This window comes from Sphingomonas sp. NFX23 (assembly GCF_049887795.1).
Lineage (GTDB): Bacteria > Pseudomonadota > Alphaproteobacteria > Sphingomonadales > Sphingomonadaceae > Sphingomonas.
Map to the genome: position 1 here is coordinate 338,776 of NZ_JAGEKH010000002.1, position 55,060 is coordinate 393,835.

Genomic DNA, 55,060 nt, shown 5'->3' on the forward strand with positions numbered 1-55,060 from the left:
AGTGCGCGGTGGTCTGGCCTTCGAGCGTGGCGTTCATCGCGAGGACGACTTCGTCGATGCCGCCGGCTTCGATGCGGCGGACGAGGCTGTCTATGCTCAGGTCTTCGGGGCGGATGCCTTCGAGTGCGGACAGCCGCCCGCCGAGGACGTGGAAGCGGCCGGGGAACAGCCGCGATCGATCGAGCGCCCAGAGGTCCGCGACTTCCTCGACCACGCACAGCGAACGCTGGTCGCGGCGCGGGTCGGCGCAAATTGCGCAGGGGTTGGTGGTGTCGACGTTGCCGCAGGTCGAGCAATTCTCCAGCCGCTCGTCGACCGCGGTCAGCGCCTCGCGCAACGGACCCAGCGCCGCATCGCGCTTCTTGAGCAGATGAAGCACGGCACGACGTGCGGACCGGGGGCCGAGGCCGGGGAGCCGGGCCAGCGCCTGCGTCAGCGCCTCGATCTCGGGGGATGCCATAGGGAACAGATAGGGGGTTGCGCGGCTCCCCGCCAGCGTGTTCGAGAGGGGCCATGCGGATCATCTTCATGGGAACGCCGGACTTCGCAGTGCCGGTGCTGGAGGCCCTCGTCGCGGCGGGGCATGAATTGGTGGCGGCGTATTGCCAGCCGGCTCGGCCGGGCGGGCGGCGTGGGCGAGAGCTAGTGCCGTCGCCGGTGCAGCTTCGGGCCGAGGCGCTGGGGATCGATGTGCGGACGCCGGTGTCGTTCAAGGCGTCTTTGCCGGAGGGGCTGGAAGCTCGCGAGGCGTTTGCGGCCTTGGGCGCGGATGTGGCGGTCGTTGCGGCCTATGGTCTTATTCTGCCGCGCGCGGTGCTGGAGGCGCCGCGGTTCGGGTGTCTGAACGTGCATGGGTCGTTGTTGCCGCGGTGGCGCGGGGCGGCGCCGGTGCAGCGGGCTATCCTCGCGGGCGATGCCGAGACGGGCGTCGGGATCATGCAGATGGAGGCGGGGCTGGATACCGGGCCGGTAAGGCTCGAGGGACGGACGCCGATTGTCGGCAAGACTGCGGGGGATCTGACGTCCGAACTCTCCGCGATGGGAGCTCGGTTGATGGTCGAGGTGCTGGGCGATCTCGACGCCTACCCTGCCCGGCCGCAGCCCGAGGAGGGCGTTACCTATGCGGCGAAGATCGACAAGGCGGAGGCGCGGATCGATTTCGAGCGATCCGCGGTCGAGGTCGAGCGGCTAGTGCGGGCGATGAACCCGGCGCCGGGGGCGTGGTTCGAGCATGCCGGCGAGCGGGTGAAGGTACTGGCCGCGGACGTGTTGCCGTTCTCGTTTCTTGGGTGCGAGGGGCTGACGGTGAATGCCGAGCTGACGATCGGGTGCGGCGACGGGGCGATACGGCCGACCCTGGTGCAGCGGGCGGGGCGCGGCGTCACCTCTGCCACGGAATTGCTCCGGGGGTTTCCGATCCGGTCGGGGACGCAGCTTTGACGCGGTTCGCGTTGACGGTGGAGTTCGACGGGCGGCCGTTCATGGGCTGGCAGCGACAGAAGCACGGGCCGAGCGTGCAGGCGGCGCTGGAGGCCGCGGTGTTGAAGATGACCGGGGAGACCGCGTCGGTGCAGGCGGCGGGGCGGACCGATGCGGGCGTGCACGGGATGGCGATGCGCGCGCACGTCGACATCGCGAAGCCGCTCGCCGCGTTTCGGTTGATGGAGGGGCTGAATGCGCTGGTGAAGCCCGCGCCGGTGTCTGTGCTGGCGTGCGAGGTGGTCGACGACGATTGGCATGCGCGGTTTTCGTGTGTCGGGCGGTCTTATGAGTACCGGATCGTCAACCGGCGATCGCCGTTGACGTTCGAGGCGGGGCTGGCTTGGCAGGTGCCGCAGTTGCTGGATGCAGACGCGATGGCGGAGGCTGCGGGGGCGCTGGTCGGGCGGCATGACTTCACGACGTTCCGGTCGGCGCATTGCCAGGCGGATAGTCCGGTGCGGACTCTCGATCGGCTCGAGGTTGTGCGGGAGGGGGAGCGGCTGTTTGTCTATGCGGCGGCTCGGTCGTTCCTGCATCATCAGGTGCGCTCTATGGTCGGGTGTCTGGCGCTGGTGGGTATGGGGCGATGGGCGGTTGGCGATGTCGCCAAGGCGCTGGCGGCGAAGGATCGGGCGATGTTGGGGCTGAATGCGCCGCCCGATGGGTTGTTCTTCGTGAGTGCGGCTTACCCCTAAGCTTGTTCCCCCGCGAAGGCGGGGGTCCAGTCTGGGCCCCCGCCTTCGCGGGGGAACAAGCTTTTTCGGTTAGCGGACGAACTTTGCGGCTAGCTCGACATGCGTCGACCAGCGGAACTGGCCGACCGGCTGGACCCAGTCGATCCGCCAGCCTGCATCGCACAGCTCCTTGGCATCGCGCGCGAAGCTGGCCGGGTTGCACGAGACATAGGCGATCACTGGCGTCTTGCACTCCGCCAGCGCGGTCGCCTGTTCGCGCGCGCCCGAGCGGGGCGGATCGATCACCACGGCGTCGAAGCGATCGAGTTCGGCCACCGTCAGCGGGCGGCGATAGAGATCGCGGTGCTCCGGGTAGACCGGCCGCTGGGTCCGGTGCGCGGCGGCCTTCAGCGAGCCGAGCGCGTCGCGTGCGCCTTCGGCCGCGTAGACCTTGGCGGGGATTGCCAGTGTGAAGGTGCCGAGGCCGGCGAACAGGTCGGCGACCGTCGCTGGCTTGCCGATCGCTTCCAGGACGGCGGCGGTGAGTGCGGCCTCGCCATCAGGTGTGGCCTGGAGGAACGACGCGGGCGGGAGCGGTACGGGGACGCCGCCCAAGGTGATCGTGACCGCGTCGGGTTCCCAGCGCGTCTCGGGGCCAAGGCCGTCGTCGAAGGCTACGCGGGCGATCTTGTGATCTTCGCAGAATTTGGTGAGCGCTTCGGCGGCGGGGAGGCCTTCGGGGGCGAAGCCGGTGATCAGGATGTCCGCGCCCTGGTCGGCGAGCGTCAGGTGGATGTCCGCGCGGCGGCGGAAGTTGAGGCGCTTGAGCAGCAAACGCAACGGCTGGACGAGCGCGAACAGGCGCGGATCGAGGATCCAGCATTCCTTGATGTCGACGATCGTGTGCGCCTTCTCGGCGGTGAAGCCGAGCGTGATCTTGCCGCCCTTGGCCTCGGCGTGGAGCGTCGCGCGGCGGCGGCTGCGCTCGGGAGAGATGTGCGGGGTGCGGATCGGGGCGGACAGGTCCTGGCCGTCGAGCGCGGAGGCGATGCGGTCGGTGACGAACTCGGCATAGGCCTGGTCGTCGAGATGCTGGAGCTGGCAGCCGCCGCAGGTCGGGAAATGGACGCAGGGGGGAGTCTGGTGGTGTGGGCCGGGGATCACGGTGCCGTCGGCGGCGAGCGTGTCGCCGGGGGCCGAGAAGGCGGCGTGGCGGCCATCGGCGGTCATGCCGTCGCCGCGGGCTGCGACGCGGATGATCGTGTCGATATTCGATTCAGAGGTCGAGTCAGTGGTCATGGGGCCGCTCTGGCCGACCGGAGCGCTTCCGCCAAGTCGTCGGCGATGAAAGCCGCGCCCAATCGGCGGGCAGCGTCACTGTGGAGCCACACTCCGGCACAGGCTGCGTCGAGCGGATCGAGCCTGGCGGCGAGCATCGCGCCGATCGCGCCGGCGAGCACGTCGCCGGTGCCGGCCGTGGAGAGCCAGTCGCTGGACCCTTGCGCGATGCGGACGCGGCCGTCTGGGGCGGCGATGACGGTGTCGGCGCCTTTGAAGACAACGATGGCGTTGGCGCGGGTGGCGGCGTCGCGGGCTCGGGTGATCTTGTCGGCTTCGGATTTGCCGAAGAGCGCGTCGAACTCGCCGGCGTGCGGTGTGAGGATGACGGGGACCTCGAGCGCTTTGATTCGGTCCGGATCGAGCAGGCGGAGGGCGTCGCCGTCGATGATAAGGGGATGGCCTGTGTTTAGCGCCGCTTCAAGAAGCGCCTTGGCCGTATCGTCGCGCCCGAGACCGGGGCCGATGACGAGCGCACCAATCCGGTCGTTGGCGAGTGCATGGTCCGAGAACCGCGTGCGAACGAGCGCATGCGGCGGGCCTTGGCTGTCGCCAAGCAGCGTCACGTAGCCGGCGCCTGCGCGCATCGCAGCGAGGGCTGCAAGGTCGGCGGCGCCAGACATGGTGCCGGCGATGATCGCGACCATGCCTCGGGTGTATTTGTGCGAGTCTGGGCCGGGGGCTGGGAGCGAGGGGGTTTTGAGAACCTCGACTTGGCTGACGGTGGGAACGCCGATGTCAAGGAGACGGATCTGGCCGCAATAACGCGCGGCGGGTTGGAGAAGGTGCGCTGGTTTTACCGCGCCGAGCCCGAGGGTGAGGTTGAAGACGGGCGGCGTGCTGAGCGCCTCCCCTGAGTCGGTGGCGAGGCCGCTGGGGAGGTCGATCGCGATGCTGAGTTGAGCGGCGTTCGCGAGGGAATGGAGACACTCGACCACAGACCGTTCCCCCGCGGACGCGGGGGCCCAGGATAGGCCGCTAGATGAGCCCTTGGGATTTAGCTGGGCCCCCGCGTCCGCGGGGGAACTGCTTGAATACGAAGCGGTGGCGCGCGGTCGCGTAAGGCCGGTGCCGAACAGTGCGTCTACCAGGATCGCCGCGAGTTTCGCCTCCGCCAGCGTCTCGACCGGGCCGGACCACCCTGCCCTCGCCGACTTCGCCGCATCCGTCTTGGGTTCCGACAGCGCCGCGACACGAACCGAAACACCCATTTCCGCCAGCACGCGGGCCGCGACGTAGCCGTCGCCACCGTTGTTGCCGGGGCCGCAGAGGATCAGGACGTCGTTGGCACCGGCCAACCGGCGGACCGCGTGTGCGACCGCGGTGCCCGCGCGCTCCATCAGCGTATCCACCGAGACGCCGGTAGCGATGACCGCGTCCTCCGCTGCGCGCATTTCGGCGGCGGTGAGGACCGGCTGGCCTTCGATCCCAATCATGACGGCTTCGTCGTACCCTTGACGGTGGCCGGGAGGCGATAGCGGTTGCCGCCCAGTGCGACCTCGATGCCGTCCGTGCCCGTGATCGTGACCTTCGCCACCTCCGCGCCGTCCGCCGCGATCACCCCGCGGCCGTCCTGCGTTACCAGCAACCGACGGAAGGCTCCGTCGGGATGGCGGATCGTCAGGATCAGGCCATCCTTGCCTTGCGCCTGCTCAATCGTGCAGGTCGACGCGAACGCGGCTCCACCCTGCGCACAGGCGATACGGCTGTCCCCGGCGGTTTCAGTGCGCTGCTTTGCCGCGACCTGTTCGCTGCTCGGCTGCCCCCGCCCGCACGCTGAGAGCGGGAGCGAGAGAAGCGCGGCAACCGTCAGTAATCGTTTAGATATCCGCGTAGACATGGGTTTCGGCTGCCGCTCCAGGGTGCGTGACGGCACCCTTGTACGCGGGGCCGACGGTCTTCGCATAGCGCCAGAGTGCGCCAGAGCCGTAATCGTTGGTGCGCGGCACCCACGCGGCGCGACGCTCCGCCATGACGTCCTCGGGAACGTCGAGGTCGATCGTGCCGGCCTCGGCGTCGATGTGGATGATGTCGCCGTTCTCGACCAGCGCGATCGGGCCGCCGTCCGCTGCTTCGGGGCCAACATGGCCAATGCAGAAGCCGCGCGTACCGCCCGAGAAGCGCCCGTCGGTGATCAGCGCGACGCTCTCACCCATGCCGAGGCCGTAGAGCGCGGCGGTGGTCGACAGCATCTCGCGCATGCCGGGGCCGCCCTTGGGACCTTCGTAGCGGATGACGATGACTTCGCCCTCGTTGATCTGGCGATTCTCGACCGCGGCGAAGGTGTCCTCCTCGCAATCGAACACGCGCGCCGGGCCCGAAAACTGGAGGCGGTGCATGCCGGCGACCTTCACGATCGCGCCATCGGGGGCGAGGCTGCCGCGCAGGCCCACGACGCCGCCGGTGGGCGTCAGCGGGGTCTTGATGTCGTAGATGACCTTCTGGTCGGGGTTCCACGTCACTTGGTCGATGTTCTCGCCCAGCGACTTGCCCGTCACGGTCAGGCAATCGCCGTTCAAGAAACCACCGGCGAGCATCGTCTTCATCAGCATGTAGACGCCGCCGGCCTCGTACATGTCCTTGGCGACGTACTTCCCACCGGGCTTGAGGTCAGCGATGTACGGCGTTGTCTTGAAGATCTCGGCGACGTCGAACAGGTCGAATTCGATGCCGGCTTCGGACGCCATTGCGGGGAGATGCAGCGCGGCGTTGGTCGAGCCACCGGTCGCAGCGACGACGCGTGCGGCATTGATGAACGCCTCGCGCGTACAGATGTCGCGGGGGCGGATGTTGTCGGCGAGGCACTCCATGACCTGCGCGCCGGCCGCCACGGCGATCTGTTCGCGCGTGGTGTAAGGAGCCGGCACCATGTTGCTGTTCGGGATCGACAAACCGATCGCTTCCGCGACGCAGGCCATCGTGTTGGCGGTGTACTGGCCGCCGCATGCGCCGTGGCCGGGGCACGCGACCTTCTCGATCGCGTGGACTTCGGAGAGCGGGCACGCGCCGGCGGCGTATTTGCCGACGATCTCGAACACGTCGACGACGGTGACGTCGCGGTCTTGATACCGGCCCGGCAGGATCGAGCCGCCATAGACGAACACTGACGGGATGTTGAGGCGGAGCATCGCCATCATCATGCCGGGCAAGGACTTGTCGCAGCCGGCGAACCCGACCAGCGCGTCGTAGCAATGGCCGCGGACTGAGAGTTCGACCGAGTCGGCGATGACTTCGCGGCTCACCAACGAGGCCTTCATGCCCTGATGGCCCATCGCGATGCCGTCGGTAACGGTGATCGTGTTGAACCGGCGCGGCATGCCGCCGCCCTGGATGACGCCGGCCTGCGCGGCATCGGCCTGCGCGTCGAGCGTGGTGTTGCAGGGCGCCGAGTTGTTGCCGGCGGACGCGAGCGCGACGAACGGGCGCGCGATCTGCTCCTCGTCGAGACCCATCGCGTAGTAATAGCTGCGGTGCGGGGCGCGTTCGGGGCCGACGGAGACGTGGCGGCTCGGCAGGCGCGATTTATCGAATGTGCGGGTCATGGCGAACGCCTATGTCGCGGGAGGGGGTATTTACGCAAGAGAGTTGCGTCGATTTTTAGCGGAGGGGGACCGCTTCAATCTCGTCATCCCCGCGCAGGCGGGGATCCAGAACGGCAACGGTTCATGATATTGTTAGTGAGGTCTGCCAGTATGGGTTCCCGCCTTCGCGGGAATGACGAGGCTTAGCGGGATTACTCCCCTCCCTGGAAGGGAGGGGTTGGGGGTGGGTTGGCCTGTTGGCTGACGTCGCCCTGCCCAATCGGCCGACCCACCCCCGGCCCCTCCCTTTCAGGGAGGGGGGCAGAAGGGGGGCGCCTGGCGCTCTATCGATTAGTATCAGAGGCCTTCGAGTGCCTTCGCGACGCCGTCCATCGTGAAGGGCTTCTGCAACCGCGGACGGTCGCGGAATTCCGGGGCGACGCCGTCATCGCCGCCACCGGTGGCGAAGACGAACGGGACGCCTCTTGCCGCCAATGCCTCGGCGACTGCGGTGCTCTTCTCGCCGCCACGCAGGTTCACGTCGAGGATCGCGCCATCGACGCCGCCCTGTTCGATCCGCTTCAAGGCATCGGCGACGGTGTCGACCGAGCCCGCGACTCCCTTGTCCAATACCTCGAGGAAATCCTCCAGCATCATGGCGATCAACGGTTCGTCCTCGACGATGAGGATCTGTTGGGTAGCGGTCATATTTCTCGCATAGTCGGGATTGTTACGACTTGCCAACATCTTGTTCGAGTCAGCGTGCGGCAAGCACGTCTCGTGCCGCTTCGGCTAATTCCTGCACCGAGAACGGCTTGGGCAGGAACGCGACGTTGTCCAGATCGATCGACTTGCGCAGCTGCTCCTCGGCATAGCCCGACATGAACAGGATCGGCAGGTCGGGGAATTTCTCCCGCGCGTGGCGCACCATCGTCGGGCCATCCATCTGCGGCATGACGACGTCGCTGATCAGCAGATCGGGGCGGCCGTGTTTCTCCAGCACTTCCAGCGCGATCTCGCCGTTTTCCGCGGTCAGCACTGTGTATCCTTGCCGCGTGAGCGCGCGCTCGGCGACGGCGCGGACCATGTCCTCGTCCTCGACCAGCAGGATCGTGCCCGTGCCCCACAGGTCGACCGGCTTCGGTGCGGGCTTGATCACCACGGGTCGAGTCGCGGCGGGCGCCGAATGGACCGGCAGGTACATCGAGAAGGTCGCGCCCTGCCCCGGCTTGCTGTCGGCGAAGATGTAGCCGCCGGATTGCTTGACGATGCCGTAGACGGTCGAGAGGCCGAGCCCGGTGCCCTTGCCGAATTCCTTGGTAGTGAAGAACGGCTCGAAGATCTTGGGGAGCACGTCGGGGGGTATGCCGGTGCCGGTGTCCTGGACGATCAGCGCGGTATAGTCGGCGACGGGCAGGATATCGGACGCCATCTCGCGCACTTCGGCTGCGGGGACGGCGCGCGTGGTGATCGTGAGCACGCCGCCGCCGCGCGCGTTCGCCGAGACGATCGCGTCGCGCGCGTTGACCGCGAGATTGACCACCACTTGCTCGAGTTGGCCTGGATCGGCGCGGACGGGCCCCAAATTGCGGCCGTGCGTCATGTCGAGGCGGACGTTCTCGCCCATCAACCGCTTGAGCAGGTTGGACACCTCCGAGACTACGTCGGGGAGCTGGAGGATTTGCGGGCGGAGAGTCTGCTGGCGCGAGAAGGCGAGCAGCTGGCGGGTCAGGCTGGCGGCGCGGTTCGAATTGGTGCGGACCTGCTGGATGTCGTCGTAATCGCTGTCGCCCGGCGAATGGCGCATCAGCATCAGGTCGCAGTGACCGATGATCGCGGTCAGGATGTTGTTGAAATCATGCGCGACGCCGCCCGCGAGCTGGCCGACCGCCTGCATCTTGGTGGCCTGCGCGACCTCGCGCTTGAGGCGGGACTCCTCACTATTGTCCTTGAGGCTGAGCAGCACGGCCGCATCGCCAAGGCCACGCGCGCCGGCGATGGTGAGCGCGACCGGCTCGTCGGGGTGATCCTTGAGGCGGACCGCCATGTCGGCGGAGTGCGTCGCGCCGTTCGCGAACTTGCGGATCGCGTCGGCGACCGCGGCCTTGTCCTCGCGGACGACGAGGTCGCCAGGATAGAGCGGCGGCGCGACCGCGTTGACGCCGGCGGCACGCAGGAACGAGTCGTTCATCTGCAGGAAGCGGCCGTCGCGATCGACCAGCGCCATGCCGAACGGCATCATGCTGACGAGGCTGCGGACGTGGGCGGAGGCGCTGGCGCCGAGTGCGGGGGCGTTCTCCTCCTCGTCGAGCAGCGCGACCAGCACGGGCGCGTCGTCGCCGTCGAGGAACGGGATCTGAAGGACGCGGAGCGGCGTGCCTTCGAGGCCTTCGCGCTCGAAGCGGACGAGGCCGCGGCTGTCGGTAATCAGGAAGCGGGCGAAGTCGCGACCTTCGATCGTATCGTATTCGTCGCCGCACGCCCGCGCGCGGAGGACACGGTTGGCAGTGCGGACGCGACCGTCGGGCGAGAGTAACGCCGCCATGATGCCACTGCCGCCGAGCCGGTCGCCGGTCGGGCCGGTCAGCAGCGCGGCGAGCGTTTCGGCAAGGTCGTGTTCCTGCGCGGTGACGAAGCGCCAGACGAGCATGTCGGCATCGTCGCCGGCGCGCGCGATCTGGGCGGAGAGGCAGACGTTGCGGGCGTTCAGCCGCTCGACCTGCGCGGTGCCGTCGCGCCAGGCGGAGCGGCCGGCGTCGGCGAGTGCTGCGTTGCCGGCTTCGTCGAGCGGGAGGCCGGGGGGTGTCGGGAAGCCTTCGAACAGCGCTTCGTAGGCGTCGTTCGCGCAGACGAGCCGCCCGGCGCGGTCGGTGATCGCGAGTGCGTCGGTGCCGGCTTCGGCGACGGTGCGCGTGAGGTCCCAATCTACCGGCCGCGGCGCGTCCCGGGCGACGGGGTTGAGCAGGCGCCACGCGATCAGCGCGCCGATGACGATGATGGCGGCGGCGAAGAACCCGGCGGCGGCGATCCAGCTGCCGACGAGCAGCAGCACGATCGCGGCGGCGGCGACGCCCGAGGCTATGGCGACGAATGCTGCGTTGCGGGCGGGGGTGGGTAAAGCGAGCGATGCCATTGGGGGGAGTCATCCGCTGTTGCGGGGTTGGGCGTCAAGCGGGTTGCGGGATTGTTGGGGGCGATCACCCTTGATCCCTGCGACGCTCCCAAAAGGAAACATCACCCCGGCGGAGGCCGGGGCCCAGTTGGAAAGGTGGTCGTAACGAAGCGCCGTCCGTCGTCAGTAACGTCCCGCAACTGGGCCCCGGCCTTCGCCGGGGTGGCGGCTATGATAGGTGGGTCACAATCAACATCGCCCCTGCCGTTCCCACGCGGAGGCGGGGGAACCCGAAGTGTGCGATCCGTCCCTTACCAGATCCGGACGCGCTGCTCCGGCGTGAGGTACAGCTTCTGCCCCGGCGTCGGCTTGTATGCCGCGTACCAGGGGTCAAGGTTGCGCACGACCCAAGCGCGCTGCTGCGACGGGGAGTGAGGATCGGTCAGCAAGCGGTTGCGGAGATTGGCTTCGCGGTAGTTGCGGCGCCAGACCTGCGCCCAGCCCAGATAGAAGCGCTGGTCGCCGGTGAAGCCGTCGAGGACCGGTGCGGTCTTGCCGCCGAGCGCGGTGTGGTACGCGTCGTACGCCACCGTCAGGCCGGCGAGATCGGCGATGTTCTCGCCCATCGTGAGCTGGCCCTTCACGTGCATGCCGGGGAGCGGTTCGTACGCGTCATACTGCGCGCCGAGCTTGCCGGTGAGCGCCTTGAAGCCGGCGATGTCCTTGGCCGTCCACCAGTCGGTGAGCTGGCCCTTCGCGTCGTATTTCGAGCCCTGGTCGTCGAAATGATGGCTCAGCTCGTGGCCGATCACCGCGCCGATGCCGCCGTAATTGACCGCGTCGTCGGCCTTCGGGTCGAAGAACGGGGGCTGCAGGATGGCGGCAGGGAAGACGATCTCGACCATGCCGAAATTGGCATAGGCGTTGACCGTCATCGGCGTCATACCCCATTCCCAACGCTGCAACGACTTGCCGAGCTTGGAAATATTATCCTGGTGCTGCCATTCGTTGGCGCGCCATTCGTTGCCGAACGCATCGCCCGACGTGATCGTCAGCCCCGAGAAATCCTTCCACTGGCTCGGATAGCCGATCTTGGGCGTGAACGCGGCGAGCTTGGCGTGCGCCTTCACCTTCGTCTCGGGCGCCATCCATTCGAGCTTGTCGATCCGGCGGCCCATAGCGGCGAGCACGTTCTTGACGAGCTTGTCGGCTGCGGCCTTGGTCTCGGGCGGGAAATACTGCGCGACGTAGAGCTTGCTGACCTCGTCATCGAGCGCGCCCGAGGTGAACTGGACGCCGCGCTTCCAGCGGGCTTCCTGCTCGGGCGTGCCGCCGAGGACGGTGCCGTAGAACGCGAACTGCTCGGCGTCGAACGCCTTGGGGAGGACGTCGGCATAGCCGTCGAGCGAGCGGAGGATCAGCTGGTCCTTGAGGACGCCGATCGGCGCGGTCGAGACGAGCTTGGCGATGCCGGTGATCGCGGAGGGCTGCGCGACGATGACGGTCGGCACGGGCGTGCCGATGCCCTTGAAATACGCGGCGAAATCGAAGCCGGGCGCGCGCTTGGCGAGATCGGCGACGGTCATCTTGTTATAGGTCTTGGTGGCGTCGCGGCTGTCGACGCGGGTCCAGCTCACCTTGGCGATCTCGGTCTCGAACGCGAGCAGCGCAGTGGCACGTGCCTCGGCATTGGGTTCGCCGGCGAGGGTGAGCATCTTGACGATGTGGGCGCGGTAGGCGTTGCGCGCCTCGACCAGTTTGGCGTCGGTGCTGAGGTAGTAATCGCGGTCGGGGAGGCCGAGGCCGGACTGGCCTAGCGAGAGCGCGTATTGCTCGGGCAGCTTGTCGTCCTGGCCGACGCCGCCGCCGAACGGGCCGCCGATGCCGGCGCGGTCTGCCTCGGCGAGGAGGGCCGGATAGCCTGCGCGGTCGTTCAGCGCGGCGATCTTGGACAGCCAGGGCTTGATCGGGGCGAGGCCCTTGCCTTCGATGGTGCCGGTGTCGAGGAACGTCGCATAGGCGCGGCCGATCTTCGAGTTGGGGTCCTTCGCGGCGGTGTCGAGGATGCCGCGGGTGCGCGTCTCCGACAGGTCGGACAGGAGGTTGAACGAGCCGTAGTTCGACTTGTCGGCGGGGATCGGGGTGTTCTTGGACCAGTTGCCGTTGGCAAAGGTGTAGAAGTCGTCGCCGGGCTGGACGGACTTGTCGATGCCCTTCTCGTCGAAGCCGAAACTGCCGTATTGCGCGCCGGTCGGGGCGGGCGCTGGCTTTGGTTCAGAGGTTTGCGAGATGGCGGCGGTGACGCCGCTGATGGCGGTTGCGGCGAGTAGGCCGGCGACGATGAAGGACTTCATGGGGTTCTCCGGGAGTTTCAGATGCGCTGTGTCAAACTCACTCCGTCACCCCGGACTCGTTCCGGGGTCCACCGTTCCACGTAATCACGTCTCTCGATTATGCGGAACCGTGGATGCCGGAACGAGCCCGGCATGACGGAGGGGGTTACCAGATACGGACGCGGTTGGCGGGGGCGAGGTAGCTCTTCTCGCCGGGCTTGGCGCCGAATGCGGCGTACCAGGGATCGAGGTTGCGGACCGTCAGGACGCGCTGGTGGCCCGGCGAGTGCGGGTCGGACAGCAACGTCTGCTGAAGCGCGGCGTCGCGGAACTTGGTGCGCCAGACGCCGGCCCAGCCATAGTAGAAGCGCTGGTCACCGGTCGTGCCGTCGATGATCGGCGCCTGCTTGCCGCCGAGCGACTTGTGGTACGCGTCGTACGCCACCGTCAGGCCGGCGAGATCGGCGATGTTCTCGCCGAGCGTCAGGCCGCCCTGGATGTGCTGGCCGGGGAGCGGTTCGTACGCGTCATACTGCTTCACGAGCGCGTCGGTGAACACCTTGAAGCGCGCGACGTCCTGCGGCGTCCACCAGTCGGTAAGCTTGCCGTTGAGGTCGTATTTGCGGCCCTGGTCGTCGAAATGGTGGCTGATCTCGTGACCGATCACCGCGCCGATGCCGCCGTAATTTACCGCCGGGTCCGCCTTCGGATCGAAAAACGGCGGCTGGAGGATCGCGGCCGGGAAGACCACCTCGTTCATCGTCGGATTGGCGTAGGCGTTGATCGTCATCGGCGTCATGAACCACTCAGCCCGATCGATTGGCTGGCCGAGCTTCTTCAGGTCGCGATCATATTCGAACGCGTTGGCGCGCGACACGTTACCGACGAGATCGCCGCGCTGGATCTGGAGCGCGGAATAATCGCGCCACTTGTCGGGATAGCCGATCTTCGGGGTGAAGGCGGCGAGCTTGGCGAGCGCCTTGGTCTTGGTCTCGGGCGCCATCCATTCGAGGTTCCGGAGACGCTCGCCCATCGCCGCGATGACGTTCTTGACGAGATCGTCGGCGGCGGCCTTCGACGCGGGCGGAAAATACTTTGCCACGTACTGCTGGCCGATCGCCTCGCCCATCGCGCCCGACACGGTCGAGACGCCGCGCTTCCAGCGGACCTGCTGCTCGGGCGTGCCCGACAGCGTGGTGCCGTAGAAGGCGAAGTTGGTCTTGTCGAAATCGCTCGACAGATACGGCGCGTACGAGCGCAGCACCTTCAGCATCGCATAGTCCTGCAGGACGTTGATGGGCGTGTCGGCGAACACCTTCGCCTCGCCGGTCACCGCGCTCGGCTGTGCGACGAGGTAGAACGGACGACCGGTGACGCCCATCGCGGTCATGTACTGCGCCCAGGGGAAGCCCGGCGCCTTTGCCGCGAAGTCGGCGGCGGTCCATTTGTTGTAGGTCTTGTCGGCGTCGCGGCTCTCGATCCGCGTCCAGTGCGCGGTGGCGAGGCCCTTCTCCATGTTGAAGACGGCGGCGGCGCGAGCGGCTGCGTTAGGCTCGCCGGCGAGCGTGAGCATCCGCGTCAGATACGCCTGGTACGCGGTGCGGATCGTGGCGAGCTTGGCGTCGTCCTTGAGGTAGTAATCGCGATCGGGGAGACCGATGCCGCTCTGGCCGAGGCTCACGACATAGGTGGTCGGATCCTTGTCGTCCTGCTGCACGCCGACGCCGACGAGGCCGCCGACGCCCTGGCGCTGGAGCTTGGCGATCTCGGTGACGAGCGCGGTCTTATCCTTGGTCGCCTTGAGCGCGGCGAGCATCGGCTTGACGGGCGTCGCGCCCTTCGCGTTGACCGCGGCCTCGTCCATGAAGCTGGAATAGAAATCGCCGACCTTGTCGCCGGGCGTCTTGGCGGAGACGTCGAGGATCGTGCGGGTGCGTTCGAGCGACAGGTCCTGGAGGACGTGGAACATGCCGTAGGACGAGCGATCGGCGGGGATCGGCGTGGTCTTCACCCAGCCGCCGTTCGCGTAATCGAAGAAGTCGGTGCCTGGCGTCACGCTGGTATCGCGGCCCGCCATGTCGAAGCCGAATTCGCCGATCTGCGGCTTGTTGGCGTCCTTGGCGGCGACGGGGCCCTTCGCAGCTTTGGCGAGGGTCGGCGACGGGGCACTGGTTTGGGCGAAGGCCGATGCGGCGGACGCGAGCAGGATCACGGTAACAATCGACTTACGCATCAAGAACCTCGGAAAAGATCTTCAGGATGCGGTGTGTTCTACGCCGATAGGACGGTCCGTCAATTCCAACCGGTGTCAAATGTTACGAAACATGACCGTGGCGATTGTCGTGGCGGTGCCGCCACTTGCGCGCGATCCACAGCCGCCAGCCGAGCGCGCTGAGCGCGTAACCGCCGACCGAACACACGACCGTGATGACCAGCAGACCGAGCGCGGTAGCGGGCCCCGCCTGCATCAGCCACGGGATCCATTCGGTGCGCGCCGCGGCATCCGCGACGGGCTGGCCGGGGACGTGCGCGTCGAGCCGCAGCAAGGACGAGCCGATCCAATAGGCCGCGATCCAGAGCGGCGGCGTGGTCAGCGGGTTGGTGATGAAGGTGGTCAGCGCAGCGGTCGGCACGTTGGCGCGGAACGGCAGCGCGAAGATCGCCGCGACCGGCGTCTGCGCGACCGGGATCAGGATGCCCGCGACCATCCCGAGCGCGACACCGCGCGGAACGGAACGGCGGGTGAAACGCCAGAGCTCGGGCGCGAGGACGCGGTGCGCGACCGGGCGGAGAAGACGGTTCCGCTCCATCGATTCGCGGGTCGGCAAGTTGCGATGCGACCACGCCGCGAGGCGCCCGAAGATACTGCCCGGCGCCTTCGACACAGGCTATCCGCGATCCCGCATGATCCGGCCCTGCTCCCGCTTCCAGTCCTGTTCCTTCACCGAATCGCGCTTGTCGTGGTTCTGCTTGCCCTTGGCGAGCGCCAGTTCGATCTTCGCGCGGCCCTTTGAATTAAAGTAGATCATCAGAGGCACGAGCGTCATGCCCTGGCGCGCGACCGCGCCGAACATCTTGTTGATCTCACGCTCGTGGAGCAGCAACTTGCGCGGCCGCTTGGGCTCGTGGTTGAAGCGGTTCCCGTGGCTGAATTCGGGGATGTTCGAATTGACCAGAACGACGTTCTTGCCCTTCACCTCGGCATAGGCCTCGGCGATCGAGCCCTCGCCGCCGCGCAGCGCCTTCACCTCGGTGCCGGTGAGCGCGATGCCCGCTTCGAACACCTGCTCGATGTAGTAGTCGTACCGCGCGCGCCGGTTCTCGGCGACGATCTTGGTCTTCTCGAAGGTAGGGGGTTTGGGACGTGCCATGGGACGCGCGATGTAGGAGGTCGCGAGGCTTAGGGGAAGCGGTGGGGTGCTATTGGCGCAAACAAACGCCGTTCTCCTGCGAACGCAGGAGGCCAGGGTTACACGCGGCGGTATTCGTGACCCTGGGCTCCTGCTTTCGCAGGAGAACGGCAGTTAAGGTCAAACCAGACCGGTGTGCGCCAACGCCGCATCGGCCACAGCCCGCAATGCTTGGGGGAAGCGGTGGTGGTGACTTCTAGTTGGTCCTGCCCTCCTCTTCTTCGCCCATCCCTGGAAGGGAGGGGTTGGGGGTGGGTCCGCTTCCTCGTGTCCTAGGGTCAGTGGCTCGAGCTGGCCAACCCACCCCCTGCCCCTCCCTTCCAGGGAGGGGGGACCGTTGCGGCCTGGTCAGATGAGGCGGGCGTGTTCGAGCGCTGCGTCGACGGCCGCGCGCGATGCTTCGCCGGCTGGGGTCATCGGTAGGCGCAGGGTCTCCGGGAAGCCCGCCCGCACCTTCGTCATCGCGTACTTCACCGGGCCGGGCGAGGCGTCGGTGAACAGCGCTTCGTGCAGGGGATAGAGCTGATCCTGATAGGCCAGCGCCTTGACGAAATCGCCCGCCTGGCACGCCGCCTGGAACTCCGCGCACAGCTTCGGCGCGACGTTGGCGGTTACCGAGATGCAGCCGGTGCCGCCCATGACGTTGAACGCCAGCGCGAGGTCGTCATTGCCCGACAGCTGGCAGAAATCCGGGCCGCATGCCGCGCGGTGCTGAGAAACGCGGGCGAGGACGCCGCTGGCATCCTTCACGCCGACGAACACGTTCGGGAACGCTGCCACGATCCGCGCGAGAGTCGCGGGCTGGATGTCCGTTACCGTCCGTGCGGGGACATTGTAGAGGATGATCGGCAGCGGGGTCGACGTCGCCAGCGCCTCGAAGTGGCGGAAAATGCCCTCCTGCCCCGGCCGGTTGTAATAGGGCGGCACCATCAGCGCGGCGTCGGCGCCGGCTTCCTTCGCGGCGCGCAGGTTTGCCGAGGCAACGCGCGTGTCGTTCGAGCCTGCACCGGCGATGACGGGCACGCGGCCCTTCGCCTGATCTACGCAGACGCGGACGACGTGGAAATGCTCGTCATACGACAGGGTGGCCGCCTCACCCGTGGTCCCGCACGCGACCAGCCCCGACGAGCCCTCGACGATCTGCCATTCGATGAAGTCGCGGTAGGCGGGTTCGTCGAAGCTGCCATCGGCGGCGAACGGCGTGACGAGCGCCGGAATAGATCCTGAAAACATGCGGTGGCCTGCGGTCCTGTTGCGCCGGATGTCTTGCAAAATCCGGATTTCGTTCAGGACAGATACGGGTTCGGGGCGTATGCTGTCCACATGGTAGCATCGATGTTTAAAACGAGCCTTCTCCTTGCAGTCGTGGCGGGGACGGTCGCCGCGTCGGGAGGCGGCCAGCAGACGCTGGATCGCTACAGCACGCAATTGGCCAATATGGGGCCCAATGCGCAGCCGATGGCAACGGATGGCGCGATCGCCTCGACCATCGCGCAGTGGCGGGCGTTGCAGCAGACGGATGCTCTGCCGTTCGACAGCTATGCGGGCTTCCTGATGGCGCACGCCGGTTGGCCGAACGAGACAGCCAACCGGCGTGCGGCGGAGCGCAAGGCGGCGACCGGATCGCCGACGAGCGTCGTCGCGTTTTTCCGTCGTTATCCGCCGCAGTCCGCGTCGGGCGGTGTCGCGTATGCGCGGGCTTTGCAGGCTACCGGCGCGCGGGATCAGGCGTATGCTGCGGTGCGGACGGCATGGCGGAGCAGCGGCCTGACGCCGACCGACGAGGCGATGGTGGTGTCGGGCTTTCCGGGTGCGCTGACGCCGGACGATCAGGATGCGCGGATGGATGCGCTATTGTGGGCGGGCCAGACCGGCGCGGCACAGCGGCAACTGGTGTGGACGAGCGCGGCGCGGCGGCCGATCTTCGAGGCGCGGTTGGCGTTCCGGACGAATGCGCCGAACGCGTCGGATATCTCGGCTTCGACGCAGACACTGTATGCGAACGACGCGGGCTATGTCGCGGACCGGGCGCAATGGTTGCGCAATTCGGGCGCCAGCCCTTCGGCGCGGTCGTGGCTGGCGCGGCCTCGGTCATTGGTGACGCGGCCGGGCAATGCCGCCGAGTGGTACGAGGTGCTCGTCACCAACGCCAATGGCGCGGCGAACGACGGGCAATACCAGGTCGCCTACGACATCGCGCGGCAGATCGACGATGCGTATCCGTATGGCGCGGACATCGCGGCAAAATCCTATGCCGAGCGCGACGAATATACCAATCTCGCCTGGCTCGGTGGACGGGTAGCGATGAAGCAGCTCGGCCGGCCGGCGGATGCGATGACGCTGTTCGACCGGTACGCGCGCGGCTCGCGCTCGCCGCAGGTTCGGTCGAAGGGGTATTACTGGGCGGGGCGTGCGGCGGAGGCGGCCGGGTTGGCGCCTCAGGCTGCTGCGTTCTACGGCCAGGCGGCGGGGTACCGCGATCAATATTACGGACAGTTGGCTAACGAGCGGACCGGACGAGCGCTGGTCGCGCCGCCTTCGGTTGCTTCCGTCGCGATCGATCCGGCGACGCGTGCGGCGTTCGATCGGCGCGAGACGGTGCGCGCGGTCAAGTTCCTCGGGCAGATCGGCGACTGGCAGGACCAGACCGCGTTCGTCCGCCAGATCGCAGCGGATGCGACGACCGACACCGATCACTTGCTCGCCGCCGAACTGTCGAAGAGCATCAACCGGCCGGACCTGGGTGTGATGGTCGGGCGGAGTGCGCTGGCGAATGGGCTCAGCGATTATTCCGCGGTCGGTTTTCCGATGGTGTCGGTGCCGGCGGGGTATGAGGACAACTGGACGATTATCCACGCGATCTCGCGGCAGGAGAGCCAGTTCGATCGCGCCGCGGTGAGCCACGCGGGCGCGCGTGGGCTGATGCAGTTGATGCCGGCGACCGCGCGCGAGCAGTCGGGGAAGATCGGCCTCACGTATAACCAGGCTGCACTGACGACCGATCCGAACATGTCGATCATGCTGGGGTCCAGCTATTTCCAGCGCGTGTACGCCAATTACGGCAGTTATCCGCTGGCGGTGGCGGCGTATAATGCGGGCGGCGGCAACGTGAACAAATGGCTCCGCACGAACGGCGATCCGCGGACCGGGGCCGTGGACATGGTCGATTGGGTCGAGGCGATCCCGTACCAGGAGACGCGCAACTATGTGCAGCGCGTGCTGGAAAATGCGGTGGTGTACGATTTGATGAACCCCGCGCGGGCGAAGAGCCGGGGCGCGGCGCGGCTGTCGTGGTATCTGGGGAAGAACCGGCCGGGTTGAGGCTGTTCTCCCGCGAAGGCGGGTGTCCAGACTGGGCTCCTGCCTTCGCGGGAGAACATGGTAGGCAAGCGCATGGATCGCCCCAACTACATAACCCCCGCCGGCTACGCCGTACTCCGCACCGAATACGAGCAACTCCTGTCGACCGAGCGCCCGGCCTTGGTTGAAGTCATCTCGTGGGCGGCAGGCAACGGCGACCGGTCCGAGAACGGCGATTACATCTACGGCCGAAAGCGCCTGCGCGAGATCGACCGTCGGCTCGGCTGGCTGTCGAAGCGGATGAAGGCGGCCAAGGTCGTCGATCCCGCGCAGCAGGAAGACCGTTCGCGCGTGTGGTTCGGCGCGTGCGTGACGGTCGCGGACGAGGATGACGTCGAGCGTGTCCTGACGCTGGTTGGTGACGACGAGACTGACGCGAGCAACGGGCGGATCGGCTGGAACTCGCCGTTTGCGCGCGCCTTGCGCGGCGCCGCGATCGGCGACGTGCGGCGCGTGGATTTGCCAGCTGGCGAACGCGAGTACGAGGTGATCGCGATCTCCTACCCCTGACGTTGCGATCCTCCCCCGCTAGGGGGAGGTGGCTGGCGCTTGCCAGACGGAGAGGGAGGTAAGGGAAACCGCTGTTCCGTTTCCTCCCCCTCCGTCACCTGCGGTGCCACCTCCCCCTTGCGGGGGAGGATCGTGAGAGTGCGCCCGTCAACGATCCGTTTCGATCTACGCGAATTGACCTCGCGCCGCCCCCGTGTGACGTTTCGCCCACGCAACGACACTCGAGGATACCCCATGCCGATACCCGCCACCTGGTCCGCCCGCCTGCTCAGCGTCATGCGCATCGTCGTCGCGCTGGTATTCTTCAGTCACGGCATCTCGAAATTCTTCGGCCTGCCGCCCTTCCCGATGCCGATGAACCCGCTGCTGTACGCCGCGGGCGGTCTCGAAGTCGTCGGCGGCGCGCTGCTGATCATCGGCCTGTTCACGCGGCCGGTTGCGTTCGTGCTGTCGGGCATGTCGGCGGTCGCGTATTTCATGGCGCATATGCCGAAGGGCCCCTTCCCGATCGCCAATGGCGGCGAGGCGGCGGTGCTCTACTGCTTCGTGTTCCTGTACCTCGCCGCAGCCGGTGGCGGTGTCTGGAGCGTGGACGCGCAGCGCGGGCGCGGCTAACCTTGCGCGCATGATCGATACCACAACGCGCAACGTCGCCCTCCTGATCGACGCGGACAATGCGTCCGCGGCGACCCTCGACCCGGTGCTGACCGTCCTTGCCGAGCTCGGCACGGTCAACGTCCGGCGGGTCTATGGCAATTGGTCGAAGCCCGCGCTGAAGGCGTGGAGCGACATGTCGATCAAGCACGGCATCGAGCCGCAGCAGCAGTTCGACCTGACCAAGGGCAAGAACGCGACCGACATGAAGATGACGATCGACGCGATGGACCTGCTGTTCCGCGGGCGCATCGACGGCTTCGGGATCATGTCGTCGGACAGCGATTTCATGCCGCTCGCGACGCGCATCCGCCAGGATGGGATACCGGTGTATGGCTTCGGCACGAGCCGCACGCCGGAAGGGTTTCGGCAGGCGTGCACGCGGTTCATTGACGTCGGCGCGCTGAACGAGACGTCGCAGGCGATGCCCGCGCCAGTGCCTGCTCCGGTGGCTGGCGAAAAGCCCGCTGCCCCGGCGCCAGTCGCTCGGCCGAAGACCGCGCAACCGATCGACGAGCAGGTGATCAAGCTGCTGATCGACGCGTATAACGCGGTGAAGCGCGACGAGAAGGGCTATGCGAGCGTCGCCGAACTCGGCCAGCTCGCCGGCAACCGCTCAAGCTTCGACGCGCGCAATTACGGGTTCAACCGGCTGTCGGACCTGATCGAGACGATTCCGAACTTCCAGCATGAGCGGCGCGAAGGTGGGCGGTCTTTCGTCAAGCGGCTGCGCTAAATCTTCCCCCCCCTCCCTGGAAGGGAGGGGTCGGGGGTGGGTCGGCTTCCGCATAACCGAACCGGGACGACACAAGCCGGCCTACCCACCCCCAGCCCCTCCCTTTCAGGGAGGGGAGCGCGGTTCGCCTCACCCCGTAGGCTGCAACCGCCCGCCCGGCTCGCTCATGCCGTGCGCCTGTTCCTCGCTGTCGTCGGGTACGATCAGCGCGCCTTTCCGCCAGTTGCCGTAGCGATAATACCACGCCGCGATCGCCAGCGTCGCGAGCGATCCCAGCGGGAAGCTCCACCACAACGCATCCGCCCCAAGCCACGGCTTTGCAAGCAACGCAAAGCCGATCCGCACCGGATACAGCGCGACGATCAGCGCGATCAGCGGCGCGATCACTGCGCCGTTCGCGCGGACGGTCGAGAACAGCACCATCGTCGCGCCGAACAGGATGAAGTTCCAACTCGCGATCAGCTGGATATGCCGCGCGATCGGCAGCGCGGGGCTCGCGCCGCCGATGAACAACGTCATCACCGGACGATCAAACAGGAGCACCACGCCGACCATCGCACCGGTCAACGCGACATTGAAGAGCAGGCCGTACTTCGTGATGTCGCCGACCCGGTCCCAGCGACCCGCACCGATATTCTGTGCCGCCATCGAACTGACCGCTGCGCCGATCGCCAGCGCGGGCATCTGGATATAGGTCCACAGTTGCTGCGAGACGGCATAGGCCGCCGCGGTATCGACGCCGAGCCGGTTGACCAGCCCGACCATCGCGAGGCCGGCGGTCGACATGACGAGCATCTGCGCACCCATCGGCAAGCCTTTCCGGACGATCGTGCCGGTCAACGCGCGCTCGGGGATGAGGTAACGGAGTTCGTTGCCGCGTAGCCGCAATGGCAGGTCGCGCTTGTAAATGTAGACGATCAGCCCGAGCAGCGAAACGTGGCTCGCGACCAGCGTCGCCATCGCCGAGCCCGCGATCCCCATCTGCGGGAACGGTCCGATACCGGCGATCAGCAACGGGTTGAGCCCGCTGTCGAGGATCGCGCTGAGCAGCATGAACCAGAGCGGCGTCATCGAATCGCCGGTCCCGCGGAGGCCCATCATCAGCAGCACCATCATCATCGACGCGGGCAGCCCGAGGAAGATCACGCGCAGATAGGCGAGCGCGAGCGGCATCGCGTCGCCGGGGGTGGCGAGCAGATGCAGAATCTCGGGCGCGAACACCCAGCCGAGCGCGGCGATCACGATCGCTCCGCCGAGGACCAAGCCGACCGCGGAGCCGAACGCCCGGCGTGCGCCTTCGAGATCGTGGCGGCCGAAGCTCTGGCCGACCAGGATGGTCGCCGCCATGCCGAACCCGAACACCGCGCCGAACGTCAGGAACATGATGATGTTGGCGTTGGAGGTCGCGGCGAGCGCGCCCTCGCCGAGATACCGTCCGACCCAGATCGCGTTGATCGAGCCGTTGAGCGACTGGAGGATGTTCGAGCCGAGCGTCGGGAGCGCAAACGCTAGGAGCGTGCGGCCGATGTGTCCGGTGGTGAGGTCGCGCTGGCCTGGCTTGCCGCGCGGGCGATCGAGATTTGGGCTTAATGGCGCGCGTGGGTCGGCGCTGGTCTCGACGTCGGGTGGAAGGTCGCTCACACAGTCTCTCCGTCAGGCCGAACTCGGTCCGGCATATACCGGTGAACGGGCAGGCGCCCTGTTATGTCGAGTGCCTAGCCGCGGATTGAACTCCGGAACAAGCCGGTAGGTCCCGAGCCGGGAGCGAAGCGTATTTTGTTTCCCCGCGAAGGCGGGGGCCCAGACTGGGCTCCCGCCTTCGCGGGAGAACAAGATGACAGGGACATACCCTACGCCGTAGAGCCGCCCCTCCCGAACCGTCACCCCAGCGAAAGCTGGGGTATCCCGTTATCGGCCGGCCGGTGTAGTAACTCGCTGGGATACCCTAGCTTTCGCTGGGGTGACGGACTTTGGTTGGAGCGACGAGGTCTTCAAGCACTTATTCCCCTCCCGCCTGCGGGAGGGGTCAGGGGAGGGCGCGACGTACGTACTGGCGTCTGGCTTCTTGGGGCACGCCCCTCCCCCAACCCCTCCCGCGAGCGGGAGGGGAGCAGGTTAGCCCAAGCGGCCGAGTGCAGCCTGCAACCGGGCGGCTTCGGCGGCCTTGTCGGCGTGGTCGGCCTTGGCCTTTTCCACCGCTTCGGGCTTGGCGCGTTCGACGAAGCTCGCATTGCCCAAGCGGCCTGACAGCGCGTCGCGCTCCTTCTCCGCCGCCGCGATCGCCTTGGTCAGGCGGGCGCGTTCGGAGTCGAGGTTGATGACGCCTTCCAGCGGCAGGACGAAGGTCGCTTCGTCGACCACGACCTGCGCCGCGCCACCGGTGGCTTCGCCCTCGGCATGCGTGACGCGGGCGAGACGCGCGAGCGCAGGTGCTTGGCGCTCCAACCGCGCCAACGTCGCCGCATTCGCATCGCGGACGTGGAGCGGCAGGCGCGCGCCCGGTGGCACGTTCAACTCATTCCGCGCGGTGCGGATTTCCTGAACCAGGCGGATCAGCCAGTCGACTTCCTTGCTCGCCTCGGGATCGAGCGACCGCGCGTCCGCCATCGGCCATTTCGCGACGATCAGGTCGTGATCGCGCGGGCCCATCGCGTGCCACAGTTCCTCGGTGATGAACGGCATGAACGGGTGGAGCAGGACCAGGATCTGGTCGAGCACCCAGCCGGCCACGGCCTTCGATTCGTCGTCGATGACACCACGCTCGTCGCCGACCATCTGCGGCTTGATCAGTTCGAGATACCAGTCGCAGAACCGGCTCCACGCGAACTGGTAGATCGCGTTGGCGGCGCCGTCGAAGCGGTAGTCGGCGAGCGCGAGGTCGACCGTCTGGACGGTCGCGATCGTCTCGGCGATGATCCACTTGTTGACCGCCAATTCCGCGCGCGGCGCCTCCAGATTGGTGCTGGCGACGATGCCGTTGGCTTGCGCGAACCGGGCGGCGTTCCACAACTTGGTGGCGAAGTTGCGATAGCCCTCGACGCGCTTCTCATCCATCTTGATGTCGCGGCCCTGGCTCTCCATCGCCGCCATGAAGAAGCGCAGCGCGTCGGCGCCGTAGGTGTCGATCAACCCGAGCGGGTTGACGACGTTGCCCTTCGACTTCGACATCTTCGCGCCGTCCGCCGCGCGGACGAGGCCGTGGAGGTAGAGCGTGCGGAACGGCACGTCCTTCATGAAGTGCAGCCCCTGCATCATCATCCGCGCGTTCCAGAAGAACAGGATGTCGAAGCCGGAAATGAGGACGTCGTTGGGGTAGCGACCGCCTAACTGGCCTCCCCGCCCGCTTGCGGGAGGGGATTGAGGGGTGGGCTCGCGCTCGCCTTCGGGCGTAGCGTTCGAGGTAAGCGCGTGCCCACCCCCGGCCCCTCCCGCTTGCGGGAGGGGGGAAGAACCGTCCCAGCCGAGCGTGGCGAAGGGCCAGAGGGCGGACGAGAACCAGGTGTCGAGCACGTCGGGGTCGCGCGTTAGCGTCACGCCCTCACCCGCAAGAGCCTGCGCTTCGGCCTCGGTCTCGGCCACGTACGGCGTACCGTCCGGACCGAACCACGCCGGAATCTGGTGTCCCCACCAAAGCTGCCGCGACACGCACCAAGGCTGGATGTTGTCCATCCAGTTAAAGAACGTCTTCTCCCAGGTCTTGGGCACGATATCGATCGCGCCGGTCTGGACCGCCTCGATCGCCGGCTGCGCAAGCGTCTTTGCGTCTACATACCATTGGTCGGTCAGCCACGGCTCGATCACCACGCCCGAGCGATCGCCATACGGCGTCTGGATCGTGCGCGGCTCGGCGTCGTGCTCTTCGCCGTCCTTGTCGACGTGCGCGATCAGGAAGCCTTCTTCCTTGAGACGCGCGACCACGGCCTTCCGCGCCTCAGCGGTCGTCAACCCAAGCAGCTCCTCAGGGATCAGCCCGTCGGACACCTGCACGACGCGCGCCTTGGCATCGAGCATGTTGAGCATCGACCCGGCGGCCATCCCTGCCCGCTTGCCGACCTCGAAATCGTTGAAGTCGTGGCCCGGCGTGATTTTGACAGCGCCAGATCCCAACTCAGGATCGGCATGGTCGTCGGCGATGATCGGAATCAGTCGCCCGGTGATCGGCAGCTTCACCTGCTTGCCGATCAGCGCGGTGTAGCGCTCATCCGCGCCGTTCACTGCTACCGCCATGTCGGCGAGCATCGTCTCGGGCCGCGTGGTCGCGACCTCGATGAAGCCCCCCTCTTGTCCAAGGGCGCCGTCTTCGAGCGGATAGCGCAGGTGCCAGAAGCTGCCCTTGATCTCGCGCGTCTCGACCTCGAGGTCGCTGATCGCGGTGCCGAGGCCCGGATCCCAGTTCACGAGGCGCTTGTCGCGATAGAGGAGCCCCTGCTTGTGGAGGTCGACGAACACTTTCAGGACGGCCTTCGAGAAGCCCTCGTCCATCGTGAAGCGCTCGTTCGCCCAGTCCATCGAGCAGCCGAGCCGGCGGAGCTGTTGCGTGATCTCGCCGCCGCTCTCTTCCTTCCACGCCCAGACCTTCGCGACGAACTCCTCGCGAGTCATGTCGGTGCGCTTCTGCGGCGGGGTAAGCGCGCCCATCTGGCGCTCGACCACCATCTGCGTCGCGATGCCGGCGTGATCGGTGCCGACCACCCACAAGGCGTCCTTGCCCTTCAGGCGGGCGTGGCGCGTGAGGATGTCCTGCAGCGTGTTGTCGAGCGCGTGGCCGATGTGCAGCGAGCCCGTGACGTTGGGCGGCGGGTTGACGATCGTCCACGGCTCGGCGTTCGGACGGTCGGGGCGGAACTGGCCGCTTGCCTCCCAATGCGCGTACCAGCGCGATTCGATGGAGGCCGGGTCGAAGGTTTTGGGAAGCTCGCTCATGCCAATGGCCTTAGCGAGCGTGTCGGGGCTAGGCCAGCCTTTGGGGGAGCGTGTGGGATTTGGAATTGGCGTCGGGGCGCGACAATCAGCCTACCCACCCCCGGCCCCTCCCTTTCCGGGAGGGGGGCAGGTTGGTTTAGGGCTGCTGGTTCATGATCTTGGCGATCTCACGCGAGACCATGTCCTCGACCATGTTGGGAAGGTTGGCATCGATCCATTCGCGCAGCATCGGCCGGAGCATCTCGCGCACCAGGCCCTCAAGCGTGCCGTCATTGCCGGTTTCGGGTTTTACCATCATCCGCGTCAACGCCTCGAGCGGCGCGCGCGTTGCAGCGGCGGTGTGGCGCGAGACGATCGGCTCGGCCGCGGCATCGGTGGCCGGCTGCGGCTTGGCACTCGGCGCGGGCTTTGGCGATGTCATCTGGGGGGGCATTTGCGGCGCGACGTGGCGTGGTTCGGGCGGGGTATCAGCGGCGCTGAGCACCGGGGACTTGGGCGGGCGCGGCGTACGATCGGGCATGGGGTCGCTCAGTTCGAGAATCTCATCGTCGTCATGGTCGCCGTCGAAATAGGCCGGATCGAGATCGACCGGCGCGGACGTCGCACGCGCAGGGCGACGCGACCGGCCCGGCGTGTCGCCCTCTTCCGCGATGATGCGTTTGATCGACGAGAGGATTTCCTCCATCGACGGCTCGCCGTTGACATCCCCCATCCGGACCATCCCAAACCCCGTTGCCCCGCGCGCCCCTATTGGCGGCTCGGCGCGTCCTTACCTGTCGTCAAGGCGGGGTTCCTGTCAACCGGCGTATCGAGCAAGGGGTCGGACTGCGCCTGAACCGTGGCGTTCTGCGCGGGCGACTGCGCGGTGCGAGTGGCGACCGGCACGGGCTCGCCGTCGCCGCCGAAATCCCAGATCTTGCGGCGGACGCGGTTGTAGTTCGCGACCGGATCGTAGAGCACGCCGCCGTCGAGCCCCAGGTCTCGCGCCTCGGCCTGGCCCATCGCGGCCAGCAGCGCGAAGCCCGCGACATACGCATCGCGCCGCGCGGTCACGAGCGTGACCTGGCTGTTGAGCAATTCCTGCTCGGCGTTGAGGATGTCGAGGATCGTGCGCGTGCCGACGCTGTTCTCGGCGCGGACGCCTTCGAGGCTCAGCTTGTTGGCGTTGACCGCGGTTTCCGACGACTGGATCACCTGCTCCGACGAGCGCCAGATGGCAAAGGCGGAGCGCGCCTGCGCGATGACGTTGCGCTCGGTCGCGGTGACGTTCTCGATCGCGCGCGACTGGTACGCCTCGGCCTGGCGAACCTGCGCGGCGGGGCGCCCGCCCTGGAACAGCGGCAGCGTCAACGACAGCCCGGCTTGCACCGCCTTATTGGCGTTGGGGATGCGGTTGACGTCGTTGGGCACCGACGCGATCGAGCCAAGATAATTGGTGTAGCTCGCGCCCCCGACCGCACTGATCTGCGGAAGCCGGCTCGCGCGGGCAACGCCGACATCGTAGCGGCTCGCGTCCCGCTCCTTGGCGGCGGCGATCAGCACCGGGTTGTTGTCGATCGCGACGGTCACGGCCGAGGCCGGGCTGTCGGGCAGATGCGGCAGCGTCGGTGGCGTGTCGAGCGTGCCGGGTGGTGTCCCGACGAACTGGATATAGCTTTCGCGGCTGGATATCAGATTGGCTTGTGCGGACTGGAGCTGTGCGCGGGCAAGCGCGAGCCGCGCTTCGGACTGGGCCACGTCGGTGCGGGTCAGGTCGCCGACCTGGAAACGGTCGCGGCTGGCCTGGAGGTTGACGTCGAGAACGCGGACGTTCTGCGTGTTCAAGCCGACGATCGCCTCGTCACGGATCACGTCCATGTACGCTGCGACGACGTTGGTGAACAAATCGGCTTCGGTACTCCGCAACGTCGCGCGGCCACCCTCGACGCGGGTTTTCGCTGCGGCAACCGAATTGCGGACCTGCCCGCCCTGATACAGCGGCACCGACACGTTCGCCCGCGCAACGCCCTGACGCGGCGGCGCGAGAAAGTTGTTTTGGCCGGTGACGAGGAATTCGGTGAGATCGCCAGTCGCGTTAGCCGACGGCAGCCCCGCCGCGCGGGCGATCGGCACGTTCTCATCCGTCGCGCGCAGGGTAGCGCGCTGTGCCGTGATCGTCGGGTTGGTGTTGTACGCCTTGACCAGCGCCTCGCGCAGCGTCTCCGCATGGAGTGGTGCAGCGCTATACGTCAGCGCAACACTCAGGAGCAGACTGCGGAGAAGTGCGGCGCGGGCCATGGTTTTCTGCTCAGAACCGGAAGGGTTTGGGGGCGTCGAAGCCAGGCAAGCTCACGCATTCGACATCGACGAACGCCGACAGCGCAAACCCGCCATCGGTCTTGCGGCCCGATGCGAGCCGGGTCAGTCCGCGCTCGGCGATTCCTGCGGTCACACGGCCACCCGACTTGACCTGCGTGATCAACGCGTCGGGCACGGTCTCGACCGCGCCATCGACGATCAGCACGTCATAGGGCGCGCCGGCGGCGTGGCCGTCCTGCATCGGTGCCTCGACGAGTTCGACATTACCGGTCCCGGCGAGTGCCTCGCGGGCGATCGCCAGCAAGGCAGGATCGCTCTCGACCGCGACGACCGAGCCAACGATCTCGGCCAGCACCGCCGCGGTATAGCCGGTCGCGGCACCGATCAGCAGGACACGGTCGGTCGCGGTCAGATAAGCTTCGGTGAGCAAACGGCCGGTCGCCATCGGCAGGTTGGCATAGCGTCCGCGTCCCAACGGGATCGTCGCGTCGCGGTATGCAAGTGCGCGGACGTCGGCGGGCATGAACGCCTCGCGCGGCACGCGTGCCATCGCCGCGACGACGCGCTGGTCGTTGACTGCGTTGGTGCGCAACTGGCTCGCCACCATCGCGTGACGCATCGTGTCGAACGTTGCGGGAGCCATGGACACGGTAGTCCCGCCGATCTCATGGGTATCGGCTGCGAGCGAAGGAGTATCGAGAGTCGTCGTCGTCATGGCGCATCCTGTCGCACAACTGTTTTAGCCACGCAATACACTAGTTTCGGATCGCTCCGATATCGCGCGGCCGGATATAGTGCGTCTGTTATCGCGTGGGCGCGGCGACGCCAAGCATCGGTTGGTCGGATTTCGCCACGATTCACGCGGGCGTCGGCAGCGCGCCTGCGGGGGACCGGGAGACGCCCCGCCCGCCCGTGTGACACCGAGATGCCGCGAACGGGGCGTCGAGGGCGCACGAGAAATCCCGGCAACACCTCTGCGCCTGTCCTTAGCACCCGATCGCGGAACCGTCCCGCGAAATGACCCGCTGTTGCGTCGCTCGGGTCGAGTCGCGCGGCAGCGCATCGCGCGCCGGCGCCTTTTCGATGTCGTGCAGCACCTGCGTCGGCGATCCCAGCACTGCATTCCGCGCCCGCAGGCTTGCCTTCAGGAACGGCTTGGTCAGCGCCATGAAACGCCGCGGGGTCATTCCCAGGAACGTCGCCGAGTCGCGGAGGAAATGCGACGCATCGAAATAGGAGCGGTCGATCGTCGTATAATCCGCCTCGCCGCCGGCCATCATCAGCCGGACGAACGATCGCAGGAACCGCGCGCGCAAGAGGAGCATCTTGGGCGGAAACCCGAAATGGCGCACCGACAATCGCCGCAACGCGTGCGTCGGTATGTCGAGTTGCGCAGCGGCGGACGCGATGTCGGTCGGGCCATCGGTCGCGAGTATCTCCATCAACTGCCGGATCTGCGGCGCATCGGCATGCGGCGGCCCCAGCCGCGCGAGCAACATCGCATCGAGGATCGGCGCGACGGCGGCATCATCCGGCGCGCCCTGCAAGCCCGCTACCAGATCGCGCGTGAACGCCTTCCCGAGCACGTCTTCCAGCGGCACGATGCGGTTGCGGAAGTCGCCGGCCGATCGCCGGAACAATCGTGCCCATCCCAGCGCGCTGATCCCGAAGCCGATCATCACGCCGCCATGCGTCACCGCCTTCAACGCCTGGTTGGTCGGCCCGAACAGACTGGCCGCAGGCAGCGGGTCGTAGGTCCGCCGGCCAATCGAGACCGCGATCGGCCCCGCATCGATCGCGATCCGCACGTTGGCGGTCGCCGGCAGGAACCAGTCGACCTGCCCCGCTTCGCTACCCGTGTCGGTTCGATAGACGTGATAGCCGGTGATATAGTCGGCGAGCGCGGCGGCGGGCCGGTCATACCGGATTGCCATGCCGGACGGCATCGCGAACACCTCGTCATCGACACCCGTCGTATTCGTGCCGCCCGCAATCCTGTCCGTCTTCAAGCGCCCGCCCCTAAAAGCCATTAACGTCCTTTCACTTAACCCTAAGCAAAGACGCTGACGTGTGCGAGTCACGATACGAGGCCAGGGACGAGGCCGGGGGCGGTAGCGCGTGACGCTCACCGCCTGCGGCGACGTGCGAGTCGAGGAAACCAGATTATTCCGTTGTCGGCGGCAACTGCAGGTTGACCGCAGCGGAAAAACGAAGCATTTGCGCCGCCTTCACGCAATCGGGGCCCGATGGCGGAGTGGTGACGTAGAGGACTGCAAATCCTCGCACCCGGGTTCGATTCCCGGTCGGGCCTCCACCTTCGATATATTATCGAGGTTTTATAATGCGTTGGACTAAGTTAGCCACTCGATCCGTTTTCGGTTAGCCATTGACTGGTTCCGAGCGAGTGCTTTTCCCATGCTGCAATCGCCTTGATCGCATCGTCCGCCATGCGTCGTTGATCAACCGCTCGCGTGTAGGTTGCGACCTCCGCATCGCCGCTGTGGCCAGAGATCGATTTCAGTGACTGGTTGCCGAAATGAAGCTCGGCCATGCGCCGCATCATCGCCTTCCGCAGTCCGTGTGCGGTGCACTGTGGCAGGCCGGCCGCGTCGCACTGGTCACGAAACCAGTTGCCGAAGCCGGGGTTAGAGAACGGCTTGCCGTGAGTCGTCGTCAGGAAGCAGAGATGCCCCTTCGATTCGAGCGGCATCGCGACGATCGCTTCGAGCAGCTGCGGCGCAACGGGAATGCCGAGATCTTTGCCGCCCTTGCTCTGCGAGAACTCGACGCGACCCTTTTGGATGTGCTGCCGCCCCATGCGGATCGCATCAATCCGTCGCTGTCCCGTCCAGAGCATAAGCTCCATCGCCAGCCGCGCCTTCGTACCGAGGCCGTGGAACGCGCGGTACTGCGCGATCTCGTCCTCGGTCCACGTGTGAAAGCCCTTGGAGCGCTCGCCGGCCGCGACCTTCACCCGATCCGCCTGCTTCACCGGGTTGTCCGGCCGCATCCTGATCTTCACCGCGAAATCGAACAAGCGCACCAGTTCTTTGCGCAGCTTGCGCGCGGCCTCGATGCCGCCCTCCATCCGCTTGCCGACCTGGACCTTCTCCATGCGGGAGGCGACAATGATATCGACATGCTCGAAGCTCAGACGAGCGACCGGCTTCGATCCGTGCGCCTCGCGGAAACGGCATAGGATCGCGCGGATCTTCGCCTGCGTCGGCTTGGTCGGCCCGAGCCTAGTTGGCGCCGCGAGATAACGTGTGACGAGATCGTCGATCGTGCCTGGCGCGCACCGGGCGATCGCGGCGTCGGTCGTGCTTTCCGGCATATCCATCAAGGCCCGGTATTCGATCCGGAACTCCTCGGTTCCCACCTTCGACTTCATGTATGTGGTGGCATAGCCCTTGCGACGAAACCGCAGGTGCTCGCCACCGTGCCGATCCTTGAAGCTAGTGACGTAGGGCGGCAGGTACCTAGGCTTTGCCATTCAACAGATCGTTCCATGGGTTCGGATCGACGGGAGGCGCGACCGATTCGCTTAACTCCGCAATCGATCGGATGAAGAACTGTTCGCCGTATTCGCTGATGACCGCCTGGCGCGCGTGATCGCGCCGCTTCGTCGCGCCGGACAGTACGGCCGTCAGATCGGCGACCTTTTCCTCATCGGTCGCCCCCTTGATTGGCGGGAGCTCGATGCGCGCGTAATGGGCCCAGTCGATGGCGATGGCGGTCGAGATCCGCAGGCGTGTGGCGGCGTCCTCAGCGGACAGCTTGCCAGCAGCAACCAGCGCGGGGTCGCCTTCCGCCCGGTTCTTGCGGACGTCCTCGGCGACGATCGCCATCTCGGCATCGGCGTAAAGAAAACGGGGGCGCTCGGTCATGATCCTACCAGATCCCTGAAAAGGATCGGCTGTACCGATCCGTCGCTATACACACTGTCGAGCCACGCCGCGGCGCTGGGCTCATCGCCGTCCCATTTTTGCGGAAAGGTGCCATCCGCGATCAGTTGCCGGATCAGCGCCTCTTCTTCCGCATTGATCAAATCGATCCCGCGCTCGGGATAACCGGCCGCGCAGGCGCCCTCGCAAACGGTACGCTGGATATTCAGGATCCAGTCGAGTGCCTGAAGACGTGCCTCCAGCGTCAGCGGCCCCATGCGCTGCGGGTTCTTGGCGATGGAGCCGTCCTTCAGTCGCTCGACGCCACGCTTGCGCAGTCGTTGGGCGGGCAACCGCATCCACCGATAGATCGGTTTCAGCCAGAGCAACGGCCATAGGTGCCGCCAGCCATCCGTCTCGACAATAACCGCCAGCGCTCCATCGACAGCCGCCAGCGGGCAGCCGACGCAACCGGTCCGGGCGTTCACCTCGGTTGCATTGTCGCCGCCATAGGCGTCCGCGAGGATCTGCGTGGGCCAGCTTCCGAACTCGGGCTGCGGTGCGAAGATGCGTAGCCAGTCCCAGACGGTGCAGACGCCCCAGTGCAGGATCGGTGCGAGAGTGGCGATGCGCCCGCGGATGCCGGGCGAGTTCGGCAAGACCTGCTGATACCAGCCTTGTCCGCACTCGGCGCCGTCCTTCGAACATGACATGCGGATGCGGCCGTCAGCGACATCACCTTCGCAGCCATGACGATCAACGTCAGCACCGCGAAGCTGATCTTCAACAACGGGTCGGTGATGAAGGTGCTCGGGACCGGGTTCGGTGTCGGCAACGAGTTTATCGACTGGTTCGGCCCCTCGATGCCGTTTGCGCAGTGCTCGCGCACCAACGGGATCGTCTGGCAGACGGTAACAGGCGACGCTTATTTCGGTGGTTCGCTGTCTGCCGGCGTGCTCACCAACGGCGGGCAGAGCAGCAGCGTCGGGCCAGACGTCATCGCGGATACCGGCGGTTTTGGATCGAACGGCGGGAAGATCACCGTCGTCATGACCTGGTCGTACAGTTGGAGCCTTGAGGTCACGTACAGTGGCTCGCCGGCTAGCAAGCAATCGTTCGACAATGCGGCTGCTGCGTACGGCGCGACGTCTGAAGATGGTGTCTTCTTTACGGGCGCAAGGACGGAGACCGGCAATCCGACGCTCATCCTGTCACGCGAGATCGGTGGAGCGGCTCGTACCGACGTCGCAATACCAACGATTAGTAAGGGCGTGGGCACCTTTCAGGGCTCGCGACCTCTTGCCGAGGGGGAGCCCGGTCAGGCGTCCTTCACGGCGAACTGGTCGGCGAGCCTCACCTACACCGATCCGGATCAAATCATCGCTGATCGCCGATTCATCGCGACGCTCGCGCGTGGGTTCACCGCCGGCAACGGCGCCGTCTCCCAGCGCGTCACCATCATCACGACCGAGGAATAGCGGCTATGGCAATAGACGATCAGCTGGCCGTTCTGCTGGCGCAGAACGCTGACCTGTTCGCGGTGTACGAGGAATGGTCGAACGGGCAAATCATGCTGCTTGCGGGTTCGATCACCGACCCCGCAAGCTTCAATGCGCAAGGTGGCAAAACGGGCGAGCTCGGATACTACCCTGTCGTCAACGTCAGCGGTCAGACAATCTATGTCCCTTGCATGGACCGCCTGCGCCATGCGGCAATCGACGGCGTCAGCGATGCGCTCGCGGCCGTTTCGATCGTCGGTGACGGACTGCTGAAGAAAGCCGGATCGATCGGCGAGGAGCTTACGCTGTCGGTGCCTTCGGCTATGATCGGCACTGACATTCCGCAGCCCGTGAGCGTGGGCGCATGGCTGCTCTGCCTAGCGTGCCTCTCTCCGGCAGTCTGGCGCATCGCGCGGCGACGCGCGCGGTCACTCGATCCGATCTGGGGCGTGGTCTTCCTGTTGGCCGTGAATCGCCTTTCCTTCCTGTTCCATGTCGAGCCGCTGGTGTCGCATGGGACGGCACTTCTGCTGGCGATCGCAATGGCTGTACTGACGGTCTGGTACCAGCGTCATGACCGATAGCACGCACCTCGCCGGCATGACCTGGGGCTGGGGCGCCGTCTTCGGTCTGGTCAATCTCGTTCTGGGTGGCGGGGCCTTCGCAGCGTGGCTGAAGAACCGGCCCGCCATGCAGAAGAACAAGCAGGATGCGGAGGAAAAGCTGAGGGACGACCTGATAACGCGCGTCCAGAAGCTTGAGGCCGATAAGGCCCTAGAGGATGCCAAGCGCGAAGCCGAGCGGCTCCGACATGACGCGCAGATGGCGATCATGCGGCACCGAGTGAACAACGCAGACGCGTGCCTCGACGCACTGCTGATGCTGCTCAAGACGTCTCCCGACAAGGTCGCAGAGGCGGTGATCCATATCGAACAGATGCGCGCCCGGCAGCAGCAGGAGGTGGCGATCGAGCGCGGCGCGCAAGCGGGCGCGGCCATTGTCACCGCGACCCCGCCTTCCATCCCCCAATAGGAGAATGACGACATGACCGACGTCGACCGCCACTGGCGCTACGTGATCGCCCTGACCCTGATAGTTGGATACGTCGGGCTCGCCGCGATCTCGTTCTTTCACCAGGTCCCCGCGAACAACACCCGTTTCGTCGACGGCTTCTTCACTGGCCTAGGCCCGATCGTCGGCGCCGCAGTCGCCGCGGTCCTCAACGTGGGCAAGGGCAGTGCTCAGCAGGACGCTAACCTCGCGACCGCCCTCGATAAGCTGCCCCCTCAGACCACCGGCACCGGCCCGGCGACGCCGACCGCGTAACGGCCCGCCTCGATAGCCAAGAGAACACGAGGCGGGCCGACCGGGACACGTTGGAGAGACCCCCGGCAAGGGTCTGAACGCCCGCAGGTCAAATCAGGTAACATCGAAAGGAATAATTATGGCGACGGCATCAAAGCCGGCGACCGCCCCTGCGCGCCCTGCGCACGGGTTGGCGTCTCCGGACAAATTCTTCGCGTCGATTCGCCCGCTGTTCGGGACGATGACGAAGGCGCAGGTCGAGGGCATCGAGGCGAAGCTGGCGGCGTTCGCGGCAATCGGCGCGCCGTTGGCGTACGTCGCGTACGGGCTCGCCACCTCGTTCCATGAAACCGCCCAGCGCATGCAGCCGATCCCAGAGATCGGACGCGGCCGAAACTATCCATATGGCAAGCCGGGAAAGCATGGCGGGCAGGTCGCTTATGGGCGTGGTGATGTCCAGCTGACCTGGGACTACAACTACGCCAAAGCGGACGAAGAGCTCGGTCTCAAGGGTGAACTGATCGCCAACTACGATCGCGCGCTCGAGACCGATATCTCCGCGCAGATCATGGTCCTCGGCATGACGGAAGGCTGGTTCACCGGGAGGCGGTTTGCCAGCTACCTCCCCGCTAAAGGCCCAGCGACGACGGTGCAGTTCATCTCAGCGCGGCGCATCATCAACGGGATCGATCGCGCGGAGAAGGTCGCAGGGTACGCGATGTCGTTCCAGGCCGGGCTGATCGCTGGCGGTTGGGCTTAGGCGTCCTTGCTCAGCGCATGCATGACCGTAGTATGATGGCGTCCAACGGCGCGCGCGATCGAGCTAGTGCTGAAGCCCTCCTCAAAGAGGCGCTTCCACATGGCCCATCTAGCCTGGACGATCGCGACGGTTCGAGCCGATCCCATGACGTCCGCGGGTTGGACGTCATGGGCGGCAGCGGCTTCCGCGGCATAGCGCTCGATCCGCGAGGCGGATGGTGCGGGGCTGATCATAATGAATCCATGAAACTGCGTTCTCGTTGCGTTCCGTAAAGGGACGTGCCGAGGAACGCGAGTCCGGTTCGCTATGGCGGTTAGCCTATTGGGGTGTGGCGTCGCTGATCGCGTCGACCGCTGCTGCGACCCGGCGCCAGTCTTCGACTGCGATTTTATCGCCAAGTACATCGCTAAGCTGCTTGATGATGTAGTCGGCGGTGAGGTCGCCATGTTCGGCTACGATCGCGCCAGCCTTCACCCACACGTCGCGGTCGCTCATCATATGTCGAGGTTGCGCCGCTTGATCTCGGCGAGCAGCGCGTTAGCGAGCATGTCGTTCGCGCGCCCGGTAGTGTGCTCGTAGGCCTCCAGCAGTTCGGCGTCTGTCATCTCGCTCGGTTTGGGTATCGGATCTTCCATGAGGTTAAACTATGCGCGATGCCCCTCGCCGTACAACGGTCATCTTCGTGCTTTGACTCGGAAAACCTCGGTCCGATAGCGACCAATTCCTGTTCCCAGCACGAACCCATATCGGCACGCCCGAGCATCGATCGCAATGCCCCCGCCCCTACAAGCTATTGATATCCCTTACGCCGCCTTGTTGACCTGATCGGGCAACAGCCGTTGATATCAAACGGTTTTACGGCTCCACGGCTAAAGCGTCGGTTGAGGCTTTGCTCGCGAGCGATACTGTCGCTAATTCCGTCGAATGACGTCTTCACCGCAGGCTTTACCGATTGAGCGCCAGATCGCAGATCTGACGCACCAAGTTGCTCGGGCACGAATATTCTACGATTTATGGTGGCAGCTTCAGGGTGAACCTCGGGACCAACACATTGACGGTATGAATCTGTACCCGGACTTCTTCAGGTTTAGTCAGCACGCATATCTGTACGCAATGATCGTGCAATCGATGGTGCCATTCGACCAAAGGGCGTCGGTGTTGAGTTTCAAGTCTGTATTCAAGAGGCTGAGAAAAGCTGGAGCGTTATCGCCGGAGCTTGCCAAAGCAGATGCGCGGCTCAACGGATCCGCCCATCTCTGGAAGGGAATGAAGCTAGTCCGGGACGAGTGCTTTGCTCATAGGTCGATGATGGCGACCTACGACGACGTATGGACCCGCGCAAAAGTTAGGCCCCGCGATATCCACGACGCGTTAGCTATTGCGATGGAGGTAGTAGCACTGTTGCGAACGCACGTAGGGCTCGCTGCTCAAGAGTTTCATCCGGCACCCGGCGAGGAGTTTGCGGCCCTGCTGTCGGCGCTGCAAAAGCAGGCAACGGGATAGCAATGGCTTTCTGCCTTGGTATCGCGCTGGTATCGCAAACCGCTCATAGCGAGCTCGCACCTAGGGGTATCGCTTCACCTTCCCCTCGTAAGCGGTGCGAAAGTGCAGCATTGGGAGCAATCGCACTGCAGCCCGCAAAGATAAGACTACTCGGTCCCACGGTTGGCAACGTCTTCCGCATCGTCCAGCTTTCGCAGGGTCTGACCAATACGTTCATTGAGATCGACCATGGCGCGGGTCGCTTCGTCCAAGGACGTTAAAGAGGCTTTCTCACTTTCAGAGGCTAAAGATGCACTGCAAGATCGCTTGATTGTACGAACAAGCTCCCGGATTTCATCGTCTAAAACTCTCGTCTTGAGTAGTTGTGTTCGCCCCTGACCCTTGCGAACCATTTCGCTGAAATCATTGTGATGTTTGCCCTGAGTCCATTCGCCAGCATCACGCGATATCCTGACGTCGTCAAGCTGTGCGTCACACGTGTCTCTCACAAGAGCATGCATCGCTTCTTGTAGTTCCAGCAAAGTGACCCTCTGGAACTCCACACGACGAGCGGCTGCTGCTTCTCGTCGCATTTCCGCACGGGCTTCCCGCTCATCCATAAATTTTTCGGATGCTAGATCGCGGTCGAGCTTATGCCGCTCTGCAGCTAGCCCCTGCTCAAAAATTGACCGTCGCTTTGCTAGCTTGGCGTTAGTTATCGCACTAACGATAACGGTCAGGAGAACGCCGACCAAGGCTATGATGGCGGCGATGGTCGCGGGCTGGCTGGTTAGGCTCGATGTGACCGGCGAAGAGGCTACTATTGGTATCGTTACATGCATGCTGACAGGCTAGCCCGCCCTTCCGCAGAAACACAATCTCGGTTAGCCATTGAACGCGGTACGTCTCAGGCCAGTGCCACCTTCGTGCTTTGCCCCGAAGAACAGGTGTCCGTTAACGACCAAATCCTGTCCCCAGCCCGGACCCGCATCGGCCTAGCCGAAACGTCAGCGCCGATGCACCGCTAAAGCGCGGGTATCCTACTCGCTTCTTGGCATACCAGTATTGAAGCTGACCGCTTCGCGAAGGACATTCCGCATGTACCGTACGCCCAGAGGCGCAAGCGCGGTTACTTTTGAGAGACCAGGAGGTGGCGAATAGCTTTTGGACCTGTTCTCAACAATGGAAGCCTCCACATCGCTGGGAATGAATTCGACGCGAATAGGGTTGCCTGGCGAGCCCTCCCAGCCCTTGAGCCCCGATATACGGCCCTCATGATCATAAACCATATCTTCAATAAATACGTCTCCGTTGTTCCCTCTAATGGCTAACGCGGAGTTAGTAACTGAAGCTATCGACGACCTTCCATGTTCATCAGCGTTTCGTGCCTGATACAAATACAGCATCACAGGATCTTGATTACGCGCAGCTAGCGCTCTCTCGAACCATCCCCTTTCACTGTTCGTCTCTGCGGCATTACCGAGCCGATTAAAAAATCGCTGCTGCTCGGTAAGGAACTCTGACCATATTTCCATTATCTCTGCATTCGACCGACTATGCGAAATTGCGGCGGCCTTCTTGCTCGCAGCAGCCAATCGGTTTTCGGCCTGTTTCAAAATACCTTTATTCATGCCTTCACCATGACGGGCGCTGCTAAATCGGTCTAGCTGCTATCGCGCTGGTATCGCAGACGGCCCATAAGCACTGCCGCAGACGACGCCTACGCTCCTTGTTTCCCTCGTACTCGAACTAAAAGTACAGCATTGGGAGCCATCGCACTGCGGAGGTCAGGGGTGATCAAGGCGGAGCATCTCCCAAGCTTCCAGGCCAACGGCCCGTGCCAGCTTCTCGACCGTGTCTAGGGATGGGTTCGCGCGTCCGTTCTCGATCATTGAGAGGTAGGTTGCCGCAATTCCTGTTCGCTCGGAGATTTGTACTTGCGTCAGCCGAAGCTCCCGGCGTCGCTGCTTCATACGCTTCCCGAACAGTCGCACAGTCGGGGATAAGCAATCGTCCAGGTATATCGCCTTGGTCATATGCCCAGGACCTTTATCAACCCGTTCGCCCCCCACAAGTCGGGTCGTTTCGTGAAACGTAAGCGTAGACCTCGGGTTAGCCATCATGCGCGGGACACCGCAGAACCGCGTGGCCCGATGGCACAGGGTTAGACAAGCTACCTCACTGGTTTTGCTCAGTTGTTTAAGGCCCGGTCGGGCCTCCAAATTGTCTAACCGTTATCTTTTAACGACTTAGCGCTGTCTAACTCGACCTCTTCGCGCATATCGTCGACCATCCACCGATCGAGTGTCTGAAATAGAGAGGATAGCGGACGTAAAAAGAAGAGGTCGCGATTCACATGTTAGGTGACGCACGCGCCCCCGAGAGGAACGCTCTCGACCCGGCACAGAGGTCACCCCTAAATCCGCTTGCCGGCGTCGCCCGAAATATCGTAGCAATTCCGTCACCATTTCGTTGCCGAGTTAAGGCAAGGGTATTGGTGTTCCGCACGAAGCCACCCTGTTCGTACCATATAAACCAAACATCTTCGGTCAAATAGGCACGGATAAATCGCCGCGATGGTACACGACTGTTGTCAATAAAATCAGTGCTATTGAACTCCCCATTCCTGTCAGCCAGCCCTCCTCCTGCCGTAAAGAAGCGCATCACTTCCGACCTCACCTGCGCAGGCAAATCCTTGAGAGAACCGACCTCTTTCGATGGCCGGGAAAAAGCACAGGCTGGAACTTCTAGCGGCTTTGGGAAGTGTCGTTCCTTCCACGCCTCAGTTTGGGGGGGTGGGGTTTGGGCAAGACCCAACAGAAGCACTGTAAAAAGCATTTTTGTTCTCCCGAATGCCAGCGTGCATAATGGAACCGGGAATGCCCACTAATGGGCGGAAGCAGAGTGGCCGATATGCGCAGGAGAGCTCGCAACGCCGACGATCTATCGGTGACGTCCGAATAAAAACCCAAGCCCTGTCGCAAATAGCACGGGAATCAAAACGGCGATCCAGAGGTCAGCGCCCAGCGCCTCCAAACCAAAATAGATCGCGACACTCAACGCTGTAGCGGCATAGCGCCAGCGGTTGGCGCGGAGGTCTCCCATGAATGTGACTTCGCGTCTCCGCACCCTCGGTCTCCAAGCTCTAACCAACATGCTTGTGCGTTCTCATAACCGGAACGGCAATGTCGGCGATAGCGGCTGTCGATAACCATGGATGACGGTTAGCCATCGTACGCGGGACAGGAGGGATATTCGTTGGCGATTCCGACCAAGTTAGACAGACTAAGCTATTGCAATGACTACGTTACTCAAGGCCCGGTCGGGCCTCCAGTGAATTGTCGGTTTTCAACGTAAGCTACTCAATTTTTCAAAATGAGCAGCCAACAATGAACCGCTGAGATCATTCCGTTTTCGAGCGCTGATGGCGTCACCGAGCCCAGGGCCGGCTATCGGGGGCGTCGCCGCCAAACTCCTGCTCGACTTCTTGGAACGCGCCGCACGAGTCTCGCGATCTCAATTGTCAAATTCCCGATCGATCGATGCGGCAAGCCACTTCTCCACAGCGAAGCGAAGTCGGCAGTCTACGAGATTGACCGCCGGAGCAGGACAGATAGGTTGTTCAGAGCGAGACATGCTGAATACGCTCGCCGATCCGGGAGTCCAGTTCGTAGTGCAGATCGACGACCGCAGGCCGCGCTGGGTACGCGACCTCGAGCGATTTCTTCCCTTGAAGAGCCAGTTCGTACTGACGGGCAACGTCCGCGATCTGCAGACCCGCGACGTGGGCGGCAGAGTGATAGCGGCGCCGCTTTCGGACGTGCTGGCCTCCACGTTCCGCGATGCCGGCTACATCGACACGGTCCGCTACGATCCGATCGGCGGCTTCTCCGTCCTCCCCCACCCCGACGGCACGGAAGGCGACGGGGACGGGCTTCTCACTCGACTGGGCCTCACTCCTTCCGAAGGCAAAGCGCCCGGATCGAGCGACCTGCTCGCCGTGACGATCGAACGTCTCATGGCCCTTGAAGGCCCGCCGATCGCGCTCTGCGTCGACTTCGCCTCACGACTCGTCGTCCGCCCGGACGCGCTCAGCGCTTCCGAGCACGCGCTCTTCACCCGTGCCCTCGTACTCAGCCAGAGAGCCGACCCGAGGCCGGTAGGTCCCGAACGGGCACCCCGCTTCAACTGCGTCGTCTGGATCGTCGAGAAGGAAGGCGATCTTCCCGACTGGCTGACGATCGACAATCCCCGCATCCGCCACATCCCCGTCGCACCTCCGGATAGGAACACGCGACGGTCGGTCGCGAGCTCTCTGATACGCGGCATGCCGGGCGCTCGGGAGGCCACTACCGAGACGGTCGCCGAAGCCGAGCGCGAACTAGTGGACGCGACCGAAGGGATGCTGCTCGTGGACCTCAACGCCGTGGCGCAGCTCGCGCGGACCGAAGGAGTAGCCGTCAGCGACGTCGGCGAGGCCGTCCGGCGCTACAAGGTCGGCGTGACGGACGACGCGTGGCGCATGATCGAGCGTCAGAAGATCCGAGACGGCGCCGATATAGTCGCAAGGCAACGCGTCAGGCCGCATATCAGCGCTATGGCGGGGGCGGCCTGAGCGACTTGCCGACCCATATCGGCGCGCTCTGCTGGATAGACAGCACCCCGGTGCCGAAGGCCTTCTTCGTCGACGACGAAACCGGCATCCCCATCGGAGAGGCGACCGTGACGCTTCTGCACGAGCACCGGTCCAAGGTCGTGCCTGGCTGGGACCTGTGTCCGGGCGCCTGCAACTCGTCCGCCGTTCTGCGAACCGTCTTGCGCGCCAACCAAATCAAGGACGTGCCGGAGCACCTGCTCAAGGTCGATCCCAATTTGCCGTACCTACGACTAAGACCCGACAAGATCGGGTTCGACAACGCCACCGAGAACCACGGACGGACGGTCGAACAGAACCTGGACGACGCCTACATCCGCACGGACTTCGTCGGGGCGAACATGCCACGCGACAAGTCGGTCCAAGAGCGGGTGATAGGCACCTTCCAGGACCTGCTGTTCAAGCATCAGGCGGACGCCAACTACGACATCGCGCGGATGCGCCGATACGGATTCGATCCCGATGAGACGGGTCACGTCCTGTGCTCGATCCAGACCGCTCGCCGACTGCTGGCGCTCGCCGTCATGACCCACAACGTCACCCGCCACCGCGGGCTTGACGATCGCCAGCCCGGCCTGATCTGGAAGCAGTTGCTGGGCACCCGCAAACTGAACGTGCTCAAGGACGTCGACGAGTTCAAGCGCGGCATGGGTGTCGTTGCCGAGGCGACGATGTCGTCGGCCGGGTTCGAGAAGTTCAATCGTCGCTACACGCCGGGTGCCCTCGAGATGCGTCGCATCGTCCAGGACTTCGAGCGGGCCGACCGCGTTCCCAAGGGCGACATCGGGCGCAAGCCCCGGACGAACCGCGACGACCGTAAGCGCCCGACCTGGAAGGTGAGGATCAGGTTCGACGAGAACGACATTGGCATCGTGCGCGTCTGGAACCCGCACGCCCTGCCAGCCCCGAAATGGGAGGACTTCAGCTGCATCGAGCGCACGGCACACGGGATGCCGCTGTGGCTGCACAAGCGCTGCCTAGAAGTCGCCGAGCGGGATGCAATGGACTATTTGACCCCCGAGGGTCAGGCGATTGTCCGTGCCAGACTGTTCGAGGAGATCGCCAACGTCGACTCCAGGTCGGCGGAACGCGACAGGCTAGCACTCGGTCGCGCGCTGGCCGACCCGAACGTCAGCCGGATCGCGGCCGGCTACGTCCATGTGGTCGACGAGCCGGTCGTCGCACACTCACAACCGGAACCCGAGGAGTACGCACCCGCGCTGCACGGGATGTCGCGCGGTAACCGCAAGGACGCCGAAATCGACACCCCGCGTTCGCCGCCGCCTCCCCCAACGGAGCCGGTGAGAATGCGCTCGGCGTCAAACGCCGTCTCAGTCGTGCCGACGGTCTCCGCAAAGGCCTCGGCGAGCGCCGTGCCAGCGAAGGCGCCTGAGCTGCGCCACAGGAAGACCACATCGAAATCAACGAATGACGCTCGTCGCGGTGCGACGGCGCCCACGAAGTCGGCCGATCGGCCCGACAAGCAGGCGCCGTCGCGCGCCAGCTCCAACCGCCTAAAGTATGGAGACGAGTTCTAATGAAACCGACCAGCAAGATCGCGACAGCCGCTGCGGCTGCCGCCACCACGTCCACCAATGCGCCCGAAACCGAGAGCCGCGCCACCGCGCGCCGCCGCGCATCGACCGGACCGACACGCGACCGCCGCGATACCAGTCGTCCGATGAACCCCGTCAGCACGGAGACGGTGATCGCCCACGAGCCGACGCGGGGTCCGTCGACCGCCGCCACCCCGGAGCCGACCATCACCGTGGACGACAGTGTTCTAGACGAGACACAATCCCGGGACGCCACGGCGGATGCGGGCGGCGGTCGCCCGGTTGATGCCTCCAAGGGCGGCAATCTGGTCGTCCCGGATGGCGACAAGCCGAAGGAGCAGCTGTCGCCGGACATGAAGGACGCCTTCAAGCGCTTCCGCCACAGCCAGCTTGCCCAGCGCTCGTCCCGCGTCGCACTGGCGCTGTCCCAATTGATGCGCATTCGATTGCCGTACCCACGTCAGATCGAGGCAATGGCGGAGATCGAGGAGCTGCGTCTGCTCGGCCTCGAGATGCGCGGCGAGCAGCAGCTCGCGCTCAACATCTTTAACCGGACCGGCACCGGCAAGTCGACAATCGCGAGCCAGTACAAATTGATGCGCGGAGACGAGGACCTACCCGGCGTCAAGTCGGTCGTCCACGCCCGGCTGGGCACGAGCGGCACTGCGCGCGACCTCTATGTGGCAATCATGTCCGAACTCGGAGACGGTTTTGCTTCGGCCGGAACCGAGCCCACCTTGCGGCGTCGCGCCATGCACGCCATGACCGATGCGGGAGTCGAACTGCTCATCCTCGACGAGACCCAGCACTCCGGACAGAAGTCGGGCTTCAGCCGCGAGGTGACGGCCGAACTGAAGATCATGCTCGACACCGGCCGGGTGCCGATCGTGCTCCTCGGGACGGAGGCGGCGGTCCCGCTCGTCGCAGCCGATCGCGAACTGTCGGGGCGGATGTTCTCGCCGTGCCGGCTGGATCCGCTCGACATGGACGACGATGACGACTTCGAGCTCTGGCAGGGGTTCGTCGGCGGCCTTGACACCCGCATGGTCTCCGACGGCATCGTCAGCGCGCCTGCCGGGCTCGCTGACGAGGAGGTCGCGCTCGCGCTTGGCGAGGTCTGCGATGGCGTCATTGGACAGCTGATGCGGGTCATGACTATGGCGCTGCGCAACACCGTCCGCGACCGCCGCGACGTGGTGAGCATGGGGGACGTCGCGGTCGCTGTCGACGAGTGGTCGCTCGAACACGGCTTCGCCAACTCGAACCCGTTCAGGAACCTTTAAGGCGATGGACGGCGCCGAACGCATTCGCACACCATTCGGCGCCTTCCTGCGCAGCGTCGGAGACGATCTCGCCGACGCTGCGTCCGGCTCGGCCGGATCTTCGCCCCCCCACGACCGATCCACCTGGCGTCAGCTGCTCAAACCTGTAATCCCAAGGAACGGGGAGTCGCTGCGCGGACTTGTCGCGCGGGCCTGCCAGAACAACCATCTGCCCAACAGCTACGGCGTCCTCCAGCATCTCGGTCTCGTGCACCGCAATCGTGTCCTGGTCGCCGAGGACGTCAGCATAGATCCCGCCGAGCTCGCCTTCGCCATCCGGGTGGATGAGGACGAGGTCCGCATCCGCCGGTACGATCCCGTCGGCCCCGGCAAGGTCTCGTTCTTCGGCTTTGGCATCAACCACCGCCGCATCGATACGCGGACGCGAATGTTCTCGCCGGCCGCCTTCCATGGCGACGACAGCGGTCTGCCGCATTATCACCGAGCGATCTGGGAGCTGTCCGACATTCCGTTCTGCCTAGAGGGTTGGGACATGCTCCAGGACCGGTGCGGTTGCGAAACGGGCGGCGTCGTTCAGCGCTGGACGCGCACCACGACGCGGATCGAGGAGTGCGACAAGTGTGGCGATCCATTCGCATGGATCGATCCGATCCTCGTGCCGGAACGGATGCGCCCGTCGCTGGGCATACTGACGGCGCTACTCCCCGAACGCCTCGTAGCGGGCCTAGACGTCGGCGCAGTGCTACCCGAACCGTTGCGGACCATCGACCGCGGCTTCGTTCTCGATACGGTCCTGGCGCTTGCCCGAGCGATCGATCCGAGCTCGTCCGGACACTCATTCGAGGATCCGGAAGCGCGATTGGGGGCGCTGCACGCCGCATGCGCCGCTGTGATCCACTGGCCTCACGGCCTGACCGACGTCAACCTCGATCCCGGCGTCAGCCCGATCACGGCCGAACGATTGTGCGTCGCCTGGCATGGACTTGCGCCTCTCGCCCGTCGAGGAGAGAAAACGCGCAGCCGTCCCGCCGCGGTGGCTTGTTCCAACGGGGCGTTCGCGTTGAAGCCGATTGGCATTCGCCCTGCCACTGAGATAGCGAGGCTGTCTCCGGAGGTGCTAACGGCCGCCTGGGAGCATGGGCTGGTGACCAAGCATAGGCGGGTGCATGGCACTCGTTTGCTTCCAGCTTACGACCCCGGTGAACTCACGGTCCTCGGCGACGCGTGGCGGGCGAGACACGAGCCCTCGGCACTAGCGTACGAACTAGGACTGCCGCTGTACGGTATCGAACAGCTCGCCGCCTTGGGGACGCTGATCGCGGACGCCGTTGCCATTCCGGGCACCGGCCCGCACTTCACACCCGCACAAATAGAAGCCTTCCTGCTGGCGCTGGCCGACGCCCAGCGCCCCGTAGGCAATCCGATGCCGTTGCGACAATTGATGCGACGCGTCGGAGGTCGGCTCAAGGCTTGGGGACCCGTGATCGCCGCTCTACTTTGCGGGGATGTGCCGTTCACCATACTTGGCGATGGTCGGCTGGTAGATTGCATCTCGGTGCCGGAAACCTGCTTTGGCGTACTCGGTGCGCTGCGATTTGACCGATGCGAGGGCACCAACTTCTCGTTCAGCAAGACGATGGTTCAGCGCGATGCGCTGGAACTGCTCAACGCTCCGCTCGACAATGCCAAGATCCTTGATGGGCTAAAGACGACCGGCACTAATCCGAAGCTGTATCGCGTGGACGAGGTGGTTCAACGCTCGCGCGAAATCGTCGCACTACCCGAAGTGGCGGCAATCCTCGGTATGGATCCTGCGTCTGCTTACGAAGACGTCGTTCGACGCGGTTTCTGGGACAAAGTCGTCTACAAGGGCGCTTGGCCACGCGACCTCCTGCCGGAACTGTGCCGCACCCCTTGAGTGCTGTCCCAGAACGTGCGCAGGTTATTTTGAAAATCAGGCCGTTATGCGCAGTTGGAATGAAAACAGCTTAGCTGCTGGTTTTGAAAAAACCGCGTAGAATCAGTACGATAGTTGAGCAGCTTGGCGTGAAAATCGACATGAATGCCGGTTTTGATCTCGGGCTGCCGAAGATTTCATAACGAGAAATGCCGCCCCTCACCCTGGTGCCGGGGGCGATCGTCCAGACAGCGACCTCACGGCCCTTGTCGTTTTAAAATGCCCGCACTCCGGCACCCAGGACCGGCGGCCCCAGCGGAGCGTCGTGCGCAGCGGCGTCTCGACCTGAATGAACCGCAAAGTTTGTCCTGTTGTTCGTGCCGCAGCCTGAGCGACTTTCAGACAGTATGGCTGAGCCCAAAAGCTTGGCCGCGCGTTGAACTGGCAAGGAGATGACCATGATCGACGATCCGAAAACCGACGACTCAACCCCCGCTGACGAGGCAGAGGAGATGGAAAAGGTACAGGAGGACGCCGCCAAGGAGCGTGAGGAAAACGGCGGGTACCAATAGGCTTCGACACACTGCCGGCAATCGCCTTACCCTCCCTGGGCGGCGATTGCCTCTGCCCGATCCGTGCAACTCACAGACGCGATCCTAATCGGCCACCTTTACCGCACCATTCGAAGTTAACGGTCCGCTAACTCTCAATTGCCGGAACGTTAGGCCTTCGATGCGGCTTCTACGCTCATCTACAACCTGTCCCCGACTGGAACTGATGATGAGCACGAACCTGGTGTCCGCGGTTTTCGATAATCATGCAGACGCCGAGCGCGCCGTGGCCGAGCTTCGCGCAGCCGGTATCAACGACAGCGCGATCTCCATCGTTGCCCAGCATGACGGCAAGAACACGACCACGGACGGCAACGGCGACACGCAGGAGTTCGTCGGCAAGGTCGCGGCCGGCGCCGGGATCGGCACGCTGCTCGGCATCGCCGCCCTCGCCATCCCGGGGGTCGGTCCCCTCGTTGCCGCCGGCGCGATTGCATCCGCCGCCATCCCAGGCGCTGCGATCACGGGCGCGGCGCTCGGTGGCGCCGTTGGCGGACTGGAAAAGGTTATGACCGATCACGGTGTCAGCCGCGTCGATGCCAGCTACTATGAAGGCCGCATCAATGAAGGCGGTGTGTTCGTTTCCGTCGATACCAGCGCTGCCGGGATCAATGCTGAAGATGCCGCCGACGTCCTCTATCGCTCGGGTGGGCACACATCCACGCGGACGAAGGTCTCGATGGCGTAATCGCCGACGTCTCAAACACCGATCTAGCCGAAGGGGCGTTCCGATAGCGGGACGCCCCTTCTGTTTTCGCTTGATAGATCGGTCACTCTACCCTGCCCCAGACGCATTCTTGCGCCCTCGGGGCAACTGCTGACGTGCCGAATCGTTGGAACACTCATCGCATCGGATTGATGTTCCTGCAATGTTCTTACGAATCAAACTGGATCAGATTTAGCCAAATACAGGCCACGACCGGCAACCCGATAAGCCCAAAGGAAAGCTGCGGTCGGAGATGCGGTCCCCGGCGCAGGCGACCGACATCTCCCAAGTCACCTCGGCGTGCGCCTAGTTCACACCCTGTTTGCGCGCGCCGACAATCATGCCCTTTGCGATCTTGCGCACGGCTTCGTCGTCCTTAGTACCGTCAGTCGCCGGATCGCCGAGGTGGTCGAGGCTCTGTTCCATGAAGTCGAGGAGCCCGGCGTGCCGCGCTTCGACATATTCCATGAGCTTGAACAGCAGATGCTCCGTGGCAATCTCGCGCTGGCGGGTCTGTGTCGCGTCGTCGGACATCACGACGCCTCCGTTGGCGTTGGCGCGCCTAGTTTCTGCGCGACTCGCGCGACTTCTTCGTCTTTCGGCTCCTCCGGCAGCTCTTCGCCCGGCAAGAGTGCGTCATCGGGAATGCCCGAAGCCGTGCCGGCAATCGGTTCGTCGATGGCGCGCTCGTTCGCACCGTCCGTGATCTTCTCTCTCGCTACCATGTCCGTCTCCTTCGTTGCGCTCAAACGCACAACAGACGGTACGGAGCCACGTCATGACCAAGGAACGTAGATAACGCAGGTTGAGAGATCGATGGCTTGGCGCCGCCGGCGCAGCCCTGAACCGCCGGCATCGGGCGCGTCAGGCGGCGTGCTTCTTGGCGAACTCCGCAAAATATGCGTGCATGGTCGGATCGGCGATCGGCGCGATCAGCCTCGCCACATCGTCTGCAACTGCACCGTCACCGCGCAAGGGTCTGCTAGGCTGATGGCCCATTGCCCAGTCGGGAAAGCTGCGCTCGGCAATCGGGCGATTGTCGAGTGTCACGGCGGCGAAGTGGCGTCCGTCGGCCTTGATACGGTCGTATGTCTGCACAACCGCATCCGCCGGTCCTTCGAGCGCCTGCAGGAACCGACGTCCGCCGACAACCAACAAGCCCGTCACGCCGACCGCCGCATTGTTACGCCGCGACGCGCGCAGCACGCCCTCGAGCTCAACCGCCGACAGCTCGGCGCGGGCGGTACTGATGTAGATGAGACGTATCAACGCGAACTCCTTCGAGTCCGACGTAACCGCCGAATCTAAACGTCAAATTAAACAGGAATTGCTGCGGTGTGTTCGGGATCGATCAGCGCATTTGCCAGTGGAAACACCGCCCCCGCACCCTCATCCAACCCACCGGACATGGTCGCTGGCGATCAAAACCGCGTATCGACGACGCCGCGAATGGATGTTTCTCGGTATCACGCCAAGCTCGAGACGATACGCGTCGCATGGCCTCATCCTTGCTTTTGATGCCGATCTCGGCTGTTGCCCGGCGATGGATATTCCCGCGCTGTATCATTCGGTTATTCTCTGGATCGGAGACGGGACCGGCCTGCCCGACGCGATCCTCCATATCCATGCCGGGCTCATCATCCTCATGCTCGTGCGGCTCGTCAGCGGCCGGTCGTTGGGAACGCTTATCCCCTTGCTGGTCGTCGTCCTGGCGGAACTTGGCAACGAGACGCTCGACTACCTCAACTACGGCATGCGCTGGGCCGACACGCTTTCGGATATCGGCAACACCATATTCTGGCCCCTGATCATCAGCCTGAGCGTGAGATTGCGTCCCATGGTGCGACGAGATCAGACCGTGCAATGAAAACGCGGGGGTCAAATCCGCCGGTGCGTCGCGGTGGTTGGACCAAAGTAGATGCATGGAGCCGGATCGTTCGAGCTCAGTGTTCCGTCATCGACGGAAACGGCTCGCTCGAGAAAAGGGAATAACACGCGCGAGCCGCAGTCCGGATGGCCGGATACGGTCTTGGGACGTAGCCGGCTCGGATTTCATGCGCCTGCAAACGTCCGGGATCAAGCGCTTTTTTGAACTCGGAGTATGCCGACCCGCCTTGGTGACGAGCCAAAGATTAGGACGAGCCGACATACCCGCGCATCAACCAACGGACGGGCATGTCGGGCGCATTGTTCGAGACATCTGAACGCGTTGCGGCGGAGCCCCTTATCGAAGGCGCGACACAATCAGATCAGCGCATCCAAGAGACCGATCAGCGGGCGATCGGCGGGCGGCATCGGCAGGGAGTGCATCTCGTTCGGCCTCACCCAGCGCAGCGCGGTCGCTTCGAGCGCACGCGGCACGCCGGTCCATTTGCGCGTGATGTAGAGCAACAACAGCAAATGGCGATCGCCGAGCGGCGCGCTGGCGAACGTCGCGGGCGCGAGGCAGGCGTGCGGCACGACGATCGCCAACTCCTCCTCGAGTTCGCGAATCAGGGCCGCCTCGGGGGTCTCGCCAGGCTCGATCTTGCCGCCAGGGAACTCCCATAGACCCGCGAGCGACTTGCCTTCCGGACGTTGCTGCAAGAGCACGCGGCCTTCGAGATCGACGAGCGCGGCCGCTACGACGGGCAGCAGCAAAAACGGCGCAGCGGGCATCGGTCCCGATACGGACGGATCGTTGGTCATTCCTTAATTTCCCCGCGATTAAACCGCACCCATGAGCCCTATATCCGTCGCGACGCATGCCGTCATCCGAACGATCGCGCGCGTGCTGCGCGAAAGACGGGGGGCGACCGCGATCGAATACGGGCTCATTATCGCGCTGGTCGTGATCGCGATGATCGCCGGCCTCACCGCGCTTGCCGATACGACGACGGGCATGTGGGGCAACGTCAACTCGAAGGTCGCCAACGCGCGCTGATCCGCAAAAGAAACGGCGCCCACCTTAAACCTTTCTCAACCAACCACTTGTATCCCTCAAATCGCTGATCCGGTCCGTCCGGTGCAGCCGGGTGACACAGACGCAATCGAAACGATGGAGACCGGAATGAAGACGATCCGCAAGTTTTTCAAGAATTCCAAGGGTGCGACCGCAATCGAATACGGCCTGATCGCCGCGCTGATCGCCGTTGCCGCGATCGCCGCGATGCAGGGCCTGGGTTCGAGCCTGACCAAGACGTTCAACAACGTCTCGACCAAGCTGAACACCTCGACCACGTAATCATCGCGCTGGAGAGTGGCGCAACCGCGACCGCTCTCCGGCACGACATGCGAGTCGAAAGGGCGGCGGAACCTCGGTTCCGCCGCCCTTTGTGCGTGGGTCAGAGACGGCCCATCTTGAGGAACTTGGCCTGGCGGTCCTTACGAAGTTCGCTAGGTGTGAGCGGCGCGAGGTCTCTGAGCGCAGACGACAGCGCATCGGCCAGCGACTCGATCGCGGCCGCGCGGTCGCGGTGCGCGCCACCCAGCGGCTCGGGGACGATGTCGTCGATCACGCCGAACGACTTCAGGTCTTGCGCGGTGATGCGCATAGCTTCGGCTGCTTCGGGCGCCTTGTCGGCGGTGCGCCACAGGATCGAGGCGCAGCCTTCGGGGCTGATCACCGAATAGATTGCGTGTTCGAACATCAGCACGCGGTTGCCCGCGGCCAGCGCGACCGCGCCGCCCGAGCCGCCTTCGCCGACGATCGCCGAGACGATCGGTACGCCGGCGTTCAGACACGCTTCGGTCGAGCGGGCGATCGCCTCGGCCTGGCCGCGCTCTTCGGCCTGGATGCCGGGGAACGCGCCGGACGTGTCGACCAACGTGATGATCGGCAGGCCGAATCGGTTGGCGAGTTCGACCAGGCGGATCGCTTTCCGGTAGCCCTCGGGCTTGCCCATGCCGAAATTATGGCGGAGGCGGCTGGCGGTGTCGTCGCCCTTCTCGTGGCCAAGCACCATGATCTTGCGACCCCGGAACGTCGCGAAACCGCCGATGATTGCCTGGTCGTCGCCGAAGGCTCGGTCGCCCGCGAGCGGGACGAACTCGTCGAACAGCGCGGCGACGTAATCCTTAAAGTGCGGGCGCTCGGGATGACGCGCGACCTGCGTCTTCTGCCACGGAGTCAGGCGCGCGAACGTGTCCTTCAGCAGCTTGTCGGACTTCGCCTGCAAGCGGGCGATGTCGGTGGCAAGGTCGACGCTGCCTTCGGCGGCGGTGTCGCGGAGTTCGTCGATCCGGCCCTGGAGTTCGGCGATCGGTTTCTCGAAGTCGAGGAAGCTTGGCATCAGCGGCGGTTACGGCGCGGGATCGCTCGCGTCAACGCGGGGGCATATCCGCGAGCGGGTGACGCGTGTTGACGAGTTCGACGAGGCGGCTCGAATCGACGTGCGTGTAGATTTCCGTGGTGGCGATATCGGCGTGGCCGAGCATCGATTGCAGTGCGCGCAGGTCCGCGCCGCCGGCGAGCAGATGCGTGGCGAAGGCGTGACGCAGCACATGCGGGCTGACGCGGTCGGGGGGGATGCCTGCCTCGGCAGCTATTGCCTTCACGAGTTGATACAGGCGGATGCGTGACAGATGGCCCTTGCCCGAGGGGAACAGCCAGAGTCGGTCGGTCGCGACGTGGGTGCGCCAGATCGCGACGGCGGCGCGCGCTCGGTCGGAGATGGGAACTAGCCGCTCGCGCCCGCCCTTGCCGCGCAGGATCAGGAACGGGCGATCGGGATGGACGGCGTTACGCGGCAGGCTAACCAGTTCGGTCGCGCGCAGGCCCGAGCCGTAGAGAAGCTCGAATAATGCGGAAAGACGGAGGTCGTTGGGGTCTAGCGGATCGCGTGCGGCGCGTTCGGCGATCGCGGCGAAGAGCCGGTCGACATCGGCGTGGCTGAGGATTTTCGGCAAGGTGCGCGCGGTACCGGGTCGGGGCAATGCCTTGCCGGGATCGTCGGCGCGGTGGCCTTCATCGGCGAGGAACGCGAAGAAGCGGCGGAGCGAAGCGGACTTCCGGCCGACGGTTGAGCGGGACAACGCCGACCACTCGTCGGCGAGCCTGCCCAGCGCGTCTGCATCCGCGTCGACCAGTCCACCTTCCAGCGTCTGGGAGGCAAGCGTCAGGTCACTACGATACGCCGCCACCGTGTTCGCCGCGGCACCGACCTCCGCAGTCATCATTTCGAGGAACCGGTCGATCAGCGCGCGATCGCGACCGTGGCTCACGCGCGCGCGATCGCCTCGGCCGCGATCATCCGCGCTTCGCCGTCGAGGCCGACGCCGCGCAGTGCGCCGACGATGCGGTACAACGCTTCCGGGGGGATGTCCTTCCAGCTCACCGCCTGCATGCCGACCGCCGCCAGCAGGACGACCGTCCCGGCCTGGCCGTCGCGCGCAGCGCGATCGAGCGCCCGCGTCCAGGCATTGTCCGCGCCGATCCGAACGCCGAGCGACTGTGCAGCACGCTCGATGTCGCCCTGGTTGAGGCGACCGAGACCTGCCAACCCCGCGAACAACATGCGCTGCTTCAACGCCGAATCGCCCTCGCCACCGGTATAGGACGCAAGGTCGGAATAGCTGAGGCGGCGATACGCGTCGGGATCGCTGAGCATTATCATCGCCCAGGCGTCGCTGCCGGCGGGTACCGAGCCCAGCCAGCGTGCCGCGGTGCGATCAAGCCCGGCGGACAGCATCGATGCGACCAGCAGATCCGCGTCAGCCTTTGCCAGATTGGGGTTCAACCGGGACGCCGCCCGCGCGGTCAGCACCAGCCGCGCATAGTTCGGACGCGCATTCGCACCGCCCCACAGCTGACGCAGTGCGGTGAGCCGCGAATCAGGGTTGCGATCGGCATAGGCGGTCTGGAGATCGTTGGCGGTCGCGGTCGCGCCACTCTGCGTATCGTCGTCGGTCGCCGCCGCCGCGTAGAGATCGACGAGCGCGGCGCTGGACAGCACCCCCTGCCCCGCGGCAGCCTCCGCCGGGGCCAGCCGATCGCCGAGCGCAACGGAGGGCGACAGCGCCTGCCAGTATTTCACCTGCGGGCCCGCAGTACCGTACAACTCGTCCGGCACCGCGACGCCGGTCGCCATCGCGAGCCCGAACCGCCACGCGGTCAGCCGGTCGACGCCGTCCCATTCGATCGTCACGGCCTGGCGCCCCTGCGCGCCGGCGCCGACGACTTTCTGCGCGAGCAGCAGGTCGACGCCGCTGGCGACATTGCGACGCTTGGCGGTCGCGATCAGCGGGCTCGCCTGCGCGGGATTGCCCGACAGCCCGGCGCACATCGCCTGCGCCATCGTCCAGCCGCGCGCCGGGGCGTAGCGCATCGCACCCGTCACCAGCGGGCACAGGCCAGCCGGATCGCCCGTTGCCAACGCGGTATTCATCGCGACCTGATAGAGCTTCGGCGTGTAATTGTCGGTGTCGACGTTCTGCGCGACCGCACGCGCGGCAACCGATTCGCCCATCCGCAGCAACAGCCACGCGCGCTCAGCGGCGAAATCCGCACCGTTGGTGCGGCTGGGCGTATCGACATGCGACACCAGTGCGCGCCGCAACAAAATCGACATCCAGCGTGACGGGAGCGGCGCACTGAGACGGCGCATCAGCGTCTCGACATATTGGCCGTCCGCCTCACCGAAGGCATCGGTATCTAGGCCGCCTTCGCTTGCCGTGACCGGGCCGACTGTCGCAAGCGACCGACGCGCGGACGCCGGCATCTCGTACTGCGCGAGCACGGCCGGATCGACCGGCGCAGGCGTCGCGACAGGTGGCACCAGCGGCGCGTCGCCCGGCGTAGTGGGCGGCAAAGGCTGGATCATCGCGCCCGGCTGTGCGGGTGCGTTCGCCGGAGCGGTCGGTTGCGCGGGATCGGTCGGACGGGTCGGCTGCGTACCGGCAGGCGGCGTGGGTCGCGGTGCGGGCGCAGGCGTCGGCTCGCCGAACCCCGGCGGCAGGATCGATTCGGGCCGATCCTGGCCGGTTGCGGGTGCCAGCGCGACCAAGGCTCCGACGGCAACCGCCGCCGCTACGGATGCCTTAAGAGAGGTTCGCAAGCGTCACGGCCTTTTCGACGTGGCTCTGCGGACGCTCG

At 65.1% G+C, this 55,060-nt stretch carries 55 protein-coding genes and 1 tRNA gene (2 of these 56 running past the window's edge); 22 read left to right on the forward strand and 34 right to left on the reverse strand.

All coding sequences use genetic code 11. The annotated features are described in order from the left end of the window. A protein-coding gene (recR, locus tag J4O76_RS05515; RefSeq protein ID WP_056052820.1) for a recombination mediator RecR crosses the window boundary here: on the reverse strand, window positions 1-460 show its 5' portion. 137 nt of this gene lie to the left of the window's left edge; the window shows 460 of its 597 coding nt (coding positions 1-460); its start codon is at window positions 458-460; the stop codon falls past the left edge of the window. Between the two features lie 53 nt (window positions 461-513). On the opposite strand from recR, the gene fmt reads away from it, so the two are divergent. Then, window positions 514-1,440, forward strand: a complete 927-nt coding sequence (gene fmt / locus J4O76_RS05520; protein ID WP_426280729.1) for a methionyl-tRNA formyltransferase — start codon at window positions 514-516, stop codon at window positions 1,438-1,440. Beyond that, entirely contained in the window at window positions 1,437-2,177 is a 741-nt protein-coding gene (gene truA, locus J4O76_RS05525; RefSeq protein ID WP_426280730.1) for a tRNA pseudouridine(38-40) synthase TruA, read from the forward strand. Before fmt ends, truA begins: the two co-directional genes overlap by 4 nt. Before the next feature lie 69 nt (window positions 2,178-2,246). Here the strand turns inward: truA and J4O76_RS05530 are convergent, their stop codons facing one another. Genes J4O76_RS05530 through ilvD form a run of 4 tightly spaced genes read right to left on the reverse strand, consistent with a single transcriptional unit; the run spans window position 2,247 to window position 7,036 of the window. Next, on the reverse strand, window positions 2,247-3,455 hold the full coding sequence (locus J4O76_RS05530) for a class I SAM-dependent RNA methyltransferase (RefSeq protein ID WP_426280732.1): 1,209 nt from the start codon (window positions 3,453-3,455) through the stop codon (window positions 2,247-2,249). Beyond that, on the reverse strand, window positions 3,452-4,930 hold the full coding sequence (locus tag J4O76_RS05535; protein WP_426280733.1) for an NAD(P)H-hydrate dehydratase: 1,479 nt from the start codon (window positions 4,928-4,930) through the stop codon (window positions 3,452-3,454). Before J4O76_RS05535 ends, J4O76_RS05530 begins: the two co-directional genes overlap by 4 nt. Then, on the reverse strand, window positions 4,927-5,334 hold the full coding sequence (locus J4O76_RS05540) for a hypothetical protein (protein ID WP_426280735.1): 408 nt from the start codon (window positions 5,332-5,334) through the stop codon (window positions 4,927-4,929). The genes J4O76_RS05535 and J4O76_RS05540 overlap by 4 nt, the downstream gene beginning before the upstream one ends. Beyond that, window positions 5,315-7,036 (reverse strand): dihydroxy-acid dehydratase, encoded by a 1,722-nt coding sequence (gene ilvD, locus J4O76_RS05545; protein WP_426280736.1) that lies wholly within the window; start codon window positions 7,034-7,036, stop codon window positions 5,315-5,317. The genes J4O76_RS05540 and ilvD overlap by 20 nt, the downstream gene beginning before the upstream one ends. On the opposite strand from ilvD, the gene J4O76_RS05550 reads away from it, so the two are divergent. Beyond that, complete coding sequence (locus tag J4O76_RS05550; protein ID WP_426280737.1) at window positions 7,035-7,163, forward strand: hypothetical protein; 129 nt, start codon at window positions 7,035-7,037, stop codon at window positions 7,161-7,163. The genes ilvD and J4O76_RS05550 overlap by 2 nt on opposite strands. A 209-nt stretch (window positions 7,164-7,372) precedes the next feature. On the opposite strand, the gene J4O76_RS05555 is transcribed toward J4O76_RS05550, so the two are convergent. From J4O76_RS05555 to dapA, 7 genes are all read right to left on the reverse strand, one after another. Beyond that, window positions 7,373-7,723 carry a response regulator gene (locus tag J4O76_RS05555; protein ID WP_426280738.1) on the reverse strand — a complete coding sequence of 117 codons (351 nt, stop codon included), beginning with the start codon at window positions 7,721-7,723 and terminating at the stop codon, window positions 7,373-7,375. Window positions 7,724-7,772: 49 nt separating this feature from the next. Beyond that, window positions 7,773-10,148, reverse strand: a complete 2,376-nt coding sequence (locus tag J4O76_RS05560; protein ID WP_426280740.1) for a response regulator — start codon at window positions 10,146-10,148, stop codon at window positions 7,773-7,775. A gap of 290 nt (window positions 10,149-10,438) precedes the next feature. After that, window positions 10,439-12,481: a M13 family metallopeptidase gene (locus J4O76_RS05565; RefSeq protein WP_426280741.1), complete on the reverse strand. Its 2,043-nt coding sequence runs from the start codon at window positions 12,479-12,481 to the stop codon at window positions 10,439-10,441. Between the two features lie 145 nt (window positions 12,482-12,626). Further along, complete coding sequence (locus J4O76_RS05570) at window positions 12,627-14,693, reverse strand: M13 family metallopeptidase (protein ID WP_426280743.1); 2,067 nt, start codon at window positions 14,691-14,693, stop codon at window positions 12,627-12,629. 82 nt (window positions 14,694-14,775) lie between these two features. Beyond that, window positions 14,776-15,345, reverse strand: coding sequence for a DUF2062 domain-containing protein (locus tag J4O76_RS05575; RefSeq protein ID WP_426280744.1), 570 nt, complete (start codon window positions 15,343-15,345; stop codon window positions 14,776-14,778). Between the two features lie 3 nt (window positions 15,346-15,348). Continuing rightward, window positions 15,349-15,831 carry an SsrA-binding protein SmpB gene (gene smpB, locus J4O76_RS05580; protein ID WP_055879372.1) on the reverse strand — a complete coding sequence of 161 codons (483 nt, stop codon included), beginning with the start codon at window positions 15,829-15,831 and terminating at the stop codon, window positions 15,349-15,351. Window positions 15,832-16,218: 387 nt separating this feature from the next. Continuing rightward, window positions 16,219-17,103 carry a 4-hydroxy-tetrahydrodipicolinate synthase gene (dapA, locus tag J4O76_RS05585; RefSeq protein ID WP_426280745.1) on the reverse strand — a complete coding sequence of 295 codons (885 nt, stop codon included), beginning with the start codon at window positions 17,101-17,103 and terminating at the stop codon, window positions 16,219-16,221. Window positions 17,104-17,205: 102 nt separating this feature from the next. On the opposite strand from dapA, the gene J4O76_RS05590 reads away from it, so the two are divergent. From J4O76_RS05590 to J4O76_RS05605, 4 genes are all read left to right on the forward strand, one after another. Beyond that, window positions 17,206-19,191, forward strand: a complete 1,986-nt coding sequence (locus J4O76_RS05590; RefSeq protein ID WP_426280746.1) for a lytic transglycosylase domain-containing protein — start codon at window positions 17,206-17,208, stop codon at window positions 19,189-19,191. Between the two features lie 72 nt (window positions 19,192-19,263). After that, on the forward strand, window positions 19,264-19,740 hold the full coding sequence (gene greB / locus J4O76_RS05595; protein WP_426281102.1) for a transcription elongation factor GreB: 477 nt from the start codon (window positions 19,264-19,266) through the stop codon (window positions 19,738-19,740). A gap of 234 nt (window positions 19,741-19,974) precedes the next feature. Next, entirely contained in the window at window positions 19,975-20,355 is a 381-nt protein-coding gene (locus tag J4O76_RS05600) for a DoxX family protein (protein ID WP_426280747.1), read from the forward strand. A 10-nt stretch (window positions 20,356-20,365) separates the two neighbouring features. Continuing rightward, window positions 20,366-21,130 carry an NYN domain-containing protein gene (locus tag J4O76_RS05605; RefSeq protein WP_426280748.1) on the forward strand — a complete coding sequence of 255 codons (765 nt, stop codon included), beginning with the start codon at window positions 20,366-20,368 and terminating at the stop codon, window positions 21,128-21,130. Window positions 21,131-21,259: 129 nt separating this feature from the next. On the opposite strand, the gene J4O76_RS05610 is transcribed toward J4O76_RS05605, so the two are convergent. The 6 genes from J4O76_RS05610 to J4O76_RS05635 all read right to left on the reverse strand — a co-directional run bounded on the left by J4O76_RS05610 (window position 21,260) and on the right by J4O76_RS05635 (window position 30,360). Further along, window positions 21,260-22,657, reverse strand: coding sequence for an MATE family efflux transporter (locus J4O76_RS05610; protein WP_426281104.1), 1,398 nt, complete (start codon window positions 22,655-22,657; stop codon window positions 21,260-21,262). 588 nt (window positions 22,658-23,245) lie between these two features. Further along, the gene (locus tag J4O76_RS05615) at window positions 23,246-26,053 is read right to left on the reverse strand and encodes a valine--tRNA ligase (protein ID WP_426280749.1); all 2,808 of its coding nucleotides are present in this window, start codon (window positions 26,051-26,053) and stop codon (window positions 23,246-23,248) included. Window positions 26,054-26,189: 136 nt separating this feature from the next. Beyond that, entirely contained in the window at window positions 26,190-26,765 is a 576-nt protein-coding gene (locus tag J4O76_RS05620; RefSeq protein WP_426280751.1) for a DUF2497 domain-containing protein, read from the reverse strand. Between the two features lie 35 nt (window positions 26,766-26,800). Beyond that, entirely contained in the window at window positions 26,801-28,330 is a 1,530-nt protein-coding gene (locus J4O76_RS05625) for a TolC family outer membrane protein (RefSeq protein ID WP_426280752.1), read from the reverse strand. Between the two features lie 10 nt (window positions 28,331-28,340). Continuing rightward, window positions 28,341-28,994 carry a protein-L-isoaspartate O-methyltransferase family protein gene (locus J4O76_RS05630; protein ID WP_253072502.1) on the reverse strand — a complete coding sequence of 218 codons (654 nt, stop codon included), beginning with the start codon at window positions 28,992-28,994 and terminating at the stop codon, window positions 28,341-28,343. A gap of 343 nt (window positions 28,995-29,337) precedes the next feature. Continuing rightward, window positions 29,338-30,360: a hypothetical protein gene (locus tag J4O76_RS05635; protein WP_426280753.1), complete on the reverse strand. Its 1,023-nt coding sequence runs from the start codon at window positions 30,358-30,360 to the stop codon at window positions 29,338-29,340. Window positions 30,361-30,591: 231 nt separating this feature from the next. Here J4O76_RS05635 and J4O76_RS05640 point away from each other — a divergent pair. After that, window positions 30,592-30,665 (forward strand) — tRNA-Cys (locus tag J4O76_RS05640). Window positions 30,666-30,707: 42 nt separating this feature from the next. On the opposite strand, the gene J4O76_RS05645 is transcribed toward J4O76_RS05640, so the two are convergent. The 3 genes from J4O76_RS05645 to J4O76_RS05655 are packed head-to-tail and all read right to left on the reverse strand — an operon-like array spanning window position 30,708 to window position 32,948. Continuing rightward, window positions 30,708-31,844 (reverse strand): tyrosine-type recombinase/integrase, encoded by a 1,137-nt coding sequence (locus J4O76_RS05645; RefSeq protein WP_426280754.1) that lies wholly within the window; start codon window positions 31,842-31,844, stop codon window positions 30,708-30,710. Further along, a complete protein-coding gene (locus tag J4O76_RS05650; RefSeq protein ID WP_426280756.1) occupies window positions 31,831-32,238 on the reverse strand; it encodes a hypothetical protein in 408 nt (135 codons plus the stop codon). Before J4O76_RS05650 ends, J4O76_RS05645 begins: the two co-directional genes overlap by 14 nt. Beyond that, window positions 32,235-32,948, reverse strand: a complete 714-nt coding sequence (locus J4O76_RS05655) for a hypothetical protein (RefSeq protein WP_426280757.1) — start codon at window positions 32,946-32,948, stop codon at window positions 32,235-32,237. The genes J4O76_RS05650 and J4O76_RS05655 overlap by 4 nt, the downstream gene beginning before the upstream one ends. A 36-nt stretch (window positions 32,949-32,984) precedes the next feature. On the opposite strand from J4O76_RS05655, the gene J4O76_RS05660 reads away from it, so the two are divergent. The 5 genes from J4O76_RS05660 to J4O76_RS05680 all read left to right on the forward strand — a co-directional run bounded on the left by J4O76_RS05660 (window position 32,985) and on the right by J4O76_RS05680 (window position 35,799). Then, window positions 32,985-33,713 carry a hypothetical protein gene (locus tag J4O76_RS05660; protein ID WP_426280758.1) on the forward strand — a complete coding sequence of 243 codons (729 nt, stop codon included), beginning with the start codon at window positions 32,985-32,987 and terminating at the stop codon, window positions 33,711-33,713. A gap of 5 nt (window positions 33,714-33,718) precedes the next feature. Next, window positions 33,719-34,318, forward strand: a complete 600-nt coding sequence (locus tag J4O76_RS05665) for a hypothetical protein (RefSeq protein WP_426280759.1) — start codon at window positions 33,719-33,721, stop codon at window positions 34,316-34,318. Further along, a complete protein-coding gene (locus J4O76_RS05670; protein ID WP_426280761.1) occupies window positions 34,308-34,766 on the forward strand; it encodes a hypothetical protein in 459 nt (152 codons plus the stop codon). The genes J4O76_RS05665 and J4O76_RS05670 overlap by 11 nt, the downstream gene beginning before the upstream one ends. Before the next feature lie 12 nt (window positions 34,767-34,778). After that, on the forward strand, window positions 34,779-35,060 hold the full coding sequence (locus tag J4O76_RS05675) for a hypothetical protein (protein ID WP_426280762.1): 282 nt from the start codon (window positions 34,779-34,781) through the stop codon (window positions 35,058-35,060). Window positions 35,061-35,178: 118 nt separating this feature from the next. After that, entirely contained in the window at window positions 35,179-35,799 is a 621-nt protein-coding gene (locus J4O76_RS05680) for a hypothetical protein (RefSeq protein ID WP_426280765.1), read from the forward strand. Here J4O76_RS05680 and J4O76_RS05685 read toward each other — a convergent pair. Both J4O76_RS05685 and J4O76_RS05690 read right to left on the reverse strand, forming a co-directional pair. Next, on the reverse strand, window positions 35,796-36,032 hold the full coding sequence (locus tag J4O76_RS05685) for a helix-turn-helix domain-containing protein (RefSeq protein ID WP_426280766.1): 237 nt from the start codon (window positions 36,030-36,032) through the stop codon (window positions 35,796-35,798). The genes J4O76_RS05680 and J4O76_RS05685 overlap by 4 nt on opposite strands. A gap of 85 nt (window positions 36,033-36,117) precedes the next feature. After that, entirely contained in the window at window positions 36,118-36,297 is a 180-nt protein-coding gene (locus J4O76_RS05690; protein ID WP_426280767.1) for a hypothetical protein, read from the reverse strand. A 426-nt stretch (window positions 36,298-36,723) separates the two neighbouring features. Here J4O76_RS05690 and J4O76_RS05695 point away from each other — a divergent pair, with 426 nt between their 5' ends. Then, the gene (locus J4O76_RS05695; RefSeq protein ID WP_426280769.1) at window positions 36,724-37,302 is read left to right on the forward strand and encodes a hypothetical protein; all 579 of its coding nucleotides are present in this window, start codon (window positions 36,724-36,726) and stop codon (window positions 37,300-37,302) included. Window positions 37,303-37,448: 146 nt separating this feature from the next. Here the strand turns inward: J4O76_RS05695 and J4O76_RS05700 are convergent, their stop codons facing one another. From J4O76_RS05700 to J4O76_RS05710, 3 genes are all read right to left on the reverse strand, one after another. Then, window positions 37,449-38,123, reverse strand: coding sequence for a hypothetical protein (locus J4O76_RS05700; RefSeq protein ID WP_426280770.1), 675 nt, complete (start codon window positions 38,121-38,123; stop codon window positions 37,449-37,451). A 198-nt stretch (window positions 38,124-38,321) separates the two neighbouring features. Then, window positions 38,322-38,912 carry a hypothetical protein gene (locus J4O76_RS05705; RefSeq protein ID WP_426280771.1) on the reverse strand — a complete coding sequence of 197 codons (591 nt, stop codon included), beginning with the start codon at window positions 38,910-38,912 and terminating at the stop codon, window positions 38,322-38,324. Window positions 38,913-39,068: 156 nt separating this feature from the next. Beyond that, the gene (locus tag J4O76_RS05710; protein WP_426280772.1) at window positions 39,069-39,404 is read right to left on the reverse strand and encodes a helix-turn-helix domain-containing protein; all 336 of its coding nucleotides are present in this window, start codon (window positions 39,402-39,404) and stop codon (window positions 39,069-39,071) included. A gap of 1,511 nt (window positions 39,405-40,915) precedes the next feature. Between J4O76_RS05710 and J4O76_RS05715 the strand changes: the two genes are divergently transcribed. From J4O76_RS05715 to J4O76_RS05735, 5 genes are all read left to right on the forward strand, one after another. After that, window positions 40,916-41,896 (forward strand): hypothetical protein, encoded by a 981-nt coding sequence (locus tag J4O76_RS05715; protein WP_426280774.1) that lies wholly within the window; start codon window positions 40,916-40,918, stop codon window positions 41,894-41,896. 5 nt (window positions 41,897-41,901) lie between these two features. Continuing rightward, the gene (locus tag J4O76_RS05720) at window positions 41,902-43,473 is read left to right on the forward strand and encodes a hypothetical protein (RefSeq protein WP_426280775.1); all 1,572 of its coding nucleotides are present in this window, start codon (window positions 41,902-41,904) and stop codon (window positions 43,471-43,473) included. After that, window positions 43,473-44,774 carry a TniB family NTP-binding protein gene (locus tag J4O76_RS05725; RefSeq protein ID WP_426280777.1) on the forward strand — a complete coding sequence of 434 codons (1,302 nt, stop codon included), beginning with the start codon at window positions 43,473-43,475 and terminating at the stop codon, window positions 44,772-44,774. Before J4O76_RS05720 ends, J4O76_RS05725 begins: the two co-directional genes overlap by 1 nt. 4 nt (window positions 44,775-44,778) lie before the next feature. After that, a complete protein-coding gene (locus J4O76_RS05730; RefSeq protein ID WP_426280778.1) occupies window positions 44,779-46,692 on the forward strand; it encodes a hypothetical protein in 1,914 nt (637 codons plus the stop codon). A gap of 756 nt (window positions 46,693-47,448) precedes the next feature. Next, a complete protein-coding gene (locus tag J4O76_RS05735) occupies window positions 47,449-47,970 on the forward strand; it encodes a hypothetical protein (RefSeq protein ID WP_426280779.1) in 522 nt (173 codons plus the stop codon). A 324-nt stretch (window positions 47,971-48,294) separates the two neighbouring features. On the opposite strand, the gene J4O76_RS05740 is transcribed toward J4O76_RS05735, so the two are convergent. The 3 genes from J4O76_RS05740 to J4O76_RS05750 all read right to left on the reverse strand — a co-directional run bounded on the left by J4O76_RS05740 (window position 48,295) and on the right by J4O76_RS05750 (window position 49,257). Next, window positions 48,295-48,522 carry a hypothetical protein gene (locus tag J4O76_RS05740; RefSeq protein WP_082441427.1) on the reverse strand — a complete coding sequence of 76 codons (228 nt, stop codon included), beginning with the start codon at window positions 48,520-48,522 and terminating at the stop codon, window positions 48,295-48,297. Then, entirely contained in the window at window positions 48,522-48,713 is a 192-nt protein-coding gene (locus J4O76_RS05745) for a hypothetical protein (RefSeq protein WP_426280780.1), read from the reverse strand. The genes J4O76_RS05740 and J4O76_RS05745 overlap by 1 nt, the downstream gene beginning before the upstream one ends. A gap of 139 nt (window positions 48,714-48,852) precedes the next feature. Then, entirely contained in the window at window positions 48,853-49,257 is a 405-nt protein-coding gene (locus J4O76_RS05750) for a BLUF domain-containing protein (protein ID WP_426280781.1), read from the reverse strand. Between J4O76_RS05750 and J4O76_RS05755 the strand changes: the two genes are divergently transcribed. Further along, window positions 49,244-49,855 carry a hypothetical protein gene (locus tag J4O76_RS05755; RefSeq protein WP_426280782.1) on the forward strand — a complete coding sequence of 204 codons (612 nt, stop codon included), beginning with the start codon at window positions 49,244-49,246 and terminating at the stop codon, window positions 49,853-49,855. The two genes, J4O76_RS05750 and J4O76_RS05755, sit on opposite strands and share 14 nt — an antisense overlap. A gap of 377 nt (window positions 49,856-50,232) precedes the next feature. Here J4O76_RS05755 and J4O76_RS05760 read toward each other — a convergent pair whose 3' ends face one another. Next, window positions 50,233-50,676: a (deoxy)nucleoside triphosphate pyrophosphohydrolase gene (locus J4O76_RS05760; protein WP_426280783.1), complete on the reverse strand. Its 444-nt coding sequence runs from the start codon at window positions 50,674-50,676 to the stop codon at window positions 50,233-50,235. Window positions 50,677-50,707: 31 nt separating this feature from the next. Here J4O76_RS05760 and J4O76_RS05765 point away from each other — a divergent pair, with 31 nt between their 5' ends. Then, window positions 50,708-50,911 (forward strand): Flp family type IVb pilin, encoded by a 204-nt coding sequence (locus J4O76_RS05765; RefSeq protein WP_056486192.1) that lies wholly within the window; start codon window positions 50,708-50,710, stop codon window positions 50,909-50,911. 126 nt (window positions 50,912-51,037) lie between these two features. Further along, window positions 51,038-51,211 carry a Flp family type IVb pilin gene (locus J4O76_RS05770; RefSeq protein WP_426280784.1) on the forward strand — a complete coding sequence of 58 codons (174 nt, stop codon included), beginning with the start codon at window positions 51,038-51,040 and terminating at the stop codon, window positions 51,209-51,211. Window positions 51,212-51,311: 100 nt separating this feature from the next. Here the strand turns inward: J4O76_RS05770 and J4O76_RS05775 are convergent, their stop codons facing one another. The 4 genes in view from J4O76_RS05775 to J4O76_RS05790 are tightly spaced (at most 31 nt apart) and all read right to left on the reverse strand, a layout consistent with a single transcriptional unit that may run on beyond the window. Continuing rightward, window positions 51,312-52,259, reverse strand: a complete 948-nt coding sequence (locus tag J4O76_RS05775; protein ID WP_253072144.1) for an acetyl-CoA carboxylase carboxyltransferase subunit alpha — start codon at window positions 52,257-52,259, stop codon at window positions 51,312-51,314. A 31-nt stretch (window positions 52,260-52,290) separates the two neighbouring features. Then, a complete protein-coding gene (locus J4O76_RS05780; RefSeq protein WP_426280785.1) occupies window positions 52,291-53,190 on the reverse strand; it encodes a tyrosine-type recombinase/integrase in 900 nt (299 codons plus the stop codon). Continuing rightward, entirely contained in the window at window positions 53,187-55,022 is a 1,836-nt protein-coding gene (locus tag J4O76_RS05785) for a hypothetical protein (RefSeq protein WP_426280787.1), read from the reverse strand. Before J4O76_RS05785 ends, J4O76_RS05780 begins: the two co-directional genes overlap by 4 nt. After that, window positions 55,006-55,060, reverse strand: partial view of a hypothetical protein gene (locus J4O76_RS05790; RefSeq protein WP_258191373.1) — the 3' portion only. Its footprint extends 80 nt past the window's final position; 55 of the gene's 135 nt are visible here — the last part of the coding sequence; the start codon falls outside the window, past its right edge — the gene reads right to left on this strand; its stop codon occupies window positions 55,006-55,008. The genes J4O76_RS05785 and J4O76_RS05790 overlap by 17 nt, the downstream gene beginning before the upstream one ends.

Excerpts from the sequence above, each read along its gene's own strand:
- fmt (WP_426280729.1), top strand. The coding sequence starts at position 514 with ATGCGGATCATCTTCATGGGAACGCCGGACTTCGCAGTGCCGGTGCTG.
- J4O76_RS05530 (WP_426280732.1), bottom strand. The coding sequence starts at position 3,455 with ATGACCACTGACTCGACCTCTGAATCGAATATCGACACGATCATCCGC.
- J4O76_RS05535 (WP_426280733.1), bottom strand. The coding sequence starts at position 4,930 with ATGATTGGGATCGAAGGCCAGCCGGTCCTCACCGCCGCCGAAATGCGC.
- J4O76_RS05540 (WP_426280735.1), bottom strand. The coding sequence starts at position 5,334 with ATGTCTACGCGGATATCTAAACGATTACTGACGGTTGCCGCGCTTCTC.
- J4O76_RS05550 (WP_426280737.1), top strand. The coding sequence starts at position 7,035 with ATGGCGAACGCCTATGTCGCGGGAGGGGGTATTTACGCAAGAGAGTTG.
- ilvD (WP_426280736.1), bottom strand. The coding sequence starts at position 7,036 with ATGACCCGCACATTCGATAAATCGCGCCTGCCGAGCCGCCACGTCTCC.
- J4O76_RS05555 (WP_426280738.1), bottom strand. The coding sequence starts at position 7,723 with ATGACCGCTACCCAACAGATCCTCATCGTCGAGGACGAACCGTTGATC.
- J4O76_RS05560 (WP_426280740.1), bottom strand. The coding sequence starts at position 10,148 with ATGGCATCGCTCGCTTTACCCACCCCCGCCCGCAACGCAGCATTCGTC.
- J4O76_RS05565 (WP_426280741.1), bottom strand. The coding sequence starts at position 12,481 with ATGAAGTCCTTCATCGTCGCCGGCCTACTCGCCGCAACCGCCATCAGC.
- J4O76_RS05570 (WP_426280743.1), bottom strand. The coding sequence starts at position 14,693 with ATGCGTAAGTCGATTGTTACCGTGATCCTGCTCGCGTCCGCCGCATCG.
- smpB (WP_055879372.1), bottom strand. The coding sequence starts at position 15,831 with ATGGCACGTCCCAAACCCCCTACCTTCGAGAAGACCAAGATCGTCGCC.
- dapA (WP_426280745.1), bottom strand. The coding sequence starts at position 17,103 with ATGTTTTCAGGATCTATTCCGGCGCTCGTCACGCCGTTCGCCGCCGAT.
- J4O76_RS05590 (WP_426280746.1), top strand. The coding sequence starts at position 17,206 with ATGTTTAAAACGAGCCTTCTCCTTGCAGTCGTGGCGGGGACGGTCGCC.
- greB (WP_426281102.1), top strand. The coding sequence starts at position 19,264 with ATGGATCGCCCCAACTACATAACCCCCGCCGGCTACGCCGTACTCCGC.
- J4O76_RS05600 (WP_426280747.1), top strand. The coding sequence starts at position 19,975 with ATGCCGATACCCGCCACCTGGTCCGCCCGCCTGCTCAGCGTCATGCGC.
- J4O76_RS05605 (WP_426280748.1), top strand. The coding sequence starts at position 20,366 with ATGATCGATACCACAACGCGCAACGTCGCCCTCCTGATCGACGCGGAC.
- J4O76_RS05615 (WP_426280749.1), bottom strand. The coding sequence starts at position 26,053 with ATGAGCGAGCTTCCCAAAACCTTCGACCCGGCCTCCATCGAATCGCGC.
- J4O76_RS05620 (WP_426280751.1), bottom strand. The coding sequence starts at position 26,765 with ATGGGGGATGTCAACGGCGAGCCGTCGATGGAGGAAATCCTCTCGTCG.
- J4O76_RS05625 (WP_426280752.1), bottom strand. The coding sequence starts at position 28,330 with ATGGCCCGCGCCGCACTTCTCCGCAGTCTGCTCCTGAGTGTTGCGCTG.
- J4O76_RS05630 (WP_253072502.1), bottom strand. The coding sequence starts at position 28,994 with ATGGCTCCCGCAACGTTCGACACGATGCGTCACGCGATGGTGGCGAGC.
- J4O76_RS05645 (WP_426280754.1), bottom strand. The coding sequence starts at position 31,844 with ATGGCAAAGCCTAGGTACCTGCCGCCCTACGTCACTAGCTTCAAGGAT.
- J4O76_RS05650 (WP_426280756.1), bottom strand. The coding sequence starts at position 32,238 with ATGACCGAGCGCCCCCGTTTTCTTTACGCCGATGCCGAGATGGCGATC.
- J4O76_RS05655 (WP_426280757.1), bottom strand. The coding sequence starts at position 32,948 with ATGTCATGTTCGAAGGACGGCGCCGAGTGCGGACAAGGCTGGTATCAG.
- J4O76_RS05660 (WP_426280758.1), top strand. The coding sequence starts at position 32,985 with ATGACGATCAACGTCAGCACCGCGAAGCTGATCTTCAACAACGGGTCG.
- J4O76_RS05665 (WP_426280759.1), top strand. The coding sequence starts at position 33,719 with ATGGCAATAGACGATCAGCTGGCCGTTCTGCTGGCGCAGAACGCTGAC.
- J4O76_RS05670 (WP_426280761.1), top strand. The coding sequence starts at position 34,308 with ATGACCGATAGCACGCACCTCGCCGGCATGACCTGGGGCTGGGGCGCC.
- J4O76_RS05675 (WP_426280762.1), top strand. The coding sequence starts at position 34,779 with ATGACCGACGTCGACCGCCACTGGCGCTACGTGATCGCCCTGACCCTG.
- J4O76_RS05680 (WP_426280765.1), top strand. The coding sequence starts at position 35,179 with ATGGCGACGGCATCAAAGCCGGCGACCGCCCCTGCGCGCCCTGCGCAC.
- J4O76_RS05685 (WP_426280766.1), bottom strand. The coding sequence starts at position 36,032 with ATGATCAGCCCCGCACCATCCGCCTCGCGGATCGAGCGCTATGCCGCG.
- J4O76_RS05690 (WP_426280767.1), bottom strand. The coding sequence starts at position 36,297 with ATGATGAGCGACCGCGACGTGTGGGTGAAGGCTGGCGCGATCGTAGCC.
- J4O76_RS05695 (WP_426280769.1), top strand. The coding sequence starts at position 36,724 with ATGACGTCTTCACCGCAGGCTTTACCGATTGAGCGCCAGATCGCAGAT.
- J4O76_RS05700 (WP_426280770.1), bottom strand. The coding sequence starts at position 38,123 with ATGCATGTAACGATACCAATAGTAGCCTCTTCGCCGGTCACATCGAGC.
- J4O76_RS05705 (WP_426280771.1), bottom strand. The coding sequence starts at position 38,912 with ATGAATAAAGGTATTTTGAAACAGGCCGAAAACCGATTGGCTGCTGCG.
- J4O76_RS05710 (WP_426280772.1), bottom strand. The coding sequence starts at position 39,404 with ATGATGGCTAACCCGAGGTCTACGCTTACGTTTCACGAAACGACCCGA.
- J4O76_RS05715 (WP_426280774.1), top strand. The coding sequence starts at position 40,916 with ATGCTGAATACGCTCGCCGATCCGGGAGTCCAGTTCGTAGTGCAGATC.
- J4O76_RS05725 (WP_426280777.1), top strand. The coding sequence starts at position 43,473 with ATGAAACCGACCAGCAAGATCGCGACAGCCGCTGCGGCTGCCGCCACC.
- J4O76_RS05730 (WP_426280778.1), top strand. The coding sequence starts at position 44,779 with ATGGACGGCGCCGAACGCATTCGCACACCATTCGGCGCCTTCCTGCGC.
- J4O76_RS05735 (WP_426280779.1), top strand. The coding sequence starts at position 47,449 with ATGATGAGCACGAACCTGGTGTCCGCGGTTTTCGATAATCATGCAGAC.
- J4O76_RS05740 (WP_082441427.1), bottom strand. The coding sequence starts at position 48,522 with ATGTCCGACGACGCGACACAGACCCGCCAGCGCGAGATTGCCACGGAG.
- J4O76_RS05745 (WP_426280780.1), bottom strand. The coding sequence starts at position 48,713 with ATGGTAGCGAGAGAGAAGATCACGGACGGTGCGAACGAGCGCGCCATC.
- J4O76_RS05755 (WP_426280782.1), top strand. The coding sequence starts at position 49,244 with ATGAGACGTATCAACGCGAACTCCTTCGAGTCCGACGTAACCGCCGAA.
- J4O76_RS05760 (WP_426280783.1), bottom strand. The coding sequence starts at position 50,676 with ATGACCAACGATCCGTCCGTATCGGGACCGATGCCCGCTGCGCCGTTT.
- J4O76_RS05765 (WP_056486192.1), top strand. The coding sequence starts at position 50,708 with ATGAGCCCTATATCCGTCGCGACGCATGCCGTCATCCGAACGATCGCG.
- J4O76_RS05770 (WP_426280784.1), top strand. The coding sequence starts at position 51,038 with ATGAAGACGATCCGCAAGTTTTTCAAGAATTCCAAGGGTGCGACCGCA.
- J4O76_RS05775 (WP_253072144.1), bottom strand. The coding sequence starts at position 52,259 with ATGCCAAGCTTCCTCGACTTCGAGAAACCGATCGCCGAACTCCAGGGC.